Origin of the sequence: Polaribacter sp. NJDZ03 (genome assembly GCF_019263805.1) — a bacterium.
Classification (GTDB): Bacteria; Bacteroidota; Bacteroidia; order Flavobacteriales; family Flavobacteriaceae; genus Polaribacter.
This window is the reverse complement of sequence record NZ_CP079195.1, coordinates 3,212,402-3,270,072: the sequence shown is the minus strand read 5'-3', so window position 1 is coordinate 3,270,072 and position 57,671 is coordinate 3,212,402. Positions and strand designations below refer to the sequence as shown.

Genomic DNA, 57,671 nt, shown 5'->3' with positions numbered 1-57,671 from the left:
AAACTGCAATCTCCAAGGAGTTCCATTTATTGGCTCTGTACCAGCACCTGTTTGTATATTGTATTCGTAGCTATTTGTTGATTGATCAAACCCATTAATATTCATAAAATTTCTGTTTCCAAAATTATGACTGCGCCCCCATTCTTTATTTAATAAGTTCATAAAGTTAAAAACGTCTGCAGATATTTCTAAAGCATGCTTAGAGTTTAAAAAGCTAAACTTCTTTACAAGACGAAGATCTACTGTTGCACTAAAAGGGTTTTTTCCGCCGTTTCTTTCTGCAAAACTTCCATAACTTTCTTTTAAATAATCTTTAAATCCTTGAGAAGTTTCTGGATCGTTTAATACTTCATTATAACTATCTTTAATATATTGAGGTGTACTTGCATCATTTGGATTAAAAATATATGCAATTTCATTACTTAAATTAAAATCTCCATTTGCACTTCTATTACCACCTGCTTCTAAAGAGTATCTTGTACCTCCTGTACCCACAATTGTTGCTCCTAAAGTAAATCCTTTCCAAGTTGGTGTTGCTCCATTTACTACCACTTTAGTGTCAAAATGATTATCAGAATAACCATAATTTAAATCTCTAGGATCTCCTTTAACAGGAAGAAAAGTAGACGTATTAGCAACACAACAGTTGTAAGAAGAATTGTCTTTAGAACGATTTACAGTAAAACTTGCATTTACATAACCATCTTTTCCTATTCTTGCAGAACCATCTACTACTAAAGCAAGGTTATCTAAAACTCCATCAGAAGTTAACACTAAAGTTCTACCTACTAAATCAGATTCTCTAGATTCCGTCCAATCTGTACTACCATTTGCAGAAATTGTATTTGCAGGTACAAAAACCTCTCTACCTTGTGGCGTTACAAAATAAGGTTCTGCTACTAAATTTGCTTCCTGGTATACATAGTTGTTTTTTGTATGACTAAAAACAGCATTAACTCCTAAACTATATCTATCTCCAAAAAAGTGTGTATAATTTACGTTTGCTTTATAAATGGTTGGTACTTCAAAATCTGGACTTACCGCATTTATAGTAGAAAATGGAGTTACTCCTGCTGGAACACCAGGTACAGTACTTGGGTCATTTCTATATGCTTCAAAATCTGGGGTTGGTACATTTGCTCCTGTAACATCAATAGCACCTAATAAAGTACCACTATTTTGAATGTTATTAACTTGTGCATAATAATGTGGTTGAGAAGTAAATACACCTCCACCAATTTTTAAAATATCAGTATCATTCCCTTCAATATTCCAAGTTAATTGAACTCTTGGTTGAATATTATCAAAATCTTCTGGTTTTACATCGGTACGAATTCCTAATTCTTGATCCACTAAAGGATTATATTCTGCATCATCTAAAAATGCTGTTGCATCATAACGGATACCTGCTGCAATATTTAAATTAGGATTTATATCAAATTCTACTTGAGCAAAAAGTGATAAATCTAAAACAGTTTGTTTTACTAAAGAAGATCCTTGTAAAGGTACTTCTCTTGCGTATCTAGAAGCGTTTAAGTTTTCGAAATCATCTAAAGAATCAAAGAAAAAACGACCATTTTGCTCATTAGATAATTGCGTTTCTAAGTAAGTAATTAAGTTATCTGTACCAAACGTAAAGTTAAATTTACCTGCACTAAGATATGTTGTATTTGAAATCTGAAGTTGATTTTCTAAATTAGTTTCTGGTGAATAACGTTGTCCTCCTAACTGTACACTTCTACTACTGCTATTACCATTTGGTAAAACAGATTCTACCTGTACAATTGCTCTTGGTATATTTTGTGAAGGCAATTCTGAATTAGGTCCAAAAACACGTTCTGCATGTTGGTATTGTACTTTAAACTCATTCGTTACACTCGATGAAAAAGCAGAACGTAATGACAGAAACATACTATTTTCTTTTGATTCAAAATCAGAATAAGATTCTGCAACCTCTATATTAGAATTATCACTTACACTTAAAGGATTATCCCATTTATTATATAAGTTTCTAAACGTTAATCTGTGCTTATCATTAATTTGCCAATCTAATCTAAAAAATAAATTATTAGCTTCTGTCACTCTATCAAACTGCCCTACTTGCTGAGAATCACTTAAACCATATTTATCTCTACCTATTTGTAAAAAACGATTTAAACTTTCTTCTGAAATTTGTAAATTATTTGCATCATTATCACTTTGTATGTTTGCAATAAATTGAGGATCTCCTGCATCTTGTCTTTCATAAACTAAGAAAAAATGTAATTTATCTTTAATTATTGGACCTCCTAAACTAAAACCAGATTGAGAGTTATAAAAATCTGCTTCTCTATCTTGTCCTTGTATTGTATATTGACTTTGAAGATTGTCTGATCTGTGGTAAAAGAAAGCACTTCCCTCAAACTCATTAGTACCAGATTTTGTTACAGAAGTAATAGAACCACCACCTTGTCTACCTTGGCTTACATCATAATCATTTGTAGAAACCTCAAATTCTCTAATGGCTTCTTGAGAAATCGTATAAGGACCTTTACCAACCTCGCCTGCTGTTAAAGTGTTTCTAAAATTAACACCATCGATAGTTACATTTGTAGACGTACTTCTTTGACCTCCTAAATTTAGACTTCCGGCTCCTTGCAACGGAGACAAACTTGTAAGCCTTGTAAAATTTCTTCCTTCGGATGGTAAGTTTTTAATTTGAACTTCTCCAATTTTTGTAGAAGCTCCCATTTGCTGAATACGTTTCGCCATACTATTAGAAGAAATAACAATTTCATCTAAAGAAGTAGCAGATTCTTGTAAAACAAAATCAACCGTTAAGGCATCATTTAAGTTTAACAAAAAACCTTTATGAACTATATCTGTAAAACCTAAATATTTTGCAGTTACAGAATAAGGACCTCCTAAAGGTAATTGTTGAATTTTGTAACTTCCGGTTTCACTTGTTGTAGCTCCGGAACTAAATCCTGTAGAAGTGTTTTTAACAATTACGGTAGCTCCCATTAAAGGCTCTCCACTTTTGTCTGTTATAACTCCTTTTACGGAAGCATTTGTTGCTTGCCCAAAAGATTGATGAATGTTAAAAAACAATACCCCAAAAGTAATCATCATACTAATGGATAAACGATTTTTTACTACTGATAATTTCATAAGTTAAATTAGTTTTAATAAGCATCAAAACTATACTTGGCAAGACAATCATTAATGTTAAGTATTAACATTGATTTAGATTTAATCTTAATTTAAACGTTTCTTAATATTGCAAAAAGTGATTATCGTTATCACATTTTAACCTAAAACGCTTATAAAACCTATATAAAACAACAGGTCTTTATTAAATATTAGATGTAAAAATATTTCTTACTATTTATATAAATAGTATATGAGTTAAAATCTAAATCTTATGAACCAATGACAACCTCTAATATTTTATAGTTTTGTATCAGATGCTAAACAATACACATCTTAAAACAAGCTATTGGAATTTAAAATGAAAATGATAACATGAAGTACACAGAAAAAATTTCGAACAAATTAAACGAATTATTAGAGAAAAATTATGATGCTGAAAAAGGGTATTTAAACGCCGCAGAAAATGTAGAGAGTGCAAAATTAAAAATTTTCTTTAAAAATAGAGCCTCAGAAAGAAGTCTGTTTGCAAAAGACATAAGAACAGAAATTTTATTACACGGACAAATACCTGAAGAGAACGGTTCTTTTAAAGGTACAATGCACAGAAATTGGATGACACTAAAATCTCTATTTAGCTCCAACGACGAAGAGGCTATTTTAGAAGAAGCACTTAGAGGAGAAAGAGCCAATTTAGATGAATATAAAGAAATATTATTGGAAGATGTTTTTGCTCCCTCAACAAAAAAAATGCTAGAAGAACAACAACAAAAAATTCAAGCTGCTATTAATTTATTAATGGTGAAAGAAGAGTTAGCCTAATCATAAATTTTAGTAGGTTAAATATAACTTTATAAAACAATTAAAAAGCCAATCCTTAATAGGATTGGCTTTTTAATTCTTGCAAACTTTAAGTTTAGCCAACAAACCTGTACACTAGTATTTTTATAAAATTCCTCGCTAACGCTCGTTTCTAACGAGTGACATCAAAGATTGGTTTTACAAAGCAATACGGTACTCATTGCAAACGAGCACAAGCGCGAGTAAAAATAGACATGCAAAAAAAATGAATAAAAATTTTCTCTGTAAACATCTGATACTCTAAAACTAAGACAATCGTTGATAACTTATCACCTCGCTAACGCTCGTTTGCAACGAGTGCCGTCAAAGGTTGATTTAGCAAAGTAACTACGGTACTCACTACAAACGAGCTATAGCGTAAAAAATTAGATAACACTGATAACACAACAACAAACAAAACTTATGTAATTTTTACTAGCTTATAAAAGACAAACTAAACATTTATTCCGCGTGAAGGATAGCAGTGAAAAGCCCACAGTGAGGCACGAACGAGGACTTGTAACGAATAGCCTGACCATTTTTAAAGCAAAAAGTTAATGCAACTAACTTGGTGTTTTAAAAATGGGCACGCCCAAAAATATAGAAAATAATTTTTATTATACAAACATTTTATAACGCTATAATTTAACAATGATTCCTAATTTACCTATTTTAAATTCAACAAAAAAACGTAAATTTACAGTCCGTTTAAAACGAACAATCTCATCACAAAAAAAGCCTTTTTATGTACTTAATTTTCGATACAGAAACTACCGGTTTACCTAAAAGTTGGAATGCTCCAATTACCGATACAGACAACTGGCCTAGGTGTATACAAATTGCGTGGCAACTGCATGATGAGATGGGTAATGTTTTAGAACACAACGATTTTCTTATAAGACCAGACAATTTTAATATTCCGTATGATGCAGAAAGAATTCACGGAATTTCGACTGAATTAGCAGCAGAACAAGGGATTACTTTAGAGGAATGTTTGGTATTGTTTAACGAGGTTTTAGGCAAAACGAAATTTATTGTTGGTCAGAATTTAAATTTCGACCTCAGTATTATGGGCTGTGAATTCCATAGATTAGGTATCGAAAATAAGATGACTCCTTTGCCTATTTTAGATACGTGTACCGAGAAAACGGCTACCATGTGTCAGATTCCTGGTGGTCGTGGAGGGAAATTTAAACTACCAACGTTAACAGAATTACACAATCATTTATTTGGTGTTGGTTTTGGTGATGCGCATAATGCAACTGCCGATGTTGAGGCTACAACACGTTGTTTTTTAGAGTTAATTCGTATTAGAGAATTTACCAAAGAACAGTTAGATGTAGATGATGATTATTTTAAAAATTTCTCTGAGGCGAACCCGAAACCGATTCAGGTAATTGGTTTAAAACACATCAATCTTAAAAAGGAAAGCGATATAATTCGCCAACGTTTAGAGAAATTAAAAGGTACTGCAGCAACAAAATCTACTTCAGATGGTTTAGCTGAACTAGAAAATGTACAATTTTCGCATTTACACAATCATACACAATATTCTGTTTTACAATCTACCATGCAATTGGGTAATATTGTAAAAGCTGCCGCAAAAGACAATATGCCTGCAGTTGCCATGACAGATACTGCAAACATGATGGGTTCTTTCCATTTTGTGAATGCTGTTTTAAACCATAATAAAACAGCAGCAACTCCCATGAAACCAATTATTGGTTGTGAGTTTAATATCTGTGAAGATCATAAAAATAAATCGCAAAAAGACAACGGGTATCAGGTTGTTTTATTAGCAAAAAATAAAAAAGGATATCATAATTTAGCTAAAATGTCTTCTGCAGCCTTTGTAGATGGTTTTTACTATGTACCAAGAATTGACAAAGCACTTGTAGAGCAATACAAAGAAGACATTATTGTTTTAACAGGGAATTTATATGGAGAGGTTCCTAGTAAAATTTTAAATCTTGGAGAAAAACAAGCTGAAGATGCTTTAATTTGGTGGAAAGAACAATTTAAAGACGATTTATATATTGAGTTGATGCGTCATGATCAGCAAGACGAAAAAATTGTAAATGAAACTTTATTAAAATTTTCTAAAAAGCACGATGTTAAGATTATTGCCACCAACAATACGTTTTACTTAGAAAAGAAAGATGCCAACGCACATGATATTTTATTGTGTGTAAAAGATGGTGAAAAGCAATCTACCCCTATTGGTAAAGGACGAGGTTATAGATACGGTTTGCCTAACGACGAGTATTATTTTAAGTCTACGGACGAAATGAAAAAGTTGTTTGCAGATATTCCTGAAGCTATTAGTAATATTCAAGAAATTGTAGATAAGGTAGAAATTTTCACCCTTGCAAGGGATGTATTATTACCTGCTTTTAATATTGGTGACGAATTTAAAGATCCGGAAGATGAAAAAGATAATGGTAAGCGTGGTGAGAACAATTTCTTAAAACACTTAACTTTTGAAGGTGCTAAAAAACGTTATGGAGAAATTACAGAATCTATTAAAGAACGTTTAGATTTTGAATTAGAGGTTATTGAAAAAACGGGATATCCTGGGTATTTCTTAATTGTAGAAGATTTTATTAGAGCAGCAAGAAGAATGGATGTTGCCGTGGGGCCTGGGCGTGGTTCTGCTGCGGGTTCTGTAGTTGCTTATTGTCTTTGGATTACAAATATAGATCCTATTAAATACGATTTACTTTTTGAGCGTTTCTTAAATCCAGAACGTGTATCGATGCCCGATATTGATATTGATTTTGATGATGAAGGGCGTGGTCGTGTAATGGATTATGTAATTGATAAATATGGTGCAAACCAAGTTGCGCAGATTATTACGTACGGAACCATGGCAGCAAAATCTTCTATTAGAGATACTGCCAGAGTTTTAGATTTACCGCTTTTTGAAGCCGATAGAATTGCAAAATTAATTCCAGGAATTAAACTAAAAAATATTTTTGGCGATGATGCTAAAAGTAAAGGTAAAGTTGATGGTTTACGTGCCGAAGAAAAAGTTTTAATAGAAGAATTAAAACAAATGTCTTACGGAAACGATTTGATTTCCGAAACAATTAATAAAGCAACAATACTAGAAGGTTCTGTTAGAAATACCGGAATTCATGCCTGTGGTGTAATTATTACGCCCGGAGATATTACCAATTATGTTCCTGTTGCTCTAGCAAAGGATTCCGATATGTATGTTACCCAATTTGATAACTCTGTCGTTGAAGACGCAGGTTTGTTAAAAATGGATTTCTTGGGATTAAAAACGCTGACTTTAATTAAAGACACCGTTAAAATTGTTAAAGCAAGACATGATATTACGCTAGATCCAGAAACATTTCCTTTAGATGATGTAAAAACTTATGAATTGTTCCAAAGAGGAGAAACGGTAGGTATTTTCCAATATGAATCTCCAGGAATGCAGAAACACATGCGTTCTTTAAAACCAACCGTTTTTGCCGATTTAATTGCAATGAATGCATTATATCGTCCGGGTCCAATGGAATATATTCCGTCTTTTATTAATAGAAAACACGGAACCGAAGATATTGAGTACGATTTACCTGCCATGGAAGAGTATTTGGCAGAAACCTACGGAATTACAGTGTACCAAGAGCAAGTAATGCTTTTATCACAGAAACTAGCAGACTTTACCAAAGGTGAAGCTGATGTTTTACGTAAGGCAATGGGTAAAAAGCAAATTGCAGTACTAGATAAAATGAAACCAAAGTTTGTAGAGCAAGCAGCTGCAAAAGGTCATGATCCAGAAAAGTTAGAAAAAATTTGGAAGGATTGGGAAGCCTTTGCAAGTTACGCCTTTAACAAATCTCACTCTACGTGTTATGCGTGGATTGCGTATCAAACGGCATATTTAAAAGCACATTACCCTGCAGAATATATGGCTTCTGTACTTTCTAATAACATGAAAGATATTAAAGCTGTTTCTTTCTTTATGGAAGAATGTAAGCGAATGGAATTGCAAGTTTTTGGTCCAGATTTAAATGAATCGTTTTTAAAGTTCTCTGTAAATAATGAAGGTGCTGTCCGTTTTGGAATGGCAGCCGTAAAAGGTGTTGGTGCTGGAGCAGTAAGAGCTATTATTCAGGAAAGAGAAGAAAATGGGAATTTTAATTCAATTTTTGATTTAGCAAAACGTGTAGATTTAAGAGCTGCCAATAAAAAATCTTTTGATAGTTTGATAAAAGCAGGTGCTTTTGATTCTTTTACAGATACCCATAGAGCTCAATATTTTGCTACTGATGAAAAAGGCTTGACGTTCTTAGAACGCGCCATGAAATTTGGACATAAATATCAAGAAAATGAAAATTCTGCACAAGTTTCTATGTTTGGGGAAGCTTCTACCGTTCAGTTTCCAGAACCAGATATTCCTACATGCGAAACTTGGGGAACCATGGAATTATTACAACAAGAAAAGGAAGTAATCGGAATTTATATTTCCGCACATCCTTTAGATGATTTTAAAAATGAAATAAAATTTTGCAACGCTTCTTTGAAATACTTTAAAGCAGATCTTGCTAAATTTGTAAACATGAATTTAGCTTTTGCTGGTATTGTTACAGACGTACAACACCGAGTTTCTAAAGCAGGTAAAGGTTGGGCAATGTTTACGGTTGAAGATTATGGAGATAGTAATGAATTTAGAATTTTTGGGGAAGATTACCTAAGAATGCAACACTTTTTAGTGCCGAATCAGTTTTTATTTATTCGTACAACCGTACAACCTGGTTGGACTAATAAAGAAACAGGCGTTGTTGGTGAACCTAGATTAAAATTCTTAGAAATGAAATTGTTACATGATATTATGGATGAACTCTGTAAAAAAGTAACCATTCAACTTCCTTTAAGTGAAATTAAAGAAGATGCTATTTTAAACTTAGAATCGATCTTAAAGAAGACACCTGGTAAACAAAACTTAAATTTCACTATTTGGGATGAAAAGGAAAAACTAGAAATTAGCTTGCCAAGTAGAAATACGAAGGTTCATATAACCAACGAATTGTTAGCTAGTCTAGATACACAGCAAATTGCATATAAGTTAAATTAAAAGCAATAAAAAAGGGAGGTAAACAAATTGTTTACCTCCCTTTTTTAATTATGATATTCTTTTAGAATTTATAACTGATACCTGCTTTAAAAGTAGTCCCCGTAAAACCAAATTGATTTACTTCCCAAGGATATTTAAAACGCCCTCCTAAATCTGTAACCACATCTCCTTTAGTATCTATAATATCTGGGTATACGTTAAGTAAGTTGTTTACAATAAGATTTGCAGATATCTTTTCTGTAAAAGCATATCTTAAAGATAAATCTGTAATAACTTTACCCGCAAAAACCTGATCTTTAGTAGGGTCTACAGCATGCTGCCATTTTACAGAACCAAAATATGTGTTATTTAACGCCATATTTAACTTTTTAATATTATAATCTACACCAAATAAAACTTTAGTGTTTGGTCTAGAATCTGTAATACGTGCTTGTTCTTTTCTACTGAAAATTTGCTCCTTATAATTCGCTAATTTATCTGGAGTATTAATAATACCTTCTAACGTTGTTTTGTTTATGTTTAAAGCTAGATTAATTCCAAATTTACCAGCACCTGCTTCAATATTTTTTTGTCTTAACACAAAATCAAATCCTTCTGTAACCGTATTTACTGCGTTTATAAAAAACTTAATACTTGTAACACTATTATCATCTAATATTTGTTGAACATCTGCATTTACAGTACCATTATCATCTGTAGCATTTATTTCTCCAGAAAACAAAACTCTATCATCAACAGCTACTCTATAATAATCTAAGGAAACAGAAAAGTTTCTTGAAACTTTAAGTGTACCTCCAACAGAAAGGTTTTTTGATGTTTCTGCAAATAAACTTTTTATACCTAAGTCTTTAATAATTGGATCTACATTATTAAAAGTTCCTTGGTTTGAAATAGTTCCGTTAGAAACTAAAGTTTGCACGTTACTTAAATAAACTTGATGTAATGATGGAGCTCTAAAACCGGTTCCAAAAGAAGCTCTTAAAACCGCTGCATCATTTATTTTGTATCTAGAGTTTACTTTCCATGAAGTGTTTCCTCCAAAATCAGAGAAATTTTCATATCGAATAGCACCACCAATTAAGAATTTTTCTGAGATATCCCAATCTAAAGTAGAATACACACCAACATTAGTTCTAGATTCTTTTAAAGCATTTCCTGGCTGAAGACCTGGAAAAGATTGTGCCCCTCCATCAATATAAGAAGCTTCTTCACCAGCAGTAACTTCAAAAGTTTCTTTTCTTGCTTCAACACCAAAACCAAAACTTACAGCATCAATACTTTTACTAATATCAAAGTTTCCAAGAATATTATTAAAACCATAACCACCAGCATCAAAATTAGTTGGACTATTAGCACCTAAACTTGGGTTAATTGTATTTCCAATAGTATAATCTACAGTGTTGCTACCATAAGTTGCACTTGCGTCTGCATTAAAACCTAAAAACTTAAATTGAATACCTGCCGTTAATAAATTATCATTAATGCCTGTTTCAAAAGTTGGTTGAAAACCTTGGTAATCTCCAACTCCATCATATAATGGATTGCTTGCTGCATCGGTTGGTACACCAGGCCAGTAAGGTGTTCTGTAAAGTGAAAAACTAGTTCCTTCTCTAACATTAAAACCACCAAATAAATATAGTTTGGTATCCTCACTTATAGGATATTCAGCATTTAAAAATAAATCTGCCTTTTTCATTTCTGGCATACCTATGGTCATTCCTAAATCTGGGTTGTCTCTTGTCCATTGGTTATCAACACCAAAAAGACCATCTGCACCAGGGGTACCTGCTCTGTTTGTTTTTTCTTGATAATCTAAACCAAAGGTAACGTTGGCAAATCCTTTATCTGCAAAAGTAAAAGTATGGTTTATATCTGCAGATGCATTAAGTCCATCTAACTTAGAAGTATAACCTGTACTTGCATTTACTTCTGTATAATTAATGTTTTTCTTTAAAATAATATTTACAACTCCGGCAATTGCATCAGAACCATATTGAGCAGAGGCTCCATCTCTTAAAACCTCAACTCTTTCAATAGCAGCTGTAGGTATACTTTTCATATCTGTACCAACTTCTCCTTTACCCGGAGTATCATTTACATATACCAAAGCACTTTGATTTTTTCTTTTTCCGTTTACTAAAACCAATGTTCTACTTGGTCCTAAGCCACGTAAATCTGCTGGATCAAAATGAGCAGTAGCATCAGAAACTGTTTGGCTGCTTGCATTGTAAGATGGTATTGTATACGTTAACATTTTATCAACACTAGTTTGCCCAGTTGCTTTTAGTTCTTGAACACTAACATTATCTATTGGTACAGGAGAATCTAAAATAGTTCTTGGTTTAGATCGATTACCTGTTAAAACAATTTCATCTAAACTTACATCACTTTCACTAATTGTAATATTTAAGTTTGCGCTAGAAGTTATTTTTTGACTTATAGTCGTATACCCCATTGATGAAAAAATAAGCACTGTTGGAATTGTATTAACGTCTATAGAATACATTCCATTATCATCTGTTAGCGTACCGTTAGAAGTTCCTTTTTCAACAACGTTTATGTAAGGAACACTGTTTCCGTTAGCGTCAGTTACCTTTCCTTTTATTGTTTGCCCTACAATTACATAAGAAAAGAATGTAAATAGCAGCATAAATGTATTTCTTTTAAAAAACAAATTTTTCATAATAATTATATTTTAATTTAAGTATAAACAAATATTTATAACTTTTATTAAAAAACCTAATAAAATTTTAACTTTTTATTATCATACCGTTAATTTATAAAATTTTTTACAAAAGCATTAATCATAATAAACACATAAAAACAATGCTTATTCTATTAATTTTTAACTCATTTTTTAATTAATTATTAATTTCTAAACAATACTAAAACCTTTAAGCATCTAAAGAAAAGTGGACATAGATTCTAATTACAAGAAAAATGGAAAGTACCTTTTATTAAAAAAAATAAACAACTATTTTTGCTTATTATTCAAATTATACATGAAACAAAATAAAAACGGTGTTTGGATAAGTTGGAACGAAAATCTAACTCATAACTATAAATCACTTTACAAAATTACTTCTGAGAAAGAATTACAAGAAGTAATTGCTAATTCTGAAAAAGTACGTTTTTTTGGAAGCAAACAATCTTCTGCAGATATTGCTTCTGGAGTAGACACTTTAATTGATATTACTACCTATAATAAAATTTTATCTTTTAATGATTCTGAGCATACAGTAACTCTACAACCTGGTGTAATTTTAGGAGATTTACTAGAAGCTATAGAAGCAAAAGGTTGGTGTATTCCTTGTTTACCAGACATAAACACGGTTACTGTTGGTGGTGCCCTAGCAACAGGAACACATGGTACAAGTGGTAACCTTCTTTGTGAATACATGACTAAATGTAGCCTTGTTTTAGCTGATGGATCTATTAAAGTTATAACAGATAAAGATAAATTAATTGATGCTGTAAGAGTTTCTTTGGGAGTTCTTGGTGTATTCTCTGAAATTACTTTTAAATGTGAACCTATCTATACTTTACACGTAAAAGAAGGCCCTGAAGATGATAGTGTTTGGTTGCCTAAAATTAAAGAGCGTTTAAAAGAACATGATTTTCTAAGAATTTTATGGCTTCCTCATACAGACAAAGGCTATGTTATTACTGGTGATAAAATAGACCCAAATACAGAAATAACTGAAGATTTAGGTCCTAAATATTTAAAACATAGAAGAACTGCCTCTAAGGTATTATACAAATACTCGCATGTTTTTCCTTGGATTACAGCTATTGCGAACAAACTTTTATACAGAGGTTTTTTTAGTTCTACAAAAGAGCACAAAGGCTCATTATACCAAGCAACCGTTACAAAATCTAGAGGTTCTACGTTAGAATTAGCAGAATGGACCATAGGTTTAGATGTTTTTCCTACCGTTTTTGAAGAACTAAAAACAGAAATAAACAAGTGGAGTAACAAATCGTTTATTCACATTCCTATGGATGTTCGTTTTGTTTATAAAGACAAAACTTGGTTAAGTTACGCTTATGGTAAAGATACCGTTACAATGGGGTGTGTTTCTAGAAACGCAGCTACTGCAGATACTTATGAAGCTTTTAGAAGTATTGAAAAAATATTTTTAAAATATGGAGGAAAACCTCATTGGGCAAAACGTTTTGCTGCCAAAGATGCAGAACTGTCTAAAGTATATACTAAATGGGAAGATTTTAAATTTTTAAGAAGAGAATTAGACCCAACTAATAAGTTTTTAAACCCGTTTTTATCTGAAATATTTAACGAAAAAACAAACAACTAATGGCAAACCCTAAAGGATTTTTATTCGATTTTGATGGCGTAGTTGTAGATAGTTTCGAAAGTCATGGTTCTGCCTGGGCATCTGCTTTTAAAGAATTATTTAACAAAGAAATAGCTCCTTTTCCTAAATTTCATGCAGGAAAATCTCCAATGATTATTGCAGAATATTTCTGTAGTGTTATTGGAGAAGAAAAGCGAACTGAAGAATTATATTCCTTAAAAGATAAACATTTAGACATACACTTTACAGCTCCTAAATTATTGCCTGGTGTTAGAGAATTTACTGCACTTTTATCTAAAAAGAATATTCCTTATGGAATTGCTAGTAACGCAACTAAACAGTTTTTAAAAAATAGTGTTCATCATTTAAATTTAAATTTTACCACTGTTTTTGGCGTACAAGATTATGTAAAACCAAAACCAGCACCAGAAGCCTACATACTGCTTGCAGAAACACTAGGTTTTAAAGAAAACGATTTTAAAGATATTTGGGTTTTTGAAGATAGCTTAACAGGCACAAAAGCTGCAAAAGCAGCAGGAATGGTTGCTATTGGAATTACAACTCAATATTCTGAAGAAGAACTAAAAGAAGCTGGAAGTATTTTAGTTTTTCCTACTTTGTTGGAAGCTTATGAGTATTTGACTAAATAATATTTCAAAATTAAGTAACCTTCACACAAGTAACAAGTTTGAAGGTTTTATGTACAGTTTGTCATTTCGATCGGAGAGAGAAATCTCATAAACCGTTAAATTTCTGTCATCACCGCTATGCGACTTTACATAACTTCGAAGTGACAAACTTTATAACTTATTACTTAAAGCCTAAGCAGTAACCTCTCTAAAAAGAGTTTCTAGATTTTTGTTTTGAGTATTTAAGCTTAGAATTTTTAAGCCATTTTCTTGTGCAAAATCAAAAATAACAGGTCGCATATCTTCTTCACTTTCAAAAGTGATAAACCAAGTGTTGTCGTAATTATTTTTATAAGAAACCACATTTGGTAATCTATTGATAAATTGCTCTTCAATCTTATAATCAAACGTAACTTCTATTACTTGCTGATTATTTTCTTTTAACTCTGCTAGTTTTTTATCGATTAAAAGTTCTCCTTTTTTAATGATGATCACCCGATCGCAAACCGCTTCTACTTCTTGCATAATATGTGTAGAAAAAAGCACCGTTTTTTCTTTCCCTAACTCTTTAATAAGCGCTCTAATTTCTACCAATTGATTCGGGTCTAACCCGGTTGTTGGTTCATCTAAAATTAACACTTTGGGGTTGTGTAAAATTGCAGCTGCCAAACCAACTCTTTGCTGATATCCTTTAGATAGTTGATTTATTTTTTTATGAGCTTCTGCAGTTAATCCAACTTTTTCAATACAAATTTCTATTTGGCTTTTATCAACCTTAAAAATAGTTGCTTGAAACTGTAAATATTCACGCACATACATATCTATATATAAAGGGTTATGTTCTGGCAAATACCCAATAGATTTTTGTGCTTCTAATGGGTTTTGTAATACATCTACCTCATCTACAAAAACAGCACCTTCATTTGGTTTTATAAAACCTGTTAAGATTTTCATCATCGTAGATTTCCCTGCTCCGTTTGGCCCTAAAAAACCAATTATTTGTCCTTTATCCGCAGAAAAAGAAACATTATGTAATGCTTTTTGTGTTTTATAAACTTTAGAAACCGATGTTACTTTTATAGACATGTAGTAAGAAAATTAGTGATCATTTAAATTAACGATATAAAAATACTTTTAGTTTGTGGCTTTAGAAAGGTTTAATCTAATCTTTCTAATATTTTTCATTCTTAACCAAGCAGCTTTATGTCGTTTTTTATAAAACCACAAAGTTCCTAAATCTAGTAAAAAGTAAAAAAAACTAATTCCTGTTGGAGGATTATGACTTGGTAAAAAATCAAAAATTCCCCAAGCTGTTGTTGGCCACCACCAACATTGATATGTTGTACCCACTATTTCTAAAAAAGCAACGGCTAAATACATCGTCAGATAAAAAAGCCGTTCACGAGGTTTCTTTATCAAAATTAAAAGCGTTCCTGCAGTCATTACAAAACCAAAAACATCATTCTTAAAAACAAGAAATATAGTAGCATATATTATAATGATAATAGTTAATATTTTTTCTAATTTTTGATCATGTTTTTTAGTAAAAGCAGTTTTCATGAAATACAAAACCCCAGCATACACTAAAGCATGCCCCATAGGAATATAATGAGGAACGTTTTCTAATCGATACGTGTACATACCCATTGATACAGAAAACAAATATTCCCCAAAAAAACCTAATAAAACTGCGTAAAACAGTTGTTCTCTAATTCTTGGTGAAACTTTAAAACAGGTTACCGTAAAAACAATTACCATAACAATATTTGCCACCCATTGAGACTCTCCGTAATTTTCTGTCACATAAACACTGTCTATAAAAAGACCAATAAGTATGTAGAAAAAAAGGAATCCTACTGATTTTATAAAGGCAGGAAAAAAGGTTTTACTTGTTACTACACTCATTTGGCTAAAATAAAGAAAGAAAAGAAAAAGAGCTCAATAAATTGAGCTCTTTTTAAGTAAACAGGGGACTTAATTTACAGTTGATATTTTACTCTAAGACTAATAAACCTTGGTAAAATAAAAGTTTCATTTATTGTAAAAGCTATATTACTTGTATTTACAGATGCTCTAGAACCAGAAGCTAAAAGATTGCTTCCTACTAACTCATACTCCCATTTTGCATCTTTATCTTTTCTATAGGCAAAAGTAGCATCTAAACTTTGAAAAGTATTTGCAACTACTCCGTCTTGTTTTACTTCATTGTAAGAAAAATCTGAACGAATCGTTAACGATTTCCAAACATAGGCGTCAAAACTAATAGAAGGTGCATTAGTAACACCTTTTACAATAGCATTTCTAGAACTGTTATCTTGGTCTGATAAACTTAATCTATATCCTAACGATACATTTGGAGCCTTATTAAAATTGGTACTTACACTTGCAGAATAACTTTGAGAAAATAATTTATTTGTATTAAACTCATCATTTAAAGACTGAAATGTTTTACTATAACCATAATTAGCTCCTAATGATGTTTTGATCTTATTAAACGTTTTACCAACTCTTGCAGAACCCGTAAAACTCTCATTATCGAAAGGTGAATTTAAAGAAGTACTCGTAGAAACAACAGAACCTGGTTCAAAAATTGTATTTGAGTTAATTTGATCTATCGTTTTTTTGTAATTAAGTCTCGCAAATACATTTGTGTAATTAAATAAGTTAAAGCTAGAGTAATTTAAATTCACATTATGTAAATGTGCATTAGTCAACTCGTGGTTACCATAATAAAAAGAACTATAACTATTTGCTACAATACCTTTTGCAAGCTGATTTACATCTGTAAAATTAACTTCCTGTTTGTAAGAAAACTGTAAAGATTCACTTTGTTTAAACTGTGCGATTATAGACAATTCTGGAAAGAATTTTTGAAATTGATCTTCAAAAATTTCTGTTCCATATTGTGTATTTTGCACATCATACGCATGCAAAGTAAAACCAGGAGTAAAAGTAAAAATACCTGCTTTTAAACGATATCTTAATCCTGCATAAATATCAGAAAAACCATATTCTGTATCGTTTGTAAATGATCTCGCATCATCATCTTCAGGAATAGTTCCTGTTGGAGTAGATTCGCTACCATCATCTAAAATTTGAAAAAACTTAGAATCGAAGGTTTGCTTACTTTGTATGGTACCAACTACAAAGTTTAAATTACTCTTATCATTTAAAATATTATAGTAATCTAACTTTACGTCTAATTGATTCGACTTTACACGTCTGTCTTGTTCTAATGTGTAATACTCGTTGGTTGCTCTTGGCTCTGTAAAACCTAAAGTTTCTGCCTCATCAACATAATTATCTTTGTCTAAAGACGCTACGTAAAAAGGATCTTCATCTTGTAATAAATGTTTTGCTTCTAATGCAAAGATATTTTTTTCATTTGCCGTATAGAAATAACTAAAATTTTGATTGATCGTATAAGGTGTTGCTTTTTCATCTTCAGTAATATTTCCTAAAACATTAGACACAACATCATCTTTTCTAAATTCGTTTGTAAAACGACCAATTAAATCATAATTAAATTGCTTTCTTGCATTTTGCTTATATCCAGCACTCAATTTAATTAGTCCTGTATTACTTGTTTGATCTGTTTTGCTCTCGGTATATTCATCTGGTGTCTCAGCATCTATATAATCTGTATCTACATTATTTTGTTGTCCGTTGCTATTACTAGAGAATATTAAAAATCCGCTTAAATCTAGTTTTGTTGTTGGTGAATAACTAAAATTCATAGCCGTTAACTTGGTCTCTATTCTGTTTGCGTTTCTAGCATTTGCAGTTAAAAAACCAATACCAGCACTTGCCAAACTTAAGTTGGTTCCGTTAGACGGACTTTGGCTCCTAAAACCACCACTAAAACTTCTAATATCTCCCCTATCTAAAACAACTTCTCCCATATTATTTACATCACCAATAACGTTAATCGTGTATTTTGGAGAGTAATAAAATAATTTTGGTTGTAATAAATATAAGGTTTCATCTGGCGCATTTCCTGCTCCAGCAGTTATATCACCAAACCAGAAATTCTTTTTTCCTTCTTTTAACTTAATATTTATGGCAACTCTATCTTGATTGTTTTGTACACCACTAAGCTGACTAACATCTGCATAATTTCTTAAAACTTCAATTTTATCTAATGCGTTAGAAGGAATATTTTTGGTAGCCAATTTTGTATCACCATCAAAGAAATCTTTACCATCGATCATTATTTTTTCTACAGTTTTGCCTTCTACCTCAATTTCTCCATTATCATTAATTTCTACACCTGGTAATTTCTTTAAAACATCTTCTAGTTTTCTTTCGGTACCATTTTGAAAAGAATCTGCATTGTACACAATTGTATCTCCTTTTACAGTAACCGGCATTTTAGAAACAATATTTATACCGTCTAATGCATTGTCAAAAGCTAACATTACATTTGTAACAATATCATCTGACTTAGTTTCTAATGTATAATCTGCAGACAGCATACCTACATAACTTATTTTTAATAAGATAGTAGCATTTTTTGCTACATTTAATTTATAAAAACCTTTTTCATCTGTAAAACCGTAAGATGACATTTTATTTGTAACCTTATCTATAGCTAATACATTTGCCATTTCTAGAGGTTCACCAATACTATCTTTAACAATACCTGTTAATTTTACTTGGGCATGCGCAACAACTGTAACCATAAAAATGGCTAAGAATATTATTTTTTTCATTCGTTAAAATTGAATTCTAATTATTTTTTTTGATTTAGTTACGTCCACCACCACGGTTACCACCTCTACCTCTATTTTGAAAGTTTTGTCTTAATTCTTCCATTTTTTTAGTTACGGTTTCTGTGTATTTTTCTCTTGTAATCTTTTTACCTTTTGATGGTGCTTCTATCGCTTCTTTTTCTGAAGGATTTAATACAATTTCTGTACACAAAGTAGTAGTAGTTCCTTCATTTATTTCTAAAATTAAACCAGGTAAACCCCAATACTCTCCAGGACCATTACTTACGGGTACTTGTGGCGTATACCAAGCAGTAACTAATATTTGTTTTACTTCTTTTATTTCTTCTTTCTTTTCTGCTTCCTCACCTCTTCCTGGTCTTCTAAAGTTAGAAAAATCTAAAGGGTTTGCATCTTTAAGCAATGTTGCTTTATAACAAAGGTAACTACCAATTTGTTTGGTTTCTGCTCCTAACTCCCATTGTGGTTGTTCCATTTTATCAGAAACTAAAAACTTTTTTCCAAAAAACTCGGTAGCTTCTAATGCCACTTTATCTTTCGTATTTTTATATTGTGTTCCTCCACTAGTAAAACCACCAAATCCTTGTCCTCTTCCGCCGCCACCTGTTGTTGGTGCTTCCAATTTTTCGTCTTCTTTATAAAGAGATGAACTTTTATCAAAATTTAAAATAAATGTTTTTTCTAACTGAGATTTCATTCTTGCTTGAAGCTGTTTTTTTCTTGCTTCAGAAAGTTGTTCTCCACCTCGTGCAAAATTATTTAAGTCTATAGAAGTCTTAGACATATAAGTTGCTTTTCCCTGAAAATTTTGTTGTCCAAAAACAACAACAGTTACAAATGTTAAAATAATAGTAAATAGTGGTTTCATATATTTATATTTTTCTGTGTAATAGATGCTTGTTACATTTATTAAGACTTTAAAAAAAACCAAAAGTTTAATTACATTTAAAACAAATTTTAAATACTTACTTTTTAGATAGAAAAACTTGTTATTAAAACTTACAATCTATCCTCTCTTTTAAACCTTAGTTCTAATTAATTTAAGGTTAGATTTCTACCTATTTTAAACTTAAAACACATAAATATTTAAAAAATAATTTTTAACTTTTAAAGAATCTCTATTAGAAATTTTAGTTATAAATTAACTTGTTCACCTTTTCTATTTATTATTTTACCTACTTTTGTAACTCTGTTTAATCTTATTAGAATTTAATTTATGCACGTTGCAATTGCAGGAAATATTGGCGCAGGTAAAACCACGCTAACCAAATTATTAGCCAAACATTACAAATGGAAACCTCATTTTGAGTCTGTTGATGAAAATCCGTATTTAGACGATTTTTATACACAAATGGAACGTTGGTCTTTTAATTTACAAGTTTATTTTTTAAATAGTCGTTTTCGTCAGATTTTAGAATTAAGAGAGTCTGGTGAAAATATTATTCAGGATAGAACTATTTATGAAGATGCGCATATTTTTGCTCCTAATTTACACGCTATGGGTTTAATGACTAATAGAGATTATAGTAATTATAGCTCTTTATTTGAATTAATGGAAAACCTTGTAACTCCACCAGATTTATTAATTTACTTACGTGCAGACATTTCTACCTTAGTTGGACAAATACATAAACGTGGCAGAGATTATGAGAATTCTATTAGTATCGATTATTTAAGTAGATTAAACGAACGTTATGAAGCTTGGATATCTACTTATACAAAGGGAAAATTATTAATAATTGATGTAGATAATTTAGATTTTGTAGACAATCAAGAAGATTTGGGATATATTATAGATAGAATAGACGCTCAAATAAACGGGCTTTTTTAGTAGGAAATAGTGATTTTCGTTTTACAGAAATCACAATTCAAGAATCTCCAAAGCAAAGCCTTGTGAGACTTTTATAAAAAATAAAAGAGACCGTTTTCACGGTCTCTTTCTTTTTGTGATATTTCACACAGATGATAGTACGTCCCCCAACGTCCTATCAAAATCTTAAAAAACAATTAATTAAATACTTCTATTTGATTGTCTACTATTTCTTTTATTGGAATAATTACTTTTCCTTTTTCGGTAATTAATACTACACAAATATTATCTATTATAGCAACCACACCCTCTACTCCATTCATCTTAACTTTATCTCCTTCTTGTATATTTTTTCTAGTATAATAACCAAATAATAATCTCTTTATTACATCTCTAGAACCTAAACCAAAAGCAATGGTAAAAGATGCTAAAATTGCTCCTAGAATTATAGAAAGGTTGCTTGTAATTAAATCTGTATTAACACCTGCTTGGTTTAAAGCTGTAACAGTAACTACTATTGCTATTAAATAGAATGCAATATTACCCACTAAACTACCACCAGTTAGCTCTAAAGATTTAAACATAGAAAACAAAGTTTTCTTTACCAAGTTAGCTATGTAAATACCAACTGCAAAAATAACAAGTGCACTAATTAACTTTGGTAAATACCCAATTAAATTACTTAATTGTTCAGAAACCATTCTTAAACCTAACAACTCTGCACCTACTATTATAAAAAGTAGAATTAAAACCCATTTAATAGCAGTTATAATTATTTTTGTAGGTTGAATTTTTAAAGATGATTCTCCAAAAATTTCATCTACATGTAGTTTTTCTGGCAGGCTATCTAATTTGGTATAACCCAATGCTTTTTTAATAATATATAATAATAGCTTTATTAAAAGCCATCCTATTATTAGAAAAAGAAGTCCTTTTAATAATTGTGGTAAAAAATCTGTAAAATTGTTCCAAAGTTTTTGTAGAAAACTAAAATCGATATTAGAATTTAGTACTAGTAATTTGTTTATCATTATTTTTAGCTTTTAAGATTAGAGTTATTATCATTACTCAAAAAATCTCCAATTGTCTTAGGGTATTTCACTAAAAATAAATCAGCAATATCTAGGGTGAATTTAATCATCCCAATATCGCTTAGTACTTTTTCTTTTAGAACCTTAGGCACACTATGGTGGTGTATAATTCTCTTAAAAGGATTGCTCATAACTATAACTCTTCATACGTTTTTACAACTTTTTGTTTTGCTCTTTTAATTCTCATCTTAACAGCACTTTCACCAAGGTTTAAAGAATCTTGAATCTCTTTAATTGTCATATCATCTTGATATTTCATTAAAAGAATCATCTTTTCTGTTGGATCAATTAAAGACAATGCTTTTGCTAGTTTTTCAGATTTTAACTCAAATAAAGTTAAATCATCAATTTCTTGCGAAACATCATCATCTTGTATATTATCTGTAACAACCGTAATCTTTTCTTTCTTTTTAAAATCATTTCTTTGTACATAATTTACACAGAAATTATACGTAAAAGAATACAACCAAGTAGAAAACTTAGAGTTCCCTTTAAAGGTCTTTAATTTTACAAATAACCTGATAAAAACATCATGTGTTAAATCTTCTGCTTCTTCCTTATTTTTGGAAAAACCATAACATTTGTTATAGACAACTTTAGAAAACCTATCATATAATATTGCAAACAATTGTGTGTTGTTTGTTTCTATTATTTTAAAGATTAAATCCTCGTCGCTTAAAGCTTTAACGTCTATCGTTTTCAATTCAGTTATTATTTTGACACAAATAAACTCGATAGGTCACAATTAAATTTTAAAAAAAAGTTCAGTTGCTATTTTAGTTCGGTGAATGGTAAAAAATATACTTTAAAAAAAAATATGAATCTTTTTGTAACATTTTATTAAATACCAACGTATAATAAAATGTAGCAATACATTAATCCTTTAAAAAGTCATAGAGAATTAGATGAGACAACTTAAAATTACCAAGCAGGTTACTAATAGAGAAACCGCATCGTTAGATAAATACTTACAAGAAATAGGAAAAGTAGACTTAATTACTGCAGATGAAGAAGTAGAATTGGCACAGCTTATTAAAGCTGGAGACCAAAGAGCTTTAGAAAAATTAACGAAAGCCAATTTAAGATTTGTGGTATCTGTTGCAAAACAATATCAAAATCAAGGATTAACTTTACCAGATTTAATTAACGAAGGAAATTTAGGTTTAATTAAAGCTGCAAAACGTTTTGATGAAACGCGTGGTTTTAAATTTATATCCTATGCCGTTTGGTGGATTCGTCAATCTATCTTACAAGCATTAGCAGAGCAATCTAGAATTGTACGTTTACCGTTAAATAAAATTGGTTCTATCAATAAAATTAACAAAATGTACGCTTTCTTAGAGCAAGAAAATGAAAGACCTCCAAGTCCGGAAGAAATTGCTAAGAAATTAGACATGACTGTGAATGACGTAAAAGAATCTATGAAAAATTCTGGTCGCCACGTATCTATGGATGCACCATTAATTGAAGGAGAAGATTCTAACTTATATGACGTTTTAAACTCTGGTGAGTCTCCAAACCCAGATAGAGTTTTATTACACGAATCTTTAAGAATAGAAATTAACAGAGCCTTAGAAACACTTACTCCAAGAGAGGCAGATGTTGTAAAATTATACTTCGGTTTAGGTGAGCACCAACCAATGACTTTAGAAGAAATTGGTGAAACTTTCGATTTAACTCGTGAGCGTGTTCGTCAAATTAAAGAAAAAGCAATTAGAAGATTAAAACACACCTCTAGATCTAAAATTTTAATGACATACTTAGGATAGAAGTCGCAGACCTCTTTTGGTATCTCACTCTTGCTTGTAAAAGGCGTGAAGCATATATAAACTCTCAAATTCATTTTTGGGAGTTTTTTTTTGAAGCTATTTCCTGCTTTCCGCTATATCTTTTTTGTAAAAACAAAAAAGGATGCCACTTCAATCAGGGCTAAACTTGTTTATAAGCTTATTCCCTTTTTACAATGACCTCCTTTTAATTTTTGTAAGAATACTAATGGTATAAAACAGCAAGCATCCAAAGAATGCAATAGTCTGGATGCAATAGTGGAATAACAGGTAGAATTCAAAAAAACAACTTTCCCAATGCCGGTGGGAGCGTCTCGTTCGTACCCATGAATCAGTTGTAAAAAGAGAAAAATAATATGATCGCTTTCAAAGAAGTAGTTGTATTGGCACGAGCGGGACGCTCGCGCTAGCGGAAGCTAACTATTTTAATTTACTTTCCCAATGCTGGTGCGAGCGTCTCGCTCATACCTCATGAATCAGTTATAAAAAGAGAAAAATAGTATCATCCCTTTCAAAGAAGTAGTTGTATTGGCACAATCGGGACGCTAGCGCTAGCGGAGGCTAACTATTTTAATTTACTTTACCAATGCCGGTGCAAGCGTCTCGTTCGTACCTCATGAATCAGTTGTAAAAAGAGAAAAATAGTATCATCCCTTTCAAAGAAGTAGTTGTATTGGCAAGAGCGGGACGCTCGCGCTAGCGGAGGCTAACTATTTTAATTTACTTTCCCAATGCTGGTGCGAGCGTCTCGCTCGTACCTCATGAATCAGTTGTAAAAAGAGAAAAATAGTATCATCCCTTTCAAAGAAGTAGTTGTATTGGCACGAGCGGGACGCTCGCGCTAGCGGAAGCTAACTATTTTAATTTACTTTACCAATGCTGGTGCGAGCCTCTCGCTCGTACCTCATGAATCAGTTGTAAAAAGAGAAAAATAGTATGATCCCTTTCAAAGAAGTAGTTGTATTGGCAAGAGCGGGATGCTAGCGCTAGCGGAGGCTAACTATTTTAATTTACTTTACCAATGCCGGTGCGAGCGTCTCGTTCGTACCTCATGAATCAGTTGTAAAAAGAGAAAAATAGTATCATCCCTTTCAAAGAAGTAGTTGTATTGGCAAGAGCGGGACGCTCGCGCTAGCGGAGGCTAACTATTTTAATTTACTTTCCCAATGCTGGTGCGAGCGTCTCGCTCGTACCTCATGAATCAGTTGTAAAAAGAGAAAAATAGTATCATCCCTTTCAAAGAAGTAGTTGTATTGGCACAATCGGGACGCTAGCGCTAGCGGAGGCTAACTATTTTAATTTACTTTACCAATGCCGGTGCAAGCGTCTCGTTCGTACCTCATGAATCAGTTGTAAAAAGAGAAAAATAGTATCATCCCTTTCAAAGAAGTAGTTGTATTGGCAAGAGCGGGACGCTCGCGCTAGCGGAAGCTAACTATTTTAATTTACTTTCCCAATGCTGGTGCGAGCCTCTCGCTCGTACCTCATGAATCAGTTGTAAAAAGAGAAAAATAGTATGATCGCTTTCAAAGAAGTAGTTGTATTGGCAAGAGCGGGATGCTAGCGCTAGCGGAGGCTAACTATTTTAATTTACTTTACCAATGCCGGTGCGAGCGTCTCGTTCGTACCTCATGAATCAGTTGTAAAAAGAGAAAAATAGTATCATCCCTTTCAAAGAAGTAGTTGTACTGGCACGAGCGGGACGCTCTCGCTAGCGGAGGCTAACTATTTTAATTCACTTTCTCAATGCTGGTGCGAGCGTCTCGCTCGTACCTCATGAATCAGTTATAAAAAGAGAAAAATAGTATGATCGCTTTCAAAGAAGTAGTTGTATTCGCACGAGCGGGATGCTCGCACTAGCGGAGGCTAACTATTTTAATTTACTTTACCAATGCCGGTGCGAGCGTCTCGCTCGTACCTCATGAATCAGTTGTAAAAAGAGAAAAATAATATGATCCCTTTCAAAGAAGTAGTTGTATTGACACGAGCGGGACGCTCGCACTAGCGGAGGCTAACTATTTTAATTTACTTCCCCAATGCCGGTGGGAGCGTCTCGCTCGTACCTCATGAATCAGTTGTAAAAAGAGAAAAATAGTATGATCCCTTTCAACGAAATAGTTGTATTGGCACGAGCGAGACGCTCGCGCTAGCGGAGGCTAAATATTTTAATTTACTTTACCAATGCTGGTGCGAGCGTCTCGCTCGTACACCATGAATCAGTTATAAAAAGAAAAAAATAGTATGATCGCTTTCAAAGAAGTGCTTGTATTGGCAAGAGTGGGACGCTCTCGCTAGCGGAGTCTAACTGTTTTAATTTACTTTCCCAATGCTGGTGCGAGCGTCTCGCTCGTACCCCATGAAGTAGTTGTATTCGCAAGAGCGGGAGACACTAGCGCTAGCGAATAAGAAGAAAACTTACAAAATAACTATTTTTTATTTCGTGGCAAGCATCAAAAAATTAAACCCTTGGCTATCGCCTTGCGATTAATTACCTTTGCCATATAAAATAACAACACAACAACAAATAAATGAGTAATTTACTTGCACCTTCAATTTTAGCAGCAGATTTTGCTAACCTACAAAGAGACATAGAAATGGTAAACAATAGTGAAGCAGATTGGTTTCATATTGATATTATGGACGGTGTTTTTGTACCTAACATTTCTTTTGGAATGCCCGTTTTAAAAGCAATTGCTAAACATGCTACAAAAACAATAGATGTACATTTAATGATTGTAAACCCAGATCAGTACATACAAACATTTGCAGATTTAGGTACCAATATTTTAACAGTACATTACGAAGCTTGTACACATTTACACAGAACCATACAAGCAATAAAAGCTGCAGGTATGAAAGCTGGAGTTGCTTTAAACCCACATACACCAATTGCCGTTTTAGAAGATGTAATTGAAGATTTAGATATGGTATGTATTATGAGTGTAAACCCAGGTTTTGGCGGACAATCATTTATAGAAAACACGTTTAAAAAAGTAAGTCAATTAAAACACTTAATCGATTTTACAGAATCTGAATGTTTGATAGAAATTGATGGAGGAGTTACCTCTTATAATGCAAATGCATTAATTGAAGCTGGAGCAAATGTTTTAGTAGCTGGTAGTTTTGTTTTTGGAGCAGAAAACCCTACTCAAACTATTGCCGACTTAAAAAAGACAATCGAATAATTGTTATATACAGTAGTAGACATAGAAACCACAGGAAATGGATATAAAGGTTCTAAAATAACCGAAATATCCATTTTTGTTTTTGATGGTAAAACAGTCATAGACGAGTTTACTTCTTTGGTAAACCCAGAGCAAAATATACCTGCATTTATTACCAATCTTACAGGTATTACAAATGCCATGGTAAGAAATGCACCTAAGTTTTATGAAATTGCAAAAAAGGTAGCCGAAATTACAGAAGACACTATTTTTGTTGCGCATAATGTTAACTTCGATTATAATATTATTCACGAAGAATTTAAAAATTTAGGCTTCGATTTTAAACGAAAAAAACTCTGTACCGTTCGTTTAACTAGAAAAATAATGCCGGGTTTAAGTTCTTATAGTTTAGGGAATATTTGTACACATGAAAACATTGCTATTAATGGGAGACACCGTGCAAAAGGAGATGCAGAAGCAACCACAGAATTGTTTAGAAGATTGATAGAAAGAGATGATAATTTTACCATCAACTCTTTTTTAAACCCAAAATCTAGACAAGCCACCTTACCTCCTCTTTTAGACAAAAAAGTTGTAGATAATTTACCAGAAACTTTTGGCGTTTATTACTTTAAAAACATAGAGAAAGAAATTATTTATGTTGGTAAAGCAAATAATATAAAGCAACGTGTAATCAGTCATTTTTATGACAAAAAGAAAAAAGAGCAAACCATGTGCATGGAAACTGCCGATATTTCTTTTACAAAAACAGGAAGTGAATTATTAGCACTCTTGCATGAATCTGCAGAAATAAAACACATTTATCCAAAATTTAATAGAGCACAAAGAAGAGCCGGTGAAGCTATTGGTTTATTTTCTTATGAAGACCAAAAAGGAATTATCCATTTAGCGTACAATCGTTTAAAGTTGGTACCCAACCCAATGATGAAATATTACACTGTTGCCGAAGCAAGAAATCATTTAGAACTTCTTTGCAAAGAATTTATATTGTGCCCAAAATATTGTCATTTACAAACCAACGTTGCGAGTTGTTTTCATTATCAGTTAAAAGAATGTAAAGGTATTTGTTGCGATAAAGAAACGGTAGAAGATTATAATAAACGTGTAAAAGAAGCTATTAAATCTGTAGGTATTGGTGCAGAGAACTTGGTTATTAAAGAACCCGGTAGAACTGAAAACGAAGTTGGTTTTGCTTTAATTTTAGACGGTATTTACCAAGGTTTTGGTTATGTAGATATGCAGCAATCCGAAGAACTAGAAAACCCAGAAGATTATCAATTTTTTGTAGAACCAAAAAAAGACAATAGAGATATTCAGCGTATTATTGCTGCTTATTTAAAAAAACAAAATACTAAAACTATTTAGGTTACTTTACAAACAATACACATGTTAACTATGCCTTTTTCTTCTTAAAAAGCTATGAGTATTACAAGTATAAAAATGATATTTAAAAGGTTAAAAATATTTCTAGATAGTAATCTATTATTTTTTTTTAACAATTGAACTCGGTTAAAAAACGAAGTTATACCTTTTCCTTTTTTGATTTCTTTAATTTATTTATCCAAATAATAGTACCTGTAACAGGTAAACTTGTAGCGATTAAACACACAAAAAAATAAATTATTTTAGAAAACAGACCATAAATCTCTCCGGTATGAATCGGTTTTATTAACGATGCAAATTGTACATTTAAGGGGTTGTCTTTAAAATAATCTACCGCTAAAACTTCTCCATACTGCGCAACAAATAATAGGTCTGATGTTACCGGAGAAAAGTTAGCATCATTCGTTTTACTAAAGCGATAGTAATTCTTTTTTTCACTAGGAAAGGTTACTGATAAATCTCCTTTATAATCAAGAGTTTTATTGGCTATTAAAATTGCTTCATCAACCGAAATCACTTTATTACTTGGGGTATTTTCTATAAGAAACTCTGGACTAGAACGGTTAAAAATTTGAGTTCCTATTAAATTTCCCAAACCATCTTTATAACCTTCAAAAGACCAACACAAGCCAGTAATACCCATAATTATAATAAATATACATGTGTAGAAGCCTAATGTATTATGTAAATCGTAATTTATACGTTTCCAATTGGCCTTGGTTTTAATTTTAAAACCTTGTTTTATATTTCGCCATTTTAGCTTTTTAGGAAACCATAAATAAATACCAGAAAATGAAATAATTAAAAAGATAATGGTAGCAACACCTACAATAGGCCTTCCTATTTTAGCATCCAACAAAAGCCATCTATGTAATTTAAATGTTGTTGCTAAAAATGCATCTGCACTTGTTTTTTTTAATGTTATTATTTCACTAGAAAAAGGGTTGACCAACACCCTAGAACCACGCCTCTCTTTTAGATTTTTTTTTACATTAAAAACATACGGTTTCTTTGGGTCTGCAGCAATAGTTACCCCGGCTACAAAACCTATTTCAGCAACTTTTAAGGTGGTTACTAAAGCGCTTACCGTCTCTTTATTTGCTGTTTTTTCAATACTAAAATCATCAGCAAAAAAATCTTTTATTTCATGATAAAAAGTTAAAATTGTTCCGCTTATACACACTAAAAATAAAATAATTCCACTAGCCAAACCCAACCATAAATGAATATCGTTTATAAGCTTTCTAAAAGAATACCGAGTTGTTTTTTTCATTATTAAAGGTTGTGTACAAAAATGAGTTACTTATTTTATTTTAAATAAAAACGCAAATATAAAACTCAAAACCAGATACACAAAACTTATTTAGATTAAATATAAATAATAATTTTAAAAACTCTTTTCTTCTAAAAAGAGTTTAACCTAAAAAAGATTAACCGCTATAATAAACAAAAAAAAGAGGCTTTATAAAAGCCTCTTTCTTACTAACTAACCAATATAAAAAACCACTATAATTTTGCTACCAAATATTTTACTAAATCCCTTGTAGTAACTATTCCTACTAGTTCAGAATCTTCAACTACTGGTAAAGCATGAAATCCTTTTGTTGTTAATAATTCTGCTGCATCTTTAATAGATGTATATGGCGGAATTGCTGTAATATTTTTATCCATAACCTGTTTTATTGTAAATGTATTATTTACAAAGCTATTTACAGAAGTTCCGTCTTCGGTTAAACGAGATTCACTAACTTTCTGTATATCAGAATAACTTAGCATACCTATAATTTCTTTATCACGAACTACAGGAATATGTTTTATTTTATGTTCTATAAACATCTTTTCTGCAGTTACTAAATCTCCATTAACATTTAATGTAACTAAATTTGTTGCCATTATTGTAGATATCGGCTCGTCTCTTCTCATAATTTAATCTTTTAATTATACAGACAAATTTCTGAATAAAACCAAGTTTAAAAGATGATTTATATCAGTTTTATAAAATTTAAGAAAACATTCTACTAATCAATAAAAATAATTACATTTTTTTCTACAAATAAAAAAAAAAAAAAATTTTAAAACTAAACTGCTATTTACTTCGTATATTTTTATAATAAGATGCGAAATTAATTCACTGAAATACAAATAATAAGTCCTATTTAATTAATAAAATTTTACTTTTACAAAAAATACAAAAACTTTTTTTCATGACTAACCCCCTAAAAATAATGAAGCGATTTAAGGAAATGCTTCATTTTAAAAAAGCACACTTTTTATGTGTCTTTATTCTATTTACAATAAATAGTTACACACAACTTCTAAGCAATAATTTTGAAACACCTCCTTCTAACTTTGTTACAAATACACCTGCTTTAAATGGTTATGAAAACCCTAATTGGAATATTGAAACTTTAACAGAAACATTTTCTATTAAACAAAGCAACAAGATTCCTTTTATCAATAAAACCAATACCTCAACTCAATTTAAAAAAACAGGTTATAAAGCAGTTACTATTGCTATGGTAGATTCAGATAATGATGGTATAGACGATGCTACAGATATTGATGATGATAATGATGGTATTTTAGATGTTAATGAAATAGATAATACTTGTGTAAATACTATAAACAGTAGTTTAAACTACGAGTTTTACAATATAACTCCTGCTGGTAGTACAGTAGACAACATACCTACAACAGGTGCAGATCGTACAGGTACGGTTACAGATTTTGATGTAGATGCCTTGTATGCTATAGTAACTCCTGGTGACAGTAATTCATTTAGCATACGATATACTGGTTTTATAAATATAGAAACTTCAGAAACATATACTTTTTATACAAATTCTGATGATGGTTCTAAACTTTTTATAGACAATACAGAAATTGTAAATAATGATGGAAATCATGGAGCCAGAGAAAGACAAGGAACTATTGCTTTACTGCCAGGTTTACACCCTATTACCATACTTTTTTACGAAGATGGAGGAGGAGAATTTCTTACTGTTCAATATTCAACAAATACAATATCTAAAGTAAATATTCCTTTTTCTAAACTATCAACAAATTCTATTTGTAACCCAGATCCAGATGGAGATGGTGTTACTAACTCATTAGATTTAGATTCTGACAACGATGGTATTCCAGATAATATTGAAGCACAAACAACCACAGGCTATATAGCACCTACAGGAATGGATGCTGATAATGATGGTTTAGATAATGCGTATGATGCAACTCCTAATGGCAATCCAGACGGATCGGGCTCGTTAGGCTTAACAACTATTAATACAGACCTAAATGCTACTTCTGGCGCAGATACTCTTCCAGATTATTTAGACTTAGATGCCGATGGAGATGGGCTATTTGATATTGCAGAATCTGGCAGTAATTTACCAAACAATGGTGCTGGTAAAGTTACAGGTGCAGTTGGTGCAAACGGACTTGCAGATGCTATTGAGACTGGAGGAACCGATAATTTGTATACAGATGCAAACGGATCTTTTGATGATACACAAGCAGATAACTTTACAGATTCTGACGGAGATGTAAATTCTTCTATTGGCGATGTAGATTACAGAGACAACAGGGTAGATATAGATACAGATGCAGATGGTATACCAGATTCTATAGACAGAGATAGTGATAATGATGGTATATTAGATATTGTAGAAGATGGTAATTGCGCTCTTTCAGAAAAAATAGAAGTCGTTTTAATTTCTAGCGAAGACTTTGGTACCGGTACTACAAGAACAACAAACAGTCATGTTTTAAACCATTCTTATGCTCCTATTAACGCTATACCAGATGGCTCTTATGCAGTTGTTTCATCACTTAACACAGGTCTTCAATCCTATAACCGTACAGATGCTAACGGAGATATCGATGCAAATATAGACCAATTTACAGGTCCAACAGGTGGTTCCTCTAACGGGAGGTATTTAAGTATCAATATGATTAATAAAGGTAATATTGAATTTTATCGTCAATCATTAACCAATTTAATTATCGGGGCAGATTATAGGTTTAGACTAGATTTAGCCGGTTTATGTAATGGTTGTTCAGACAAACCAATTTTTAGACTTGAAGTACAAGATAATCTTGGAGCAACTACACAAACCATTTCCTCTCCTGCTTCTGGAGAACCTAATGATGATGTTTGGAGAAGAATTACATTAAACTTTACAGCAACAAAAACTACTTTAGACATTGTTATTTTTAACGACCAACCTAGTGGCTCTGGTGGTAATGATGTTGGTGTAGATAATATTGTTTTTGCTTCTTTAAAATGTCCTGCTAGTTTTAATGACTTTGACGGAGATGGTATTCCAAATTCTTTAGACCTAGATTCTGATAACGACGGAATTACAGACGTTATAGAATCTGGAGGTACAGACGTAAACAGAGATGGTAAAGCAGATGGAAATTCTGGTAATACAGAAACTACAAATGGAGTACCAAGTTCTGCTGGTACTGGTAATACACCTACAAATACAGATAATGACACTATACCTAATTTTTTAGATTTAGATGCAGATAATGATGGTATACCAGACAATATAGAAGGCCAAACATCTAAAGGTTATATAGCCCCAAGTGGTGCAGGTACAGGAATAATTGACACAAATAATAATGGTGTTGATGATACTTATGAATCGGGTGCAATTATTGGCATAAACCCAACAAACACAGACGCAAGCGCAACCACAAGTGCAGATACAATACCAGATTATTTAGACCTAGACTCTGATGGTGATGGTATATTTGATGTAGTAGAATCTGGTACAGGTTTACCAAATAATGGTAACGGAATTTCTACCGGTACTTTTGGTATTAATGGTTTAAATGATCTTGTAGAAACAGGAAATACAGATTTAGGTTATACCGATGTAAATGGTAGTTTTGACAACACACAAACTGATAATTTTACAGATACGGATGCAGATGTACTCACTTTTGGAGATGTAGATTATAGAGATATTACAGATGATGGAATTGCCATGATTACCCAAGTATATCAGTTTGATAATGATACCAATACAGATAAAGACAGATGGATAGAAATTACAAACATTCATGCCACTAAAAGTATTGCTGCTAGTCTTATTCAAATTCAATTATATGTAGATAGAACTGGTGCACAAACAACTGCGCCAACTACTTCTTATACATTTCCAAATATATTAGCTCCTGGTACATCAATATTATTAAAAAGCACTAATACTGCAATTACTAATTTTGATAATTCGGATATAACAAGAGTAATTACTAGCGATGCTTTAACCAATATTGAAGGTGCTAATGACATGATTACCTTATCATCTACTAATAATGCTTCTTCGTATAATAACAGATATGATGTTATTCAAGCATTTGCTGATAAAACATCATACGTTAGAATAGATGAAGCATTAACACCTAATAAAAACTACGATACTAGTGAATGGGTAATATTTATAGATGATGCAATTCTACCTTATCAACCAATTGGTGATACTGAAATTACAGGTACTAAAAGACATCCACAAGATCCTTTAATTTCAGAAATTAAAGGGTCTAGCACAGAAGCAAATACGTTGTTAGGTTTACATAGAATTAATAGCACTATATCAACAGCTACGAACAGTTTGTATACAAATGGGTATCCAGACAGATCTCGTTCTGTTGTAATTGATCAAAATTTTGAGCATGAAACGAACAAATTAAGCGCTAGAAAACTAAAAGTTGAATCTGGTAACACGTTAACGGTAACCAATCAATTATTAGTAGTTACAAATGATATTACTTTAGATGGAGATATTCGTTTAGCAGGTACGTTAGCTCAATTAGTACAAACGCATACCAGTACAAGTACTATTACAAGTACAGGTATTATGGGGAGTCTTTTAGTAGATCAAAATTCTGAAATACCAAGTTTATATAGATATGGTTATATGAGTTCTCCTGTTAATTCATTAAACAATACTTACACAATAGAAGCTGTTTTAAAAGATGGTACAGACCCAAACACTCCAAAAGATATTACATTTATATCTGGCTATGACGGAGCTGCTACAACCCCTATTACTCTTGCAGATTTCTGGGTTTACACCTATGCTCCTGCTTCTAGCGGTAGAGCTAACTATGTACATAAATATAAAGAGGGTCCAATAAATAGAGGAGATGGTTTTATTTTTAAAGGTCCAGGAAAAGAACTAGGGCAAAACTATACGTTTAAAGGCATGCCTAATGATGGTAATTTTACAACTGCTGTATCTATAGGTATTGGAGATGATTACTTAATTGGAAACCCTTTTCCCTCTGCAATGAATGCTAGAAAATTTATAAATGACAACTTTACATCAACAACGGGTACACTTTATTTATGGCAACATCAAAAAAGTGCTAATGGTGAAGGAAATGGAATAGACGGACATGTTTTTGGTGGTTATGTTGGCGGATACGCAACAATTAACTTAAGTGGTGCTGTAGCCGCAAATGGACCCGCTAACATTAATAATAATGATAATAATGGAACTGACGGTACAGGTAGCGCAACGTACACTACTCCACTTCCATACATTGCAATAGGTCAGGGTTTCTTTGTAGAAGGAAGTAAAACTGGTGGTATCATTAAATTTAACAACAGCCAGAGAGCTTACGTTACAGAAGGACCAGCATCTGTTTTTTTTAAAGGGAGCAAAACAAGCAACAAAACAGCAACTACAACTGCTGCAAACTTGTTACCAATGATAAAATTAGGTTTTGAGTATAAAAACACAGAAGAATTATTATTACACAATCAAATAGCAATTTCTTTTCAAGAAACAAATTCTTTTGCTTTTGATAAAGGGTATGATTCTGAAGTATACCAAGTTGGTAAAACAGACCTCTATTTTAAATTTCCTTCAGATGATAAAAACTATGTAATTGCGGGTGTACAAGAAATATCTAACGAACTAGAAGTTCCTTTAGAAATTAAAATGGATTACGCTGGTCAAGTAAATATAATGATAGATGAACTACAAAATGTATCTAAAAACATCTTTATTAACGATAAACTTACACAAACTTCATACAACCTTACAAATAAAAATGCTATCTTTAGCCTAGATAAAGGTACTTATACAGGTCGTTTTGTATTAGCATTTACCAAAAACACAACACTTAGTGTAAAAGATGCTATTGTATCTAAACAGACAAGTATTTATGCCGATAACAAGAACAATAATATTGTAATTTCTAAAAACGAAGAAATACATATTAATAATGTAGAATTGTTTAACATTCTTGGCAAAAAAGTAACCCTTTGGAGCATTAAGGAACAAAAAAATACTTATCAATTAGCTATAAAAAAACAAATACCAACAGGTATTTATATTGTAAAAACACATACTGACAAAGGCATAATCAATAAAAAAATTATAATTAGACACTAAAAAGTAATATCCCTAATAATTAAATAAAATGATGATACTTACCCAGCTTCCTCCTCCTGCTGGTCCTCCCCCACCTCCAGGACTAGAAATAAATCATGAAATTTTAGCACTATTTATAGTCGCTATATTATATGGTATTTTTATTATTATAAATACTAAAAATTTACACTTTAAATAACTCTTTTAAAAAGCTAGACCTATAATTTGGTCTAGTTTTTTTATCAAAAAATTAACACTAACTACACAATAATTCATAAAAAAACAGTACTATTAAGTTCTTTATTGTTAAAAAAAATGTAAAATCCTATAAAAAAATTAAAAAAATCATTACTTTCGTATATAAAAAAACCTCCTATGGCTATCCCTCACAAACAAACGAAGACACTTCGTAGTAAATTCGACAATACTTTTTTTTCATTATTAACTTCTAAAACAGCGGCTGCATTAAAACTATTCTTTTTTGCAAGTTTCTTATTTTTCTCTAATCCTAAGGCATTTGCTCAAACTGTAGTTGTAAATACATCAACAGTACAATCTAACTCTTACACCGTAACTGGCGGACCAAAACAAATTAGTTTTATTATTGCTGGTGGTAATGGTGGTAATGGAGTCCAAGCTTATGGGGGGCAAGGAGCTACTGCAAGTGCAACCTACAACCTTAATGAAGGAGATATTATTAGATATTTAGTTTCAGAAGGAGGTTTTGGTAACCCTAATGGTACTACTACTAGTAATACCAGTGGTGGTGGTGGTAGTACCGGTATATACATTAACAGCACTTTAGTACTAGTTGCTGGTGGTGGTGGTGGAGCTGGTGGTGTAAATGGTTTAGCCGCCAATAATACTACAAATGGTGATAACGGAACTGGTAGTAACTTTGGTGCTGGTGGTAATGGTGGTAATGGTGGTAGTGCTGGTGCTGCTGGTGCTGCTGGTGGTGGATTCATTAGCAATGGTGCCAGCGCTACTTCATCTGTTGCAACTGGTGGGGCTGGTGCTAATGGATCTTTTACTTTAGCTTCTGGAGGTAACGGTACCGCTGAGTTAACTACTGGTAACGGTGGTAGAGGTTTTTCTGGTGGTGCTGGTGCTACAGTTAACTTAACTGGTGGTGCTGGTGGCGGTTATAGTGGTGGTGGTGGTTCCGGTCTTTTTACTGCTGTTGGTACAGATGGTGCTGCTGGTGGTGGTGGTTCTTATGTGGATACAACTTTTAGAGGTTATGTTAATAGTTCAATTATTGCAGGTGCAAATGGTACTACTGGTGCTTTGCAAGCAAACGGAAATAACGGTAGTGTAAATATTACAGCAAAAGACTTAACAGATACAGATAGTGATGGTATTGCAGATGTTAATGACGAAGACAGTGACAATGATGGTATTTTAGATGTTGTAGAATGTCCTAACTTTAGTTTTAGTAAAGATTTAATAATTAACAATGCAAACGCAGGTCTAATAACAGTTGTAGAAGGTGGAGCGTCTGGTACCCCTTTTGTTAATGATGCTGGTCCAAATAATAATGAACCAGGTTTAAGATATACTGACCAAGCGTCTCAAGTAACTTACTACAGGTTAAATACACAAGGTAAAGACTATACATATATAGATGGTAATAATTTAGTTTTTAGAATCTTTGTACAAGACCCTGCTGAAGATTTTTTCGGAGGTACTACAGATATTCGTATAGGTAGTGGTGGTACTCAATACACTATAGATTTAACAGAAGCTCCTTATGGAGAAACAAAACCTACAGGATCTGATTTTACAATTACAGTACCTTTAACGGCAGCTAGATTTGGCGTAACACAAGCTGCATTTGAAACCGTTATTGCATCTTTAGACTATATAGATATTAGAGCAGAATTTTGGTTAGGTGCAACAGGTGTTTTAGAAAGTGAACTTGTTCCTCTTCTAAATGACCCTTGTGATTTTGATAATGATGGAACTCCAGATTATTTAGATTCAGACTCAGACAACGATGGTTGTTCAGACGCAGATGAAGCGTATTTTGGTACGGTTGCAAATGCAGATACAGACAATAATGGCTTTTATGGTACAGGTATACCAATAGTAGATAGTTCTGGTAGAATAACTGGCCTTACCTATACCACTACTCCAAACCCATATCATTTAGACGGAACGGTAAACACATGTAATGATAACGACAACGATGGTGTGCCAGATGGTGCAGATTTAGATGATGATAACGATGGTATTTTAGATACCGCAGAAGATGTTTGTACTGGTTTTACAGAAATACTACCTACAAGGTTAGGTATTGCTGGTGGTGTAATTAACTTTGACATGATTGCACCTCTTGATGTGAGTTCAGATTTCGGTCTTTCGGCAGGTAGTGTTTTTATACAAGCTTTCGGTATAAACACAACATCTAATACCACCCCTCGTATGGTAGTAGGCCCAGACCCCGCTCACTCTAATACTAGGTTTGTATTAACAGGTACTGTTCCTGCTAAAATTCAGGGACTTCATGGTAAAACGATAACTGCAGATGGTACTCGATTTGATGGTATTGAGTCTCTAGATGGAATTCCATATACTTTAACTTCTACTTTAGACGCCGGCTTTGTTGCCAATGATACACCAAATAATTATACTGTAATTAACACAAAAACATCGGGAGCTCAGAACACTACATCTTTTTTATGGGAATCTGCCACTTACGCTAAAGAATTAAGGTTTTTCACAACTGATAATAATATAAATAATGCAATTAGATTCTACATCTGTCCAGCTACAGATACAGATAATGATGGAATCCCTAATCACCTAGACACAGACTCAGACAACGATGGTTGTTCAGACGCAGACGAAGCTTATTTTGGTACGGTTGCAAATGCAGATGCAGACAATAATGGCTTTTATGGTACAGGTGTACCAATAGTAGATGGTACTGGTAAAGTAACTGGCGCACCATATACTACTACACCAAATGCATATTATATAAATGGAAATGTAAATGCATGTAATGACAATGACAATGATGGTATACCAGACGATGTAGATTTAGATGACGATAATGATGGTATTTTAGACACAGAAGAATGTATATTTACTGATAAGCAAGCTACTAGAGTAGGAAGTGGTAATACTAATAACCCTCAAACATATCAGTTTGTAGCAACACCTACAACTACTGTTACTATTGGTACAGATACAGGTGAATTTTTAAGCGGTTCATTTAGTAGGTTCGGGTTTAATGAAACTACTACTGGTAACGGTACTTATACTATAACTTTTGGAGAAGAAGTTTCTGATATAAATTTATTACCAGACAGTGTTGGGACAACTTCTTCTGGTGATCTTGATACTGCAACAGCTGGAATAGATTTTGCAGGACAAGCTCTTTTTGGAAATTTCTCGGCCATTTTAGCAAACGGGACAACTATGTCTAATCTTGCGGTATCTATATCGGTAAATCCCGTGGGAAATTCCGAACTAGTAGGGCAAACAGTTATAGATGGAAAAACATATATAACAGATCTAACGGCGAATACCACCCAAGCCAGCGGTACAATTTCTTTTCCTTCATTAATAGGCAAAAATGTAAAAAGTTTAACATTTGATAGTATTGGAGATGGAATAGGCCCAGTGTTATGGTTAGGTATAAAAGCTTCAATATGTTTAGACACAGATAATGATGGTATACCAAATAAATTTGATACAGACTCAGACAACGATGGTTGTCCAGATGCTTTAGAAGGAAGCGGAACTTATACCCTTTCAGATATAGATGCTACAACTAAAATGCTAACAGCCGCAGTAGACATGGTAAGTACAAGTGCTACTTATGGGGTTCCAAACAGCACAACACAAACTATTGGTACATCTCAAGACAAAGACATTCAAAGTTCTGCATGTAATACCGCAGTAAATACAGAAAATGACATCAATCAAACACCAAAAGACAAACCTGTTGATGGTGCATTATTAACCAATGATGAAAACGTAGCAACAGTAACTTCTGTTACAATAAATGGGACTCCAACAGCTGTTCCTGCAGGAAACACTGGAGTAACTATTAATAATGTTGCTGGTGTAGATGAAAATGGAATTGCTATACCAAATGCTGGTTCAATTACTATTAAAGAAGATGGTACGTACACCTTTACACCAACTACAGGTTTTACAGGAACTATTAATCCAATAACATACACTGGTGAAGGAGCAAATAATGAAACAGATACGGCTACTTTATCTTTAGAAGTTATTCCTAACATTCTGCCAGCGGGTAACAATCTGCCAACGGCACAGAATGATGTAAATACTACAGAATTAAACACAACAGTTACTTCAACAATACTAACAAATGATAGTGACCCTGATGGAAATAATATAGTTATCACTAATGCTACTATAAAAGATGAAGCAGGTACTGTTAGTACTTTTACTTTAGGAACTGCTAAAACAGTTGCAGGGAAAGATAAAAACGGTGTTGCTATTGCAAATGCAGGTACAGTTAAAGTAAATGCAGATGGAACTTATGAATTTATACCTGCTACAGGATTTACAGGAACGGTAAACGATATTACTTACACTATTTCTGATGGAAATGGTGGTACAGATACTGCTATTTTAAACTTAAATGTAATTGACAATTTTGGAAACAATACGTTTGCAAATGATGATGCCAATGCTGCTAAGCAAGGAATAAATATAGAAGGAAATGTTTTAACAAACGATTTTGATCCAGAAGGGAATACTCAAAATGTTACTACTGCTTCTGTTAACGGAACTGCAATTACGGTGGGAACTGTTGCTGTTCCTGTAGTAAATACTATTGCAGGTATTGGTACGGTTACCATAAACTCAGATGGTTCTTATAATTTTGTACCAGAAGCTGGTTTTACAGGTACAGTACCTGTAACATACACTAAATGTGATACAATTACAGCTCCAACAGTACAAGCATGTGATGAAGCTACTTTATATTTAACTTCTATTCCTGCAGATGTAAATGCAGAAAATGATATCAACCAAACACCAAAAGATACACCTGTAGATGGTCAACTATTAACTAATGATGAAGGTGTAGCAAGTGTAACTGCTACTGGATTTACTTTAGGAACTGCAAAAACAGTTGCTGGAGTTGATGAAAATGGAAATAATGTTGCTAACGCAGGTTCTTTAACTATTAATGGAAACGGAACATATACCTTTACTCCTACTACAGGTTTTACAGGAACAATTGATCCGGTAACATATACAGGAAAAGGCGCAGGTGTTGACACGAATGATGCTATATTATCTATTGAAGTTATTCCTAACATTCAGCCAGCGGGTAACAATCCGCCAACGGCACAAAATGATGTAAATACTACAGAATTAAATACAGATATAACGTCAACTTTACTCTCTAATGATAGTGACACAGATGGAGATAATATCGTTATCACTAATGCTTCTATAAAAGACGGAGCTGGTGCTGTTACTACTTTTACTTTAGGAACTGCTAAAACTGTTACTGGTAAAGATAAAAATGGAGTTACTGTTACAAATGCAGGTACTGTTGAAATAAAAGCAGATGGTACTTATGAATTTAAACCTGCTACAGGATTTACAGGAACTATAGATGATATTACCTACACCATTTCTGATGGAAATGGTGGTACAGATACTGCTATTTTAAACTTAAATGTAATTGACAATTTTGGAAACAATACGTTTGCAAATGATGATGCCAATGCTGCTAAGCAAGGAATAAATATGGAAGGAAATGTTTTAACAAACGATTTTGATCCCGAAGGGAATACTCAAAATGTTACTACTGCTTCTGTTAACGGAACAGGAATTACGGTGGGAACTCTTGCTCCTGTAGTAAATACTATTGCAGGTATTGGTACGGTTACCATAAACTCAGATGGTTCTTATAATTTTGTACCAGAAGCTGGTTTTACAGGTACAGTACCTGTAACATACACTAAATGTGATACAATTACAGCTCCAACAGTACAAGCATGTGATGAAGCTACTTTATATTTAACTTCTATTCCTGCAGATGTAAATGCAGAAAATGACATCAACCAAACACCAAAAGATACACCTGTAGATGGTCAACTATTAACTAATGATGAAGGTGTAGCAAGTGTAACTGCTACTGGATTTACTTTAGGAACTGCAAAAACAGTTGCTGGAGTTGATGAAAATGGAAATAATGTTGCTAACGCAGGTTCTTTAACTATTAATGGAAACGGAACATATACCTTTACTCCTACTACAGGTTTTACAGGAACAATTGATCCGGTAACATATACAGGAAAAGGCGCAGGTGTTGACACGAATGATGCTCTATTATCTATTGAAGTTATTCCTAACATTCAGCCAGCGGGTAACAATCCGCCAACGGCACAAAATGATGTAAATACTACAGAATTAAATACAGATATAACGTCAACTTTACTCTCTAATGATAGTGACACAGATGGAGATAATATCGTTATCACTAATGCTTCTATAAAAGACGGAGCTGGTGCTGTTACTACTTTTACTTTAGGAACTGCTAAAACTGTTACTGGTAAAGATAAAAATGGAGTTACTGTTACAAATGCAGGTACTGTTGAAATAAAAGCAGATGGTACTTATGAATTTAAACCTGCTACAGGATTTACAGGAACTATAGATGATATTACCTACACCATTTCTGATGGAAATGGTGGTACAGATACTGCTATTTTAAACTTAAATGTAATTGACAATTTTGGAAACAATACGTTTGCAAATGATGATGCCAATGCTGCTAAGCAAGGAATAAATATGGAAGGAAATGTTTTAACAAACGATTTTGATCCAGAAGGGAATACTCAAAATGTTACTACTGCTTCTGTTAACGGAACAGGAATTACGGTGGGAACTTTTGCTGCTCCTGTAGTAAATACTATTGCAGGTATTGGTACAGTTACCATAAACTCAGATGGTTCTTATAATTTTGTACCAGAAGCTGGTTTTACAGGTACAGTACCTGTAACATACACTAAATGTGATACAATTACAGCTCCAACAGTACAAGCATGTGATGAAGCTACTTTATATTTAACTTCTATTCCTGCAGATGTAAATGCAGAAAATGATATCAACCAAACACCAAAAGATACTGCGGTAAATGGAGCATTAATTACCAATGACCAAGGTGTTGCAACAGTAACTTCGGTTACAATAAATGGGACTCCAACAGCTGTTCCTACAGGAAACACTGGAGTAACAATTAATAATGTTGCTGGTGTAGATAAAAACGGTGTTGCCGTTGCAAATGCTGGTTCAATTACTATTAAAGAAGATGGTACGTATATTTTTACACCAGCTGCAGGTTTTACAGGTACTATTAACCCAATAACCTATATAGGAAAAGGTGCTGGTGCCAATACAGACACAGCAAGTTTATCTATAGAAGTAGTGCCAAATATTTTGCCAGCGGGTAACAATCCGCCAACGGCACAAAATGATGTAAATACTACAGAATTAAATACAGATGTAACGTCAACTTTACTCTCTAATGATAGTGACACAGATGGAGATAATATCGTTATCACGAATGCTTCTATAAAAGATGGAGCAGGTACTGTTACTACTTTTACTTTAGGAACTGCTAAAACTGTTACTGGTAAAGATAAAAATGGAGTTACTGTTACAAATGCAGGTACTGTTGAAGTAAAAGCAGATGGTACTTATGAATTTAAACCTGCTACAGGATTTACAGGAACTATAGATGATATTACCTACACCATTTCTGATGGAAATGATGGTACAGATACCGCTATTTTAAGCTTAAATGTAATTGACAATTTTGGAAACAGTACGTTTGCAAATGATGATGCCAATGCTGCTAAGCAAGGAGTAAATATAGAAGGGAACATCAAAACAAACGATTTTGATCTAGAAGGAAATACACAAACTCTTTCTTCACCTTCAGCTTCTTTTGGAGGAACAAATACACCAATTACTCTAGGAACAGCAACAGCAATTTCAGGAGTAGGTACTTTAACTTTAAGCGCAGATGGAAAATACACCTTTGTTCCTGAGCCTAATTTTGTAGGAACTGTTCCCGTAACATATAGTACCTGTGATAACGGAACGCCACAAGCATGTGACAAAGCTACTTTGTATTTAACTTCTATTCCGTCAGACGTTATTCCTGATATTGCTGCAGAAAATGACATCAACCAAATACCACAAGACACTGTGATAAATGGGGCTTTATTAACGAATGATGAAGGTGTAGCAAGTGTAACTGCTACAGGATTTACTTTAGGAACTGCAAAAACAGTTGCTGGAGTTGATGAAAATGGGAATAATGTTGCTAACGCAGGTTCTTTAACTATTAACGGTAATGGTACATATACCTTTACTCCTACTGCAGGTTTTACAGGAACTATTAATCCGGTAACATATACAGGAAAAGGCGCAGGTGTTGACACGAATGATGCTCTATTATCTATTGAAGTTATTCCTAACATTCAGCCAGCGGGTAACAATCCGCCAACAGCGCAAAATGATGTAAATACTACAGAAATAAATACAACAGTTACTTCAACAATACTTAACAACGATTCTGACCCTGATGGAGATAATATCGTTATCACTAGTGCTTCTATAAAAGATGGAGCAGGTACTGATATTCCTTTTACTTTTGGAACGGCTAAAACTGTTACTGGTAAAGATGAGAATGGTGTTGCTATTGCAAATGCTGGTACGGTTAAAGTAAATGCAGATGGGTCTTATGAATTTATACCTGCTACTGGTTTTACAGGATCTGTAGATGATATTACCTACACTGTTTCTGATGGAAATGGTGGTACAGATACTGCTACTCTTAACTTAAATGTAATTCCTAATTTTGGAAACAACACTTTTGCAAATGATGACGCTAATTCTGCTACGCAAGGAACAAGTATGGAAGGAAATATTGTTCTAAACGATTTCGATCCGGAATTAAATATGCAAACGATATCTTCGGCTTCTGTAAATGGAACGTCAATTACTGTGGGAACTGTTGCTGTTCCTGTAGCAAATACAATTGCAGGTGTGGGTACAGTTACCATCAATACAGATGGTTCTTATAACTTTGCTCCTGATGCTAATTTTACAGGAACTGTTCCCGTAATTTACAGTACCTGTGATAACGGAACGCCACAAACATGTGATGAGGCTACTTTGTATTTAACTTCTATTCCTGCAGGTTTTACTGCAAAAAATGATATCAACCAAACGCCGCAAGATACTGCGGTAAACAGTTCATTAACTACAAATGACCAAGGAGGTAATATAACCGTAACTTCTGTTCTTATAAATGGTAATTCTACAGCTTTTGCTGTACCTGCAGGAAATACAGGTGTTACCATTAATAATGTGCCTGGTATAAACAAAGAAGGTTTTGCTGTTACCAATGCTGGTTCTATAATTATTAAAGAAGATGGTACATATACCTTTACACCTAGTCCTGGTTTTACAGGAACTATAGACCCTATAACCTATACAGGTAAAGGTGATGGTATTGCTACAGATACCGCTACTATATCTATTGAAGTGTTGCCTAATGAACTACCTATTAGTAATCCGCCAACGGCGCAAAATGATGTACATACTACAGAAGTAAATACAACGGTAAATTCTACGGTGCTTTCTAATGATACCGATCTAGAAGGAGACAATTTAACGATAACATCTGCTACAGGGGTAACTATTAATACCCCAACAACGGTTACTGGTAAAGATAAAACGGGAGCTACGGTTGCAAATGCAGGTACTGTTCAATTAAATACGAATGGAACTTATGAGTTTATTCCTGCTGCTGGTTTTACAGGAACTGTAGATGATATTACCTACACCATTTCTGATGGAAACGGTGGTACAGATACTGCTATTTTGAACTTAAATGTAATTGACAATTTTGGAAACAGCACTTTTGCTAATGATGATGCTCATACGGCGCCACAAGGAACTACAATGACTGGAAATATTTTGACTAATGATTTTGATCCAGAAGGGAACCCACATACTGTTACTTCGTTTTCTATTAAAATAGCAAATACAACAAGTACGAATGCAACTGATGGATCCGCAACAATAGGTAATGTTGGTACAGTTACTTTAGTTAGTGACGGAACTTATACTTTTGTACCAGTTGCTAGTTTTGTAGGCACTGTGCCTGTAACATATATTAAGTGTGATAACCAATCGCCACAAGCATGTGCAGAAGCTACATTGTATTTAACGTCGGTTCCTAAAGCCATTAAGACAGACGTTATGATAACACAAGTGTATCAGTTTGGTGCTGATAGCGATACTGATAAGGAAAGATGGATAGAAATTACCAATATAGGTACAACAGATGTTCCTGCAAACACCATTCATGTTCAGTTATATAAAGATAAAACAGGAGACCAAACAAACAACAATCCAGATGTTTCTTATACAGTTACTACTTTACTAGAAGCTGGAAAATCTGTCTTATTTAAAAACGTATTAAATAATACTTTAATAGCCAATTCTGAATTAGCTACTGATGCTACAGTTGTATTAAATGCTGCATTAACAGATTTAGATGATGCCGTTAATGATATTATTACGCTATCTACATCAACAACTTCTTCATGGGCAAATAGATATGATGTGGTTTCTAATATAAACAACAAAACTTCGGTTGTTAGAATAGATGAAAGGTTAACACCTAATAAAAACTATGATGCAAATGAATGGGTGGTATTTATAGATGATGCAATAACACCTTACCAGCCAATTGAAGAAACTACAGTTGCAGGAATTAAAAGACATCCTCAAGATGCTTTAATCTCAGAAATAAAAAACTCTAGTAAAGAAGCAAATACGTTGTTAGGTTTACACAGAATTGATATTACAACCTCTAACTCTAGTAGCAATACCTGGACGAACGGTTTCCCAGACAGATCTCGTTCTGTAGTAATTGATCAAGATTTTGAGCATACCGGTAGTAGATTAAGTGCTAGAAAACTAAAAATTGATGCAAGTACAAAATTAACAGTAACAGATCAATTATTAGTGGTTACTAATGAGATTACTTTAGACGGTAATATTCGTTTAGCTGGTACATCTGCACAATTGGTACAAACGCATGCAACCACTACTAAAATAAGTGGTAACGGTAAACTGTTAGTAGATCAAAACTCTACAATACCTAGTTTATACAGATATGGATATATGAGTTCTCCGGTAACTTCTATTGGCATTAATTACACTTTAGAAAATGTGTTAAAAGATGGTACAACTCCACTAAATGCAACGGGTATAGTAGGTACTACTATTGCTAAAAATATTAAATTTATAGATGGCTATGATGGAGATACTACAGATCCTATTTCATTAGCTAAATATTGGATATATACCTATGCTCCTGCTTCTAATGGTAGAGCTAATTGGGCACATAAAAATGAGGATGGTGAGATTGCTCGTGGTGAAGGATTTATTTTTAAAGGTCCAGGAGCACCACAAAACTATACCTTTATGGGAACACCTAATGATGGAAACTTTAGCCCTTCAATTATAGCTGCAGGTAACGATTATTTAGTTGGTAACCCTTACCCATCGGCTATAAACGCAAGAAAGTTTATTGAAGACAACTTAAATGAAACTACCGGAACTCTTTACTTCTGGGAACATAAAGAAAGTAAACTTGGTGAGGGTACCGGAATAGATGGACACATATTTGGTGGGTACATTGGTGGGTATGCAACACTTAACTTAGGTGGTGGAGTTGCTGCAGATGTTCCTGCAAATACAACAAATGATAACAATGGTACTTCTGGCTTAGAAAGCACTACTGCATATACAACGCCACTTCCATACATTGCAATCGGACAAGGTTTCTTTATTGAGGCAGATGCTGGTGGAACAATTGATTTTAACAACAGCCAAAGAGCGTATGTTACAGAAGGTGCAAAATCGATATTCTTTAGAGGAACTCAAAAAACAAGTAAAACGGAGAGTAACCTATTGCCTGTAATTAAATTAGGTTTCGAATATAAAAACGAGCAAGATTTAATGATACACCATCAAATAGCAGTCTCTTTTCAAGAAACAAATTCTTTTGCTTTTGATAAAGGGTATGACTCTAAAGTATATGAAACTGGTAAAACAGACATCTATTTTAAATTCCCTTCGGATGACAAGGATTATGTGATTGCTGGAGTACAAGAAATATCTGATGACTTAGAAGTTCCTTTAGAAATTAAAATGAACTATACAGGGCAAGTAAATATCATGGTAGATGAATTACAAAATGTTTCTAAGAACATTTATGTTACAGACAAACTTACCGGTACTTCTTATAATGTTAAAGAACAAAAAAACACGTTAACCTTAGAAAAAGGAACCTATACAGATCGTTTTGTATTAACCTTTAAAGAAAGTAGCGCCCTTAGTTTAGAAGACGAAATTTTAGCTGCATATACCAATATCTATGCAGACAATGAAAACAACCAAATTGTAATTTCTAAAAATAGTGAAGTAGCAATTAAAAAAGTAGAGTTGTTTAATGTGATTGGTAAAAAAGTAAGTCTTTGGAATATTAAAGAACAAAAAGAGACTTACCAATTAGATATTAAAAAACAGATACCAACAGGTGTTTACATTGTAAAAATGAATACCAATAAAGGAACCATCAATAAAAAAGTGGTTATTGAGTAACAAATAAAAAACTATCAATTTTTTAAAATTGATAAAATATTAAAGCCTATTAAAAGAAATCTCTTTTAATAGGCTTTTTTTTTATTGTTAATAATACCAAATAATAAAATAATTAATAAAAATATTTTTATGTTATTTTTAACAGAAATGTGACTTTTTAAACTTAGCGGTGTCACACTTATGGTGCCTAGTTAAAAAATATAACTACTTTTGCACCTTTAATTTTTTCTAATGATGAATACATATCTAAAATAAACGGAATTAATACGCGAATAAACCAATAGTAAGTACCTGTCTAAACAGTCTTTTACTGGTGGTTATTTACAAACAATAATTATATATAAACTACAAATAAATACTCTTATTACAAATAATTACTCTTAAAAATGACAAAAAAAATTCAATTAACTCTAAGTAAAAAACTATTTTTACTATTAGCCTTTTTTCTATTAATTTTTACTAATAATAACTTGAGTGCACAATGTATTGGTCCTGCTAATGATTGTGATAATGATGGTGTTCTTAATGTAAATGATAACGATGATGATAATGATGGTATTTTAGATACAGAAGAATGTATATTTACTGATAAGCAAGCTACTAGAGTAGGAAGTGATAATACTAATAACCCTCAAACATATCAGTTTGTAGCAACACCTACAACTACTGTTACTATTGGTACAGATACAGGTGAATTTTTAAGCGGTTCATTTAGTAGGTTCGGGTTTAATGAAACTACTACTGGTAACGGTACTTATACTATAACTTTTGGAGAAGAAGTTTCTGATATAAATCTATTACCAGACAGTGTTGGAACAAATAATGATGGTAGTCTTAATACAGCAACAGCTGGAATAGATTTTACAGGACAAGCTCTTTTTGGAAATTTCTCGGCCATTTTAGCAAACGGGACAACTATGTCTAATCTTGCGGTATCTATATCAGTAAATCCCGTGGGAAATCCCGAACTAGTAGGGCAAACAGTTATAGATGGAAAAACATATATAACAGATCTAACGGCGAATGACACCCAAGCCAGCGGTACAATTTCTTTTCCTTCATTAATAGGCAAAAATGTAAAAAGTTTAACATTTGATAGTATTGGAGATGGAATAGGCCCAATTTTATGGTTAGGTATAAAAGCTTCAAAATGTTTAGACACAGATGGAGATGGTATACCTAATAAATTTGATACAGATTCAGACAACGATGGCTGTTCTGATGCAGATGAAGCCTATTATATGGCACTTACTAATCCTGGTGCAGACACAGATAATAATGGCTATTATGGATCTGGTACTCCTAACGTAAATAGCACTAATGGTAGAGTAAACGGTGCTTCATACAGCACACCAAATCCATATTATTTAAAAGCAAACATAAATACTTGCGATGATAATGACAAAGATGGTGTTACAGATTATGATGATTTAGATGATGATAATGATGGAATTTTAGATACTGATGAAGGATATGTTAGAACCACTGGTCAGCCAGTTTGTGCAGGTCAAACTACATTAAACTTTAATAATGCCTATTCAGAAGAGTCTGGAGATGGAAATATTAATACTTTTTTAGAAGGCGAAGTTTTTAGGTTTCCTAATGTAGCAAGTGGCATTGATGCTTTAGTTACTATTGTAAAATTTAATAATATAACATCTTTACCTAAACTAGATGATAATGCAAATGGAAACGCAAATGCTTTTCAACCACAATCTCAATTTAATTTAGCGAACATTGGAGATCAAGCATGGACAGAATATAAATTTGATTTTGTTACTACAGGTACAACTACCTCAGTAACAGTAGCAAAATTCTTTGCGAATTTTAATGATGTAGATGGTAACGCTAATTATGGAGAACAAAACTGGTCTCAATTACCAGTAGATTATGTAGTAAACAACCCAACAGAATTAACGATAACACAACCTCCAACATGGATTGTTGGAACAGCTGGTTTTAATGAATATCCATCTGTAACAAACCTATATCCACAAGTAAATTACTCTACCGAGCATAGTGGATCTTCTTATATTATTAGATTAGGAGCCGTAGCAAGAAAAGCAGGTGCTAATGGAAACGGAAGACAGCATCAAGTAGAATTTACATGTATTAGTAATTTTATAAAACCAGATAATATTACAATTTTAGATACCGATGGAGATGGTATACCAAACCATTTAGATTTAGATTCAGATAATGATGGTTGTTCTGATGCAGATGAAGCGTATTTTGGTAGGGTTGCAAATGCAGACGCAGACGACAACGGTTATTATGGTTCGGGTACACCAACGGTAAATAATGTTGGTAAAGTAACTGTTGCAGCATATGGAACACCAAATGCATATTATATAGATGGAACTGTAAATGCATGTAGTGACAATGATAATGATGGCATACCAGACAATGCAGATTTAGATGATGACAATGATGGTATTTTAGATGCAGATGAATGTTCAATTCCTACATTAGCAAATAATGGTTTCGAAACATATGATGTTACAAAAGCAACAGCTATTTTTGGCGAACCAGCTGATAAGGTATCTTATTTATTTAATCAAACAGATATTGAAGGATGGCAAACAACTGCAACAGATGGTCTAATTGAAATTTGGGAATCTGGTACTGTTGGAGTCATATCACATGAAGGAGAAACTCATGCTGAATTAAATGCCAACGAAGGCGCACAATTATACAGAGATATAACCACAATTCCAGGTTCTATTATTACCTGGTCTATTTGGCATAGAGGAAGAGATGGAGTAGATGAAGCAAGAGTTCTAATAGGTTCCTCAACTGGTACTTTAGTAGAAGTTAAACAAATGAGTTCTGACAACACAGGTTGGATAAATTACAATGGAACTTATACGGTGCCAGTTGGACAAACTACAACTCGTTTTGGGTTTGAATCTATATCTACAACTGGAAACATTTCTTCTGGTAACTTTATAGATCTATTTGAATTAGAAGTGTGTCCAGACACAGATAATGATGGTATACCAAATAAATTTGATTTAGATTCAGACAACGATGGTATTCCAGATATCGTAGAAGCTGGTGGTGTAGATACTAATGGAGATGGTAAAGTAGATGATATTAATACAGACGGTACCTTAGTAAATGATATAGATAAAGATGGTTTAGACGATCGTTATGATGCAGATGTAGCAGGTGGTACTAATGGAAATGCAATTACAAACCCAGATACAGACAACGATGGTGTTCCAGATGCACAAGACTTAGACTCAGACAATGATGGTATTGCAGATATTGTAGAAGCAGGTGGTGTAGATACCAATGGAGATGGTGTAATCGATTACCCAATTGATGGAGATCCAACATCAATGGTAGATATAGATAAGGATGGTTTAGCAGACACGTATGATGCTGATGTTACAGGTGGAACTAATGGAACACCTATTGCTAATAAAGATTCAGATGGAGATGGTCTTTCAGATGCAAAAGACTTAGACTCAGACAATGATGGTATTCCAGATGTTGTAGAAGCTGGTGGTACAGATGTTAATGGAGATGGTAAAGCAGATGGTTTTGTAGATAATGATGGTGACGGTTTTAACGACCTTGTAGATGGTGATATAAACGGAACTAAAGACGATACAAAGGCTTTAATTATTACAGGTGAAGACGGTAATAGTGATGGTATTCCAGACAATTACCCGAATGGAGATACAGACGGAGATGGTATTTTAGATAGTAAAGACTTAGATGCAGACAACGACGGCATTCCAGATTTAATTGAAGCGGGTGGTGTAGATACCAATGGAGACGGACGTGTAGACACAGCAACAGATGTAGACAAAGATGGTTTGGCAGATATTTATGATCAAAATGCTTCAGACGGTCCAGGACTTGATGGTACAAACGGTAATGCGCTTGTAAAAACAGACGCTACTGGCACAATGATAGGTGGCAATGGTAATACTGTTGATACTGATGGTGATGGTATTCCGAATCATTTAGACTTAGACTCAGACAACGATGGTATTGTAGATCTTATTGAAGCAGGTGGTACAGATACCAACAAAGACGGTAAAGTAGAACCTACAGCAGATATTGACAATGATGGTTTTGATGATGCTGTAGATGGTAATGTAAACGGAACCGACAACTCTACGAATGCTTTAATTACAACAGGTACAGATACAAATACTGATGGAATAGCAGACACTTACACAAAAGGTGATGCCGATTCAGACAATCTTCCTAACTTTTTAGACATCGATTCAGATAACGACGGTATTCCTGATAATATAGAAGGACAAACTACCGCTGGTTATATCGCACCAAGTGGCAAAGGTACCGCTATGGCAGATACAGATAAAGATGGTATTGATGATAAATACGACTCAGACTGTACAGGTACAAATTGTGCGGGTGTTACAGGTGTATATATTATTCCGGTAAATACTGATAGTAGTATTGATACTATTCCAGATTATTTAGATTCAGATTCAGACAATGATGGTATTTTAGATATTGCAGAAAATGGAGATACAACACATAATGTACTTTCTGGTGTTGATACTGACGGTGATGGATTATTTGATATTTTTGATGATAATAATGATGCTAGTACCAATGGATCAACAGTAAATGATGGAGCTAATGGTAATAATACAGTTACTACCCTTACTACTTTAGAAAACTCTTTTAAAGATGAAGATAATAACTTTGACCCTGCAAATCCTGCAACTGGTAATCTTGATTATAGAGATATAAAAGATACAGATAAAGATGGTATTGCAGATGCACTAGATTTAGATGATGATAATGATGGTATTCCAGACATTTTAGAAAGCGCAGGAAACAATCCTGATGGTGATGAAGATGGAGATGGTATTCCTAACTACAAAGACACCACAGACAATGGTAATACCGGAGATAGTAGCACAACAAACTATACAGATGCTGATGGAAATGGTATTCCAGATGTATATGATACAGACGGAGACGGCATCCCTAATCATTTAGATTTAGATGGAGACAACGACGGTATTGCAGATATTGTAGAAGCTGGTGGTGTAGATACAAATGGAGACGGTGTAATTGATTACCCAACTGCTGGAGATCCAACATCTATGGTAGATATAGATAATGATGGTTTAGCAGATATATATGATGCTGATATTACAGGGGGAACTAACGGAACACCAATTGCAAACCCAGATTCAGATGCAGATGGTATACCTGATGCACAAGACTTAGACTCAGACAATGATGGTATTCCAGATGTTGTAGAAGCAGGTGGTACAGATGCAAATGGAGATGGTAAAGCAGATGGTTTTGTAGATGTGGATGGTGACGGTTTTAACGATCTTGTAGATGGTGATGTAAACGGAACTAAAGACCCAACAAAAGCACTAATTGTTACAGGTACAGACGGTAATAATGATGGTATTCCAGACAATTATCCGAATGGAGATACAGACGGAGATGGAATTTTAGATAGTAAAGACTTAGATTCAGACAACGATGGTATTGCAGATATTGTAGAAGCTGGTGGTGTAGATACTAATGGAGATGGTGTAATAGATTACCCAACTGATGGAGACCCAACATCAATGGTAGATGTAGATAATGATGGTTTAGCAGATATCTATGATGCCCTTGTTTCAGGTGGAACTAATGGAACACCTATTGCTAATAAAGATTCAGATGGAGATGGTATTACAGATGTAAAAGACTTAGATTCAGACAATGATGGTATTCCAGATGTTGTAGAAGCAGGTGGTACAGATGCAAATGGAGATGGTAAAGAAGATGGTTTTGTAGATGTGGATGGTGACGGTTTTAACGATCTTGTAGATGGTGATGTAAACGGAACTAAAGACGATACAAAAGCTTTAATTGTTACAGGTGAAGATGGTAATAGTGATGGTATTCCAGACAATTATCAGAAAGGAGATACCGACGGAGATGGAATTTTAGATAGTAAAGACTTAGATTCCGACAACGATGGTATTGCAGATATTGTAGAAGCAGGTGGTGTAGATACTAATGGAGATGGTGTAATCGATTACCCAATTGATGGAGATCCAACATCAATGGTAGATGTAGATAATGATGGTTTAGCAGATATCTATGATGCCCTTGTTTCAGGTGGAACTAATGGAACACCTATTGCAAATAAAGATTCAGATGGAGATGGTATTACAGATGTAAAAGACTTAGATTCAGACAATGATGGTATTCCAGATGTTGTAGAAGCAGGTGGTACAGATGCAAATGGAGATGGTAAAGCAGATGGTTTTGTAGATGTGGATGGTGACGGTTTTAACGATCTTGTAGATGGTGATGTAAATGGAACTAAAGACGATACCAAAGCTTTAATTATTACAGGTGAAGATGGTGATAGTGATGGTGTTCCAGACAATTACCCGAATGGAGATACCGACGGAGATGGTATTTTAGACAGTAAAGACTTAGACTCAGACAACGACGGCATTCCAGATTTAATTGAAGCGGGTGGTGTAGATACCAATGGAGACGGACGTGTAGACACTGCAACAGATGTAGACAAAGATGGTTTAGCAGATATTTATGATCAAAATGCTTCAGACGGTCCAGGACTTGATGGTACAAACGGAAATGCGCTTGTAAAAACAGACACTACTGGCACTATGATAGGTGGTAATGGTAATACCGTTGATACTGATGGTGATGGTATTCCGAATCATTTAGACTTAGACTCAGACAACGATGGTATTGTAGATCTTATTGAAGCAGGTGGTACAGATACCAATAGAGATGGTAAAGTAGAACCTACAGCAGATGCTGACAATGATGGTTTTGATGATGCCGTAGATGGTAATGTAAACGGAACCGACAACTCTACGAATGCTTTAATTACAACAGGTACAGATACGAATACTGATGGAATAGTAGACACTTACACAAAAGGTGATGCCGATACTGATAAATTGCCTAACTTTTTAGACATCGATTCAGATAATGATGGTATTCCAGATAATGTAGAAGGACAAACTACTGCAGGTTATAAAGCACCAACAGGTGTGGCTACAGGAATAACAGATACGAATAATAATGGTGTAGATGATCAATATGAAGATGGTACCAATATTGGATTAGTGCCTGTAAATACAGACGGAGATTCAGGAACTAATTATTTACCAGATTATTTAGATAATGATTCAGACAACGACGGTGTTTTAGATATTGCTGAAAATGGAGATGCTCAAAACGTTGCTTCTGGTAATGATGCAGATAAAGATGGTTTAGACGATGCTTTTGATGATAATGACGATTCTAGTATTGCAGGTGCAACAGTGAATGATGGATTAGGTAACGATTTATTAGGAAATGGAGACAAAGTAACCAATACAGGTATTTTAGATACTTCTTTAGAAGATGCTTTTGGTGATGCCGATTTAGATATTAATTTACCTAACGGTGATTTAGATTATAGAGATATTCCTGACGCTGCAAATGTGATGATTACACAAGTATATCAGGTTGGTACAGAAAAATGGATAGAAATTACCAACATTGGTACTTCTACGGTTCTTCCAAACAACATTAATATTCATTTATATAAAGATAAAACAGGAGATCAAACAGGTATTAAGCCAAATGAATCTTATAGTGTTCTAACTCCTTTATTAGCAGGTAAATCAATATTATTTAACAACTCTAATAATGCATTTACCCCAGAAAACTTTGCAACAACAGGTAGAACAATTGTAGTAAATGATGCATTAACAGACTTAGCTGATGCTAATGATATCATCATATTATCTTCTGCCACAGACACATTTTCTTGGGCAAACAGATATGACGTGGTTTCTGATATTGCAAACAAAACATCAGTTGTTAGAATAGACGAAAGGTTAACGCCTAATAAAGACTATAACACCAATGAGTGGGTAGTATTTATAGATGATGCAATCGTACCTTATCAACCAATAAGTGATGCAGATGTAACAGGAACTAAAAGGCATCCGCAAGATCCTTTAATCTCTGAAATTACAAGTTCTAATACAGAAGCAAACACATTATTAGGGTTACACAGAATTAATATTACTGCCTCTACCCCTAATGCTAATGAGTATACTAATGGTTTTCCAGATAGATCTCGTTCTGTAGTAATTGATCAAGATTTTGAACACAATGCGAACAGATTAAGTGCTAGAAAACTAAAAGTAAACACAGATAAAAAATTAACGGTAACAGATCAATTATTAGTAGTTACTAATGATATTACCTTAGATGGAGATATTCGTTTAGCAGGTACTTTAGCTCAATTAGTACAAACACATACCAGTACAAGTACTATTACAAGTACCACTGCTGGAGCTATAGGTAATCTTTTAGTAGATCAAAACTCGTTGATACCTAGTTTATATAGATATGGGTATATGAGTTCTCCTGTTAATTCTTTAAATAATACTTATACATTAGAAAATGTTTTAAAAGATGGTACAGACCCAAGCAATCCAAAAGACATTAAATTTATGTCTGGTTATGACGGAGCTGCTACAGATCCTATTACTATTGCAGATTTCTGGGTTTACACCTATGCTCCTTCCTCTAGTGGTAGAGCTAACTATGTGCATAAATATAAAGATGGTCCAATAAATAGAGGTGATGGTTTTATCTTTAAGGGACCAGGAAAAGAACTAGGGCAAAACTACACGTTTAAAGGGACCCCAAATGACGGTGAGTTTACAACTGCTGTAAATATTGGAGCAGGAGATGATTATTTAATAGGTAACCCTTACCCTTCTGCTATAAATGTTAAAAAGTTTATAAAAGATAACTTTAATAGTATTAAGGCAACACTTTATTTCTGGGAACATCAAGAAAGTAAACTTGGAGAAGGAAATGGAATCGATGGACATATATTTGGTGGATACATTGGAGGATATGCAACGGTAAACTTAGCAACAGGTGCTGCTGCAACCTCTTTAGCAACCAATAACAACAATGGTACTGGTGGTTCTGGAGAAGGTACAGTAGATGCAAATTTATATAAAACACCAAAGGCTTATATAGCAATTGGCCAAGGTTTCTTTGTAGAAGGAGAAGATGCATCCGGTGGACCTATTGAATTTAACAACAGCCAAAGAGCCTATATAACAGAAGGTGCAGAATCTGTATTCTTTAAAGGAAGTAAAAAAAGTAGTAAAAAAGTAAATACTACTAGTTTATTACCAGTTATTAAATTAGGGTTTGAATATAAAAACACAGATGACTTGTTATTACATAATCAGATAGCAATTTCTTTTCAAGAAAGTAACTCCTTTGCTTATGATAAAGGATATGATTCTGAAGCTTATGAAATTGGTAAAACCGATATGTATTGGAAATTCTCTAATGATTATAGAAAATACGTAATTGCTGGTGTGCAATCTATTTCTAATGAATTAGAAGTGCCTTTAGAAGTTATCATGGATTATTCTGGTAAAGTAAATATTATGGTAGATGAAATTCAGAATGTTTCTAGAGATATTTACATTACAGATAAACTTACTGGAACTTCATATAGTGTTAAAAACGGAAAAACTACTTTAACTTTAGATAAAGGACTATACACTAATCGTTTTGTACTTGCTTTTAC

The 57,671-nt window shown here is 33.3% G+C and carries 22 protein-coding genes (2 of these 22 running past the window's edge); 11 read left to right on the top strand and 11 right to left on the bottom strand.

Annotated features, from left to right (window positions below; genetic code table 11):
* A protein-coding gene (locus tag KV700_RS13785; RefSeq protein WP_218598226.1) for a TonB-dependent receptor crosses the window boundary here: on the bottom strand, positions 1–3,150 show its 5' portion. 24 nt of this gene lie to the left of the window's left edge; 3,150 of the gene's 3,174 nt are visible here — the first part of the coding sequence; its start codon is at positions 3,148–3,150; the stop codon falls past the left edge of the window.
* Between the two features lie 354 nt (positions 3,151–3,504).
* Between KV700_RS13785 and KV700_RS13780 the strand changes: the two genes are divergently transcribed.
* Both KV700_RS13780 and dnaE read left to right on the top strand, forming a co-directional pair.
* Positions 3,505–3,951, top strand: coding sequence for a PA2169 family four-helix-bundle protein (locus KV700_RS13780; RefSeq protein ID WP_166385864.1), 447 nt, complete (start codon positions 3,505–3,507; stop codon positions 3,949–3,951).
* A 763-nt stretch (positions 3,952–4,714) separates the two neighbouring features.
* Positions 4,715–9,055 carry a DNA polymerase III subunit alpha gene (dnaE, locus tag KV700_RS13775; RefSeq protein ID WP_218598225.1) on the top strand — a complete coding sequence of 1,447 codons (4,341 nt, stop codon included), beginning with the start codon at positions 4,715–4,717 and terminating at the stop codon, positions 9,053–9,055.
* A 61-nt stretch (positions 9,056–9,116) separates the two neighbouring features.
* Here the strand turns inward: dnaE and KV700_RS13770 are convergent, their stop codons facing one another.
* Positions 9,117–11,738 (bottom strand): TonB-dependent receptor, encoded by a 2,622-nt coding sequence (locus KV700_RS13770; RefSeq protein WP_254712920.1) that lies wholly within the window; start codon positions 11,736–11,738, stop codon positions 9,117–9,119.
* A 319-nt stretch (positions 11,739–12,057) separates the two neighbouring features.
* Here KV700_RS13770 and KV700_RS13765 point away from each other — a divergent pair, with 319 nt between their 5' ends.
* Positions 12,058–13,371 (top strand): D-arabinono-1,4-lactone oxidase, encoded by a 1,314-nt coding sequence (locus tag KV700_RS13765; RefSeq protein ID WP_166385868.1) that lies wholly within the window; start codon positions 12,058–12,060, stop codon positions 13,369–13,371.
* Entirely contained in the window at positions 13,371–14,021 is a 651-nt protein-coding gene (locus KV700_RS13760; RefSeq protein WP_218598224.1) for an HAD family phosphatase, read from the top strand. Before KV700_RS13765 ends, KV700_RS13760 begins: the two co-directional genes overlap by 1 nt.
* 171 nt (positions 14,022–14,192) lie before the next feature.
* Here the strand turns inward: KV700_RS13760 and gldA are convergent, their stop codons facing one another.
* From gldA to KV700_RS13740, 4 genes are all read right to left on the bottom strand, one after another.
* A complete protein-coding gene (gldA, locus tag KV700_RS13755) occupies positions 14,193–15,086 on the bottom strand; it encodes a gliding motility-associated ABC transporter ATP-binding subunit GldA (protein WP_218598223.1) in 894 nt (297 codons plus the stop codon).
* Positions 15,087–15,134: 48 nt separating this feature from the next.
* Positions 15,135–15,905 carry a hypothetical protein gene (locus KV700_RS13750; protein WP_218598222.1) on the bottom strand — a complete coding sequence of 257 codons (771 nt, stop codon included), beginning with the start codon at positions 15,903–15,905 and terminating at the stop codon, positions 15,135–15,137.
* A 74-nt stretch (positions 15,906–15,979) separates the two neighbouring features.
* Positions 15,980–18,712, bottom strand: coding sequence for a TonB-dependent receptor (locus KV700_RS13745; RefSeq protein WP_218598221.1), 2,733 nt, complete (start codon positions 18,710–18,712; stop codon positions 15,980–15,982).
* Positions 18,713–18,746: 34 nt separating this feature from the next.
* The gene (locus KV700_RS13740) at positions 18,747–19,598 is read right to left on the bottom strand and encodes a GLPGLI family protein (RefSeq protein ID WP_166385877.1); all 852 of its coding nucleotides are present in this window, start codon (positions 19,596–19,598) and stop codon (positions 18,747–18,749) included.
* Positions 19,599–19,946: 348 nt separating this feature from the next.
* Between KV700_RS13740 and KV700_RS13735 the strand changes: the two genes are divergently transcribed.
* Complete coding sequence (locus tag KV700_RS13735) at positions 19,947–20,561, top strand: deoxynucleoside kinase (RefSeq protein ID WP_166385879.1); 615 nt, start codon at positions 19,947–19,949, stop codon at positions 20,559–20,561.
* Positions 20,562–20,737: 176 nt separating this feature from the next.
* On the opposite strand, the gene KV700_RS13730 is transcribed toward KV700_RS13735, so the two are convergent.
* Genes KV700_RS13730 through KV700_RS13720 form a run of 3 tightly spaced genes read right to left on the bottom strand, consistent with a single transcriptional unit; the run spans position 20,738 to position 22,334 of the window.
* The gene (locus tag KV700_RS13730; protein WP_218598220.1) at positions 20,738–21,571 is read right to left on the bottom strand and encodes a small-conductance mechanosensitive channel; all 834 of its coding nucleotides are present in this window, start codon (positions 21,569–21,571) and stop codon (positions 20,738–20,740) included.
* Positions 21,572–21,576: 5 nt separating this feature from the next.
* Positions 21,577–21,762 (bottom strand): hypothetical protein, encoded by a 186-nt coding sequence (locus KV700_RS13725; protein WP_166385542.1) that lies wholly within the window; start codon positions 21,760–21,762, stop codon positions 21,577–21,579.
* 2 nt (positions 21,763–21,764) lie between these two features.
* Complete coding sequence (locus tag KV700_RS13720; RefSeq protein ID WP_166385883.1) at positions 21,765–22,334, bottom strand: RNA polymerase sigma factor; 570 nt, start codon at positions 22,332–22,334, stop codon at positions 21,765–21,767.
* Positions 22,335–22,536: 202 nt separating this feature from the next.
* On the opposite strand from KV700_RS13720, the gene KV700_RS13715 reads away from it, so the two are divergent.
* From KV700_RS13715 to KV700_RS13705, 3 genes are all read left to right on the top strand, one after another.
* Positions 22,537–23,400, top strand: coding sequence for an RNA polymerase sigma factor RpoD/SigA (locus tag KV700_RS13715; protein ID WP_015482077.1), 864 nt, complete (start codon positions 22,537–22,539; stop codon positions 23,398–23,400).
* Positions 23,401–25,946: 2,546 nt separating this feature from the next.
* Positions 25,947–26,603, top strand: coding sequence for a ribulose-phosphate 3-epimerase (gene rpe, locus KV700_RS13710; RefSeq protein WP_218598219.1), 657 nt, complete (start codon positions 25,947–25,949; stop codon positions 26,601–26,603).
* Entirely contained in the window at positions 26,604–27,968 is a 1,365-nt protein-coding gene (locus KV700_RS13705) for an exonuclease domain-containing protein (RefSeq protein ID WP_218598218.1), read from the top strand.
* 157 nt (positions 27,969–28,125) lie between these two features.
* Here KV700_RS13705 and KV700_RS13700 read toward each other — a convergent pair whose 3' ends face one another.
* Together KV700_RS13700 and KV700_RS13695 are read right to left on the bottom strand one after the other, a co-directional pair.
* On the bottom strand, positions 28,126–29,259 hold the full coding sequence (locus KV700_RS13700; RefSeq protein WP_205860461.1) for a PepSY domain-containing protein: 1,134 nt from the start codon (positions 29,257–29,259) through the stop codon (positions 28,126–28,128).
* A 233-nt stretch (positions 29,260–29,492) separates the two neighbouring features.
* Positions 29,493–29,909, bottom strand: a complete 417-nt coding sequence (locus KV700_RS13695; RefSeq protein ID WP_166387955.1) for a CBS domain-containing protein — start codon at positions 29,907–29,909, stop codon at positions 29,493–29,495.
* Between the two features lie 281 nt (positions 29,910–30,190).
* Between KV700_RS13695 and KV700_RS13690 the strand changes: the two genes are divergently transcribed.
* From KV700_RS13690 to KV700_RS13680, 3 genes are all read left to right on the top strand, one after another.
* Positions 30,191–35,401 (top strand): PA14 domain-containing protein, encoded by a 5,211-nt coding sequence (locus KV700_RS13690; RefSeq protein ID WP_218598217.1) that lies wholly within the window; start codon positions 30,191–30,193, stop codon positions 35,399–35,401.
* A 354-nt stretch (positions 35,402–35,755) separates the two neighbouring features.
* Positions 35,756–48,073 (top strand): cadherin-like domain-containing protein, encoded by a 12,318-nt coding sequence (locus KV700_RS13685; protein WP_218598216.1) that lies wholly within the window; start codon positions 35,756–35,758, stop codon positions 48,071–48,073.
* Positions 48,074–48,459: 386 nt separating this feature from the next.
* On the top strand, positions 48,460–57,671 hold the 5' portion of the coding sequence (locus tag KV700_RS13680; protein WP_218598215.1) for a T9SS type A sorting domain-containing protein. Its footprint extends 283 nt past the window's final position; 9,212 of the gene's 9,495 nt are visible here — the first part of the coding sequence; the start codon lies at positions 48,460–48,462; its stop codon lies off the right edge, out of view.

Bases quoted from the DNA above. Each gene is read 5' to 3' on its own strand.
- KV700_RS13700 (WP_205860461.1), bottom strand. From the start codon at position 29,259: ATGAAAAAAACAACTCGGTATTCTTTTAGAAAGCTTATAAACGATATT.
- KV700_RS13760 (WP_218598224.1), top strand. From the start codon at position 13,371: ATGGCAAACCCTAAAGGATTTTTATTCGATTTTGATGGCGTAGTTGTA.
- KV700_RS13750 (WP_218598222.1), bottom strand. From the start codon at position 15,905: ATGAGTGTAGTAACAAGTAAAACCTTTTTTCCTGCCTTTATAAAATCA.
- KV700_RS13730 (WP_218598220.1), bottom strand. From the start codon at position 21,571: ATGATAAACAAATTACTAGTACTAAATTCTAATATCGATTTTAGTTTT.
- KV700_RS13695 (WP_166387955.1), bottom strand. From the start codon at position 29,909: ATGAGAAGAGACGAGCCGATATCTACAATAATGGCAACAAATTTAGTT.
- KV700_RS13745 (WP_218598221.1), bottom strand. From the start codon at position 18,712: ATGAAAAAAATAATATTCTTAGCCATTTTTATGGTTACAGTTGTTGCG.
- KV700_RS13685 (WP_218598216.1), top strand. From the start codon at position 35,756: ATGGCTATCCCTCACAAACAAACGAAGACACTTCGTAGTAAATTCGAC.
- KV700_RS13780 (WP_166385864.1), top strand. From the start codon at position 3,505: ATGAAGTACACAGAAAAAATTTCGAACAAATTAAACGAATTATTAGAG.
- KV700_RS13735 (WP_166385879.1), top strand. From the start codon at position 19,947: ATGCACGTTGCAATTGCAGGAAATATTGGCGCAGGTAAAACCACGCTA.
- KV700_RS13770 (WP_254712920.1), bottom strand. From the start codon at position 11,738: ATGAAAAATTTGTTTTTTAAAAGAAATACATTTATGCTGCTATTTACA.
- dnaE (WP_218598225.1), top strand. From the start codon at position 4,715: ATGTACTTAATTTTCGATACAGAAACTACCGGTTTACCTAAAAGTTGG.
- KV700_RS13765 (WP_166385868.1), top strand. From the start codon at position 12,058: ATGAAACAAAATAAAAACGGTGTTTGGATAAGTTGGAACGAAAATCTA.
- KV700_RS13715 (WP_015482077.1), top strand. From the start codon at position 22,537: ATGAGACAACTTAAAATTACCAAGCAGGTTACTAATAGAGAAACCGCA.
- KV700_RS13740 (WP_166385877.1), bottom strand. From the start codon at position 19,598: ATGAAACCACTATTTACTATTATTTTAACATTTGTAACTGTTGTTGTT.
- KV700_RS13690 (WP_218598217.1), top strand. From the start codon at position 30,191: ATGACTAACCCCCTAAAAATAATGAAGCGATTTAAGGAAATGCTTCAT.
- KV700_RS13725 (WP_166385542.1), bottom strand. From the start codon at position 21,762: ATGAGCAATCCTTTTAAGAGAATTATACACCACCATAGTGTGCCTAAG.
- gldA (WP_218598223.1), bottom strand. From the start codon at position 15,086: ATGTCTATAAAAGTAACATCGGTTTCTAAAGTTTATAAAACACAAAAA.
- rpe (WP_218598219.1), top strand. From the start codon at position 25,947: ATGAGTAATTTACTTGCACCTTCAATTTTAGCAGCAGATTTTGCTAAC.